The sequence below is a fragment of the Rhizobium sp. RAF36 genome (assembly GCF_052114105.1).
Taxonomy (GTDB): Bacteria; Pseudomonadota; Alphaproteobacteria; order Rhizobiales; family Rhizobiaceae; genus Rhizobium.
This window is the reverse complement of the sequence record NZ_JBFREC010000010.1, coordinates 1-57671: the sequence shown is the minus strand read 5'-3', so window position 1 is coordinate 57671 and position 57671 is coordinate 1. Positions and strand designations below refer to the sequence as shown.

General features: G+C 61.2%; 45 protein-coding genes and 1 pseudogene (1 of these 46 running past the window's edge). 19 read left to right on the top strand and 27 right to left on the bottom strand.

The annotated features are described in order from the left end of the window. The 4 genes from AB4Z25_RS25695 to rpsU form a co-directional block, all read right to left on the bottom strand. On the bottom strand, positions 1 to 1111 hold the 5' portion of the coding sequence (locus AB4Z25_RS25695; RefSeq protein WP_112538053.1) for a sensor histidine kinase. The gene continues 548 nt to the left of window position 1, outside the view; only the first 1111 of its 1659 coding nucleotides appear in the window; its start codon is at positions 1109 to 1111; its stop codon lies beyond the left edge, outside the window. A gap of 210 nt (positions 1112 to 1321) precedes the next feature. Continuing rightward, complete coding sequence (locus AB4Z25_RS25690) at positions 1322 to 2386, bottom strand: FAD-dependent oxidoreductase (RefSeq protein WP_112538052.1); 1065 nt, start codon at positions 2384 to 2386, stop codon at positions 1322 to 1324. 24 nt (positions 2387 to 2410) lie between these two features. Further along, the gene (locus AB4Z25_RS25685) at positions 2411 to 3283 is read right to left on the bottom strand and encodes a tetratricopeptide repeat protein (RefSeq protein ID WP_112538051.1); all 873 of its coding nucleotides are present in this window, start codon (positions 3281 to 3283) and stop codon (positions 2411 to 2413) included. 137 nt (positions 3284 to 3420) lie between these two features. After that, positions 3421 to 3633 (bottom strand): 30S ribosomal protein S21, encoded by a 213-nt coding sequence (rpsU, locus tag AB4Z25_RS25680; RefSeq protein ID WP_003585885.1) that lies wholly within the window; start codon positions 3631 to 3633, stop codon positions 3421 to 3423. Between the two features lie 278 nt (positions 3634 to 3911). On the opposite strand from rpsU, the gene AB4Z25_RS25675 reads away from it, so the two are divergent. Beyond that, positions 3912 to 6089, top strand: coding sequence for an adenylate/guanylate cyclase domain-containing protein (locus tag AB4Z25_RS25675; protein ID WP_112538081.1), 2178 nt, complete (start codon positions 3912 to 3914; stop codon positions 6087 to 6089). On the opposite strand, the gene AB4Z25_RS25670 is transcribed toward AB4Z25_RS25675, so the two are convergent. After that, positions 6086 to 7135: a FecR family protein gene (locus tag AB4Z25_RS25670; RefSeq protein WP_442210024.1), complete on the bottom strand. Its 1050-nt coding sequence runs from the start codon at positions 7133 to 7135 to the stop codon at positions 6086 to 6088. The genes AB4Z25_RS25675 and AB4Z25_RS25670 overlap by 4 nt on opposite strands. Positions 7136 to 7379: 244 nt before the next feature. Between AB4Z25_RS25670 and AB4Z25_RS25665 the strand changes: the two genes are divergently transcribed. The 6 genes from AB4Z25_RS25665 to AB4Z25_RS25640 are packed head-to-tail and all read left to right on the top strand — an operon-like array spanning position 7380 to position 13349. Then, a complete protein-coding gene (locus AB4Z25_RS25665) occupies positions 7380 to 8633 on the top strand; it encodes a sarcosine oxidase subunit beta family protein (protein ID WP_112516807.1) in 1254 nt (417 codons plus the stop codon). Further along, entirely contained in the window at positions 8633 to 9034 is a 402-nt protein-coding gene (locus AB4Z25_RS25660; protein WP_112538049.1) for a hypothetical protein, read from the top strand. The genes AB4Z25_RS25665 and AB4Z25_RS25660 overlap by 1 nt, the downstream gene beginning before the upstream one ends. A 12-nt stretch (positions 9035 to 9046) precedes the next feature. Then, complete coding sequence (locus AB4Z25_RS25655) at positions 9047 to 9406, top strand: sarcosine oxidase subunit delta (protein ID WP_112538048.1); 360 nt, start codon at positions 9047 to 9049, stop codon at positions 9404 to 9406. Continuing rightward, a complete protein-coding gene (locus tag AB4Z25_RS25650; protein WP_112538047.1) occupies positions 9403 to 12396 on the top strand; it encodes a sarcosine oxidase subunit alpha in 2994 nt (997 codons plus the stop codon). Before AB4Z25_RS25655 ends, AB4Z25_RS25650 begins: the two co-directional genes overlap by 4 nt. Then, the gene (locus tag AB4Z25_RS25645) at positions 12389 to 12937 is read left to right on the top strand and encodes a sarcosine oxidase subunit gamma (protein ID WP_112538046.1); all 549 of its coding nucleotides are present in this window, start codon (positions 12389 to 12391) and stop codon (positions 12935 to 12937) included. The genes AB4Z25_RS25650 and AB4Z25_RS25645 overlap by 8 nt, the downstream gene beginning before the upstream one ends. A 13-nt stretch (positions 12938 to 12950) precedes the next feature. Next, positions 12951 to 13349 (top strand): VOC family protein, encoded by a 399-nt coding sequence (locus AB4Z25_RS25640; RefSeq protein ID WP_112516802.1) that lies wholly within the window; start codon positions 12951 to 12953, stop codon positions 13347 to 13349. Positions 13350 to 13363: 14 nt separating this feature from the next. On the opposite strand, the gene AB4Z25_RS25635 is transcribed toward AB4Z25_RS25640, so the two are convergent. The 15 genes from AB4Z25_RS25635 to AB4Z25_RS25565 all read right to left on the bottom strand — a co-directional run bounded on the left by AB4Z25_RS25635 (position 13364) and on the right by AB4Z25_RS25565 (position 38469). Continuing rightward, the gene (locus AB4Z25_RS25635) at positions 13364 to 13849 is read right to left on the bottom strand and encodes a MaoC family dehydratase (protein WP_112385570.1); all 486 of its coding nucleotides are present in this window, start codon (positions 13847 to 13849) and stop codon (positions 13364 to 13366) included. 90 nt (positions 13850 to 13939) lie between these two features. Beyond that, the gene (gene glgX / locus AB4Z25_RS25630; RefSeq protein ID WP_112538045.1) at positions 13940 to 15910 is read right to left on the bottom strand and encodes a glycogen debranching protein GlgX; all 1971 of its coding nucleotides are present in this window, start codon (positions 15908 to 15910) and stop codon (positions 13940 to 13942) included. Positions 15911 to 15920: 10 nt separating this feature from the next. Further along, positions 15921 to 17552, bottom strand: coding sequence for an alpha-D-glucose phosphate-specific phosphoglucomutase (locus AB4Z25_RS25625; RefSeq protein WP_112538044.1), 1632 nt, complete (start codon positions 17550 to 17552; stop codon positions 15921 to 15923). Between the two features lie 6 nt (positions 17553 to 17558). Beyond that, positions 17559 to 19001, bottom strand: coding sequence for a glycogen synthase GlgA (gene glgA / locus AB4Z25_RS25620; RefSeq protein ID WP_112538043.1), 1443 nt, complete (start codon positions 18999 to 19001; stop codon positions 17559 to 17561). Positions 19002 to 19005: 4 nt separating this feature from the next. Further along, a complete protein-coding gene (gene glgC / locus AB4Z25_RS25615; protein ID WP_112385566.1) occupies positions 19006 to 20268 on the bottom strand; it encodes a glucose-1-phosphate adenylyltransferase in 1263 nt (420 codons plus the stop codon). 22 nt (positions 20269 to 20290) lie between these two features. Then, on the bottom strand, positions 20291 to 22498 hold the full coding sequence (gene glgB / locus AB4Z25_RS25610) for a 1,4-alpha-glucan branching protein GlgB (RefSeq protein ID WP_112538042.1): 2208 nt from the start codon (positions 22496 to 22498) through the stop codon (positions 20291 to 20293). Further along, the gene (locus tag AB4Z25_RS25605) at positions 22495 to 24957 is read right to left on the bottom strand and encodes a glycogen/starch/alpha-glucan phosphorylase (RefSeq protein ID WP_112516797.1); all 2463 of its coding nucleotides are present in this window, start codon (positions 24955 to 24957) and stop codon (positions 22495 to 22497) included. The genes glgB and AB4Z25_RS25605 overlap by 4 nt, the downstream gene beginning before the upstream one ends. A 277-nt stretch (positions 24958 to 25234) precedes the next feature. Next, positions 25235 to 26422, bottom strand: coding sequence for a pilus assembly protein TadG-related protein (locus AB4Z25_RS25600; protein WP_442210020.1), 1188 nt, complete (start codon positions 26420 to 26422; stop codon positions 25235 to 25237). 232 nt (positions 26423 to 26654) lie between these two features. Then, entirely contained in the window at positions 26655 to 27620 is a 966-nt protein-coding gene (locus AB4Z25_RS25595) for a TadE/TadG family type IV pilus assembly protein (RefSeq protein ID WP_112538041.1), read from the bottom strand. 111 nt (positions 27621 to 27731) lie between these two features. Continuing rightward, entirely contained in the window at positions 27732 to 28613 is an 882-nt protein-coding gene (locus tag AB4Z25_RS25590; RefSeq protein WP_442210018.1) for a transglutaminase family protein, read from the bottom strand. A gap of 4 nt (positions 28614 to 28617) precedes the next feature. Continuing rightward, the gene (locus AB4Z25_RS25585) at positions 28618 to 31032 is read right to left on the bottom strand and encodes a circularly permuted type 2 ATP-grasp protein (RefSeq protein ID WP_112538039.1); all 2415 of its coding nucleotides are present in this window, start codon (positions 31030 to 31032) and stop codon (positions 28618 to 28620) included. 11 nt (positions 31033 to 31043) lie between these two features. Next, complete coding sequence (locus AB4Z25_RS25580; RefSeq protein WP_112538038.1) at positions 31044 to 34367, bottom strand: transglutaminase family protein; 3324 nt, start codon at positions 34365 to 34367, stop codon at positions 31044 to 31046. A 109-nt stretch (positions 34368 to 34476) separates the two neighbouring features. Next, positions 34477 to 35859, bottom strand: a complete 1383-nt coding sequence (locus AB4Z25_RS25575) for a sensor histidine kinase (protein ID WP_112538037.1) — start codon at positions 35857 to 35859, stop codon at positions 34477 to 34479. Then, the gene (locus AB4Z25_RS25570; protein ID WP_112538036.1) at positions 35856 to 36533 is read right to left on the bottom strand and encodes a response regulator transcription factor; all 678 of its coding nucleotides are present in this window, start codon (positions 36531 to 36533) and stop codon (positions 35856 to 35858) included. The genes AB4Z25_RS25575 and AB4Z25_RS25570 overlap by 4 nt, the downstream gene beginning before the upstream one ends. Positions 36534 to 36603: 70 nt before the next feature. Beyond that, the gene (locus AB4Z25_RS25565; RefSeq protein WP_112385559.1) at positions 36604 to 38469 is read right to left on the bottom strand and encodes an adenylate/guanylate cyclase domain-containing protein; all 1866 of its coding nucleotides are present in this window, start codon (positions 38467 to 38469) and stop codon (positions 36604 to 36606) included. Between the two features lie 134 nt (positions 38470 to 38603). On the opposite strand from AB4Z25_RS25565, the gene AB4Z25_RS25560 reads away from it, so the two are divergent. After that, positions 38604 to 39668 (top strand): ABC transporter substrate-binding protein, encoded by a 1065-nt coding sequence (locus AB4Z25_RS25560; protein WP_112538035.1) that lies wholly within the window; start codon positions 38604 to 38606, stop codon positions 39666 to 39668. Here the strand turns inward: AB4Z25_RS25560 and AB4Z25_RS25555 are convergent. Further along, positions 39583 to 40614, bottom strand: coding sequence for an acetylxylan esterase (locus AB4Z25_RS25555; RefSeq protein WP_112538034.1), 1032 nt, complete (start codon positions 40612 to 40614; stop codon positions 39583 to 39585). The genes AB4Z25_RS25560 and AB4Z25_RS25555 overlap by 86 nt on opposite strands. A 418-nt stretch (positions 40615 to 41032) precedes the next feature. Here AB4Z25_RS25555 and AB4Z25_RS25550 point away from each other — a divergent pair, with 418 nt between their 5' ends. The 5 genes from AB4Z25_RS25550 (at position 41033) to AB4Z25_RS25530 (ending at position 48341) form a co-directional block, all read left to right on the top strand. Further along, complete coding sequence (locus tag AB4Z25_RS25550; protein ID WP_112538033.1) at positions 41033 to 42961, top strand: HAMP domain-containing methyl-accepting chemotaxis protein; 1929 nt, start codon at positions 41033 to 41035, stop codon at positions 42959 to 42961. 314 nt (positions 42962 to 43275) lie between these two features. Beyond that, positions 43276 to 44220, top strand: a complete 945-nt coding sequence (locus tag AB4Z25_RS25545) for a Bug family tripartite tricarboxylate transporter substrate binding protein (protein WP_112385556.1) — start codon at positions 43276 to 43278, stop codon at positions 44218 to 44220. Further along, on the top strand, positions 44217 to 44708 hold the full coding sequence (locus tag AB4Z25_RS25540) for a tripartite tricarboxylate transporter TctB family protein (protein ID WP_112538032.1): 492 nt from the start codon (positions 44217 to 44219) through the stop codon (positions 44706 to 44708). The genes AB4Z25_RS25545 and AB4Z25_RS25540 overlap by 4 nt, the downstream gene beginning before the upstream one ends. A 12-nt stretch (positions 44709 to 44720) precedes the next feature. After that, positions 44721 to 46238, top strand: coding sequence for a tripartite tricarboxylate transporter permease (locus AB4Z25_RS25535; RefSeq protein ID WP_112538031.1), 1518 nt, complete (start codon positions 44721 to 44723; stop codon positions 46236 to 46238). Between the two features lie 273 nt (positions 46239 to 46511). Further along, a complete protein-coding gene (locus AB4Z25_RS25530) occupies positions 46512 to 48341 on the top strand; it encodes a HAMP domain-containing methyl-accepting chemotaxis protein (protein WP_112538030.1) in 1830 nt (609 codons plus the stop codon). Here AB4Z25_RS25530 and AB4Z25_RS25525 read toward each other — a convergent pair. Then, positions 48294 to 48707, bottom strand: coding sequence for a hypothetical protein (locus AB4Z25_RS25525; protein ID WP_162698686.1), 414 nt, complete (start codon positions 48705 to 48707; stop codon positions 48294 to 48296). The two genes, AB4Z25_RS25530 and AB4Z25_RS25525, sit on opposite strands and share 48 nt — an antisense overlap. An 80-nt stretch (positions 48708 to 48787) precedes the next feature. Further along, positions 48788 to 49885, bottom strand: coding sequence for a DUF475 domain-containing protein (locus AB4Z25_RS25520; RefSeq protein ID WP_112538029.1), 1098 nt, complete (start codon positions 49883 to 49885; stop codon positions 48788 to 48790). A 399-nt stretch (positions 49886 to 50284) separates the two neighbouring features. Between AB4Z25_RS25520 and AB4Z25_RS25515 the strand changes: the two genes are divergently transcribed. Both AB4Z25_RS25515 and AB4Z25_RS25510 read left to right on the top strand, forming a co-directional pair. Then, entirely contained in the window at positions 50285 to 50521 is a 237-nt protein-coding gene (locus tag AB4Z25_RS25515) for a hypothetical protein (protein WP_310297013.1), read from the top strand. 57 nt (positions 50522 to 50578) lie between these two features. Further along, positions 50579 to 50743: a hypothetical protein gene (locus tag AB4Z25_RS25510; protein WP_162698688.1), complete on the top strand. Its 165-nt coding sequence runs from the start codon at positions 50579 to 50581 to the stop codon at positions 50741 to 50743. 49 nt (positions 50744 to 50792) lie between these two features. Here the strand turns inward: AB4Z25_RS25510 and AB4Z25_RS25505 are convergent, their stop codons facing one another. Both AB4Z25_RS25505 and AB4Z25_RS25500 read right to left on the bottom strand, forming a co-directional pair. Then, on the bottom strand, positions 50793 to 51299 hold the full coding sequence (locus AB4Z25_RS25505) for an MgtC/SapB family protein (RefSeq protein WP_112538028.1): 507 nt from the start codon (positions 51297 to 51299) through the stop codon (positions 50793 to 50795). A gap of 60 nt (positions 51300 to 51359) precedes the next feature. Further along, positions 51360 to 51917 (bottom strand): fused DSP-PTPase phosphatase/NAD kinase-like protein, encoded by a 558-nt coding sequence (locus tag AB4Z25_RS25500; RefSeq protein ID WP_112538027.1) that lies wholly within the window; start codon positions 51915 to 51917, stop codon positions 51360 to 51362. 167 nt (positions 51918 to 52084) lie between these two features. Between AB4Z25_RS25500 and AB4Z25_RS25495 the strand changes: the two genes are divergently transcribed. Then, the gene (locus tag AB4Z25_RS25495; protein WP_112538026.1) at positions 52085 to 52774 is read left to right on the top strand and encodes a hypothetical protein; all 690 of its coding nucleotides are present in this window, start codon (positions 52085 to 52087) and stop codon (positions 52772 to 52774) included. 5 nt (positions 52775 to 52779) lie between these two features. On the opposite strand, the gene AB4Z25_RS25490 is transcribed toward AB4Z25_RS25495, so the two are convergent. Continuing rightward, positions 52780 to 53307: a hypothetical protein gene (locus AB4Z25_RS25490; RefSeq protein ID WP_112385547.1), complete on the bottom strand. Its 528-nt coding sequence runs from the start codon at positions 53305 to 53307 to the stop codon at positions 52780 to 52782. Positions 53308 to 53485: 178 nt separating this feature from the next. After that, entirely contained in the window at positions 53486 to 53683 is a 198-nt protein-coding gene (locus AB4Z25_RS25485; RefSeq protein WP_112385546.1) for a CrpP-related protein, read from the bottom strand. A 264-nt stretch (positions 53684 to 53947) separates the two neighbouring features. Here AB4Z25_RS25485 and AB4Z25_RS25480 point away from each other — a divergent pair, with 264 nt between their 5' ends. From AB4Z25_RS25480 to AB4Z25_RS25470, 3 genes and pseudogenes are all read left to right on the top strand, one after another. Beyond that, a complete protein-coding gene (locus AB4Z25_RS25480; protein WP_112538025.1) occupies positions 53948 to 55627 on the top strand; it encodes a sulfatase-like hydrolase/transferase in 1680 nt (559 codons plus the stop codon). A 137-nt stretch (positions 55628 to 55764) separates the two neighbouring features. After that, positions 55765 to 55902 carry a hypothetical protein gene (locus AB4Z25_RS25475; protein WP_199628999.1) on the top strand — a complete coding sequence of 46 codons (138 nt, stop codon included), beginning with the start codon at positions 55765 to 55767 and terminating at the stop codon, positions 55900 to 55902. Between the two features lie 735 nt (positions 55903 to 56637). Next, positions 56638 to 57671, top strand: a pseudogene (locus tag AB4Z25_RS25470) (hypothetical protein); the annotation flags it as partial.

Below are 57671 nucleotides of genomic sequence, written 5' to 3'. Positions count from 1 at the left end.
CCAGCGTCAACAGGTTCTTGGTGCGATGAACCAGTTCGTTCATGACGAAATGCAGCCGGTCCTCGGTCTGGCTGCGATCGAAGGAGGCGTTGGACAGCGCGACGGCCACCTGGTTGGCCTCGACGACGCTGGTATCGATCGGCGCGACGATGTGGCCCTCGCCCATGCGGTTTGCCATCTCGGCGATATCGCGGATTGTCGTGCGCACCTGACGGGCCACGGCATAGGCGGCGAAAACGGCGACGGCGAGGAGGGCAATGCCGCCGATGATCAGAAAGCGCCAGGTCGTCAGGATCGATGCCTGCGCTGTGGAGATCGGCCCCCAGATTACCGTCTTCCATGACCAGCCGGGGATCTGCGCGTAGCCGAGCAACTGGTTGGGCAGGATCTTGCGGTCCTCGAAGACGCCGCGGGACGCGATGAGCGAGGGCAGGATACGCGGGTCGAAGGCGGTGCCGGGTTCGATGGCGAAGGGCCCGCCCGAGGCGACGACGTGCCCGGACTGGTCGATGACGGCTGCCGACCATCCGGCCGCAAGGCCTTCCGGCTGCAGCATCTTCGCCAGGTCCTTGGCGTTCTGGGTGATGATCAGCGCCGCTGCGTTGCCGGTCTGGACCGGCATGGTCACGTTGTAGACCCACTCGCCGCTGGTGCTGCCCTGGAAAACGTTGGAGGCCTCGATCCGGCCGCTATCCATGGCGTATTTGAGCGCCGCGAGATTGCTCATCTTGCCCAACTGCGTGCCGAAATCGCGGCGGGTATTCAGCAACTGCTGGCCGTCCTTGTCGGTGGCGATGACATAAAGCGTATCGCCGCGCAGCGCCGTTTCAGTGCGCTGGTGGAAGGATGCGTAGTCGCTGTGCTCAAGCTCCGGCGAGGTGGCGAGCAGGCGGAGCGTGGTGGCCATATCCTGCAATTGCCGGTCGACGGAGCGGGAGAGGGCGAGCGCATCCTGCGCCGTCTCGCGGCGAAGTGTGTCGCGCTGGTTATCCTCCAGCTGCAGCAGCAGAAGCGTCACGAAGGCGAAGATCGGCACGGCGATGGCGACGGCCATCGCAACCAGATAGGTGCCGATCGTGGCCTTCGGAAACATGCGGGAACGCAGGCTCATCGGCAGGCTCTTCCACCTGACCGGCACACACGGAATCCGGAACTTTTTCCAACAGATAGGAAAGCAGAAAACTGCATTACCGCCATCGCCCTGAACGCGTTCTGATTCCCGATAGCCTGCTATCGATGCAGGGTCATGTTAGGGGGTGGGGGATGGGGTTGCAACCTCCTAAATGAAGGTGACGGGCTTTGTCGCATTTCGTACCAACGCTCACGCAAAACGCGCCAGGCGGAACGGCTCAAGGTCGCCTTCGGTCTCGCCGGAGAGAATTTCCTCTGACGCCAGCAGCCCGGCCAGCGGTGCCAAGGTCACGCCCGAATGCATCACGGCCACGTAGAGCCCCGGGCAGCCGCCGTTGCCGATGATCGGAAAACCATCCTTTGGCGTCGGACGGTAGCCGACGGTGAAGAATTCCATGGTCAGGTTTTCGATGCCGGCGAGATTGGCTTTCACCTTGGCGAACAATGCGGCAGCGGTCGCCTTATGGTCTGCGCCGGGCTCGCTGCCGCCGAAGTCGCTGCCGGCGATGATGCGGCCCTCGGCGGTCTGGCGTATGTGGAGCTCGGGCGCGATGACCAGGCCGTTCAGGCGCTTTTCGAATGGCCGGGAATGAACGATCAATCCTGCAGGTGCATCGATCGGCAGAGTGATCCCCGCCGAAGCCGCGATCGGGACAGCGCCTGCTCCGGCGGCTAGAACCACGTGGTCGGCCTCGACGATCCCTGCAGATGTGACGACGCCGGCAATGCCTTCACCACGTCTCAGGAGGCCGCGGACGGCGGCGGTGACGAATTTTGCGCCGCGCGCCCCGGCATCAGCCAGCATCAAACGGGCAGCGGCGACCGGCTCGACGGCGCCTTCTTCTGCAATGCGAAGTGCGGTATCGGGCAGCTGTGTCAGGAAGGGTTCGCGGGCGGCGATCCCGGCTTTGCCGATTCGCTCGATGCCATATCCCCACTGCGCATGCTGGGTCTCATAGGCGAGCAGCTCGTCTTCAGGCAGATCCCAGCATATGCCGCCACACCAGGAGAGCGGCAGGCCGGGTAGTTCGGTGGCCAGACGCTTCCACTCTGTCATCGAGCGGCGGCGGAAGCGGAAATAGAATTCGGGATTGCCCCAGCTGGCATTGATCCAGGCGAAGGAATTGGGTGTCGCAACACCGCCGGTGTCTTCGGCGATCACGGTGACGTCGGCGCCGTCGCGGGTGAGATGCCAGGCGATGGAGGCGCCGATGATGCCGGCACCGGCGACGATCACATGTTGCTTCGCCGCCATGGTGCCGTCTCCGATGCTTCAGGATCAGCCGTTGCTGCTGGGAGCGCCGAGCCGGGCCATGCCGTCTCGCGCCGGCTGGTATTTTGGGTCGAGGCCGACAGCGTGGCGATAGCTGCGCATCGCCTTGTCCTTGTCGCCGCGGCGTTCGTAGACCAGCGCCTGGTTGGCCCAGGATTCGGCAACATTGCCGTTGAGCTCGATCGCGTGGTTGAAATCGGCGAAAGCGTTATCGTCGTCGTTCAGCGCGATATACGAGATACCGCGGCCGTTATACGGCTCGGGCGAATTCGGAGAAAGCGAGATCGCCTTCGAGAAGTCGTCGATTGCCTTGTCCTGCTGATTGCGCTTCTGGAAGATCAGGCCGCGATTGTGATAGGCGCGCCCGTCGGTGGTGCCGAGCTGGATCGCCTTCGAGAAGTCGTTGAAAGCCGGATCGTCCTGGCCTGCCTGGCGGTAAACATTGCCGCGGCCGATATAGGCGACGTCATAATTCGGATTGATCTGCAGGGCGGCATTGTAATCGCCGATCGCCTGCTGCTGCTGGCCCATGTTGCGATAGACAAGCGCGCGGTTGGCATAGGCCTGGAAGAAGCGCGGGTTGATCTGCAGGGCCGTGTTGAAGTCGTTCAGCGCCGCCTTGAACTGGCCGGCGCGGCCATAGGCCGAACCACGGACGTTGTAACCTTCCGGATCGCGCGGATTGGCGTTGATGACCGAAGTCAGCGAAGCGATGTTCCCTTCCGAGCCCTGGGCCTTGTCGATGCGGATAACGGCATCGGAGGTGTTTTCGGTCTGGCAGCCGGCAAGACCGACCGCGGCAAGAACCGCCAACATCGGCATCAGCGGCGCCTTGGGCGCGCGCAAGGACCGGGACGAAGAGAACAAGAAATCAGCCATTCGTGCGCTTTCCCCATGCGTCATGTCCGAGGGCGAACGGACATGCGATCTTCAGCGGCAAATTAAAAAGGCGGCGGCGACACCAATCGCCCCCGCCAACATGCATCTGAAAACGTCGAAATAACGACGGACACGCCTTAGCGTGCAACCAGACCTTCGCGCTGTGCCCGCTTGCGAGCCAGCTTGCGAACGCGGCGAACGGCTTCAGCCTTTTCGCGAGCGCGCTTCTGCGACGGCTTTTCGTAGTAATCGCGCATCTTCATTTCGCGGAAAATACCTTCGCGCTGCATCTTCTTCTTGAGAGCGCGGAGAGCCTGGTCAACATTGTTATCGCGGACGAGTACCTGCACGAGAATCACGTTCCTTTGGTTTTGGTTGCGCCATGAGGCGACGCAGCGCCAGAGGCAAAAACATAACGTTCGCGCGGCGAGAGCCTTGCGATTGGTGATGCGGGATATCAGATCGCTTTCTGGAAGTCCAGCCGGGATGTGGACTGGTGTGGAAAAAATGGCGGATAGAGCCGCCAGCCGCACCGCCTACCCATCCATAAGGGCGAGTGGCCATCTGCGCCAAAGCGTCGTAAATTCGCTGCCGCCGCGTGGCTCCATCTCAAGAGCGCTGCATGTTCATGACGCGTACGCAGCAAATCGGCGTTCTCATCGGTCTGTTGATCGTCGCGGCGCTGACGGCCCTTCGGGCGGGCGACCCTTCGCTGCTGCGGCAGGCGCGGGATGTCACTTTCGATGAGTATCAGCGGATCGCGCCGCGGCCATTCGAGCCCGTGCCTGTGCACGTGATCGATATCGACGAGGCGTCGCTCAAGGAGTTCGGGCAATGGCCCTGGCCGCGCGACCGGCTCGCGCATCTGGTCGAGCGCCTTTCCGAAATGGGTGCCGCCGCGATCGCTTTCGACATGCTGTTTGCCGAGCCGGACCGGCTTTCACCGCGGGCGATCGCCGAGGACGCCGAAGGCATCGACCCGGCCGTGATCGCGAAATTGCCGGACAACGACCAGATCTTCGCCGATTCGATTGCTTCCAGGCCCGTCGTGCTCGGCTTCGGGCTTTCGAACGAAGGCGATTACCGTCCACCAGTGAAGGCCGGTTTTGCCTTTACAGGTGAAGATCCGGCGGCGGCACTTCCGCATCTTGCGGCGGCAACGCCGCTTCGGCCGGGGCTGGAGAAGAATGCCGCCGGGATCGGGCACATCAGCCTCAATCCCGGCAATCCTTCGCCGGTGGTGAGGGCCGTCCCGTTGTTCCTCAGTGATGGCAGCCAGTTCTATCCCAATCTCGCCATGGAAGCGTTGCGGGTGGCGCAGGGCGCATCGACCTATGTGCTGGCCGGCGCTCCCGGGGTTGCCGGGGTGATGACCTCGGCGAAGATCGGTGATTTCGTCGTCCCGGTGACGGCCGCAGGCGAACTCTGGCTTTACGTCACGCCCGACAGAGCAGAACGCTATATCTCCGCGCGGCTGATCCTCGATGGCACCGGGCCACCAGCCGCCGTCGCCGAGGCGATCAACGGCAGCATTCTCTTCATCGGCACATCTGCCGCCGGCCTGCAGGATATCCGCACCACGGCACTCGGAGAAAATGTGCCGGGCGTCTCGCTGCATGCGCAGACGGTGGAGCAGATCCTCTCTGGTCACTTCCTGTCGCGGCCGGATTGGGCTGACGGGTTGGAGATCCTGGCGATCGCCGTACTCGGGACGCTGCTGGTATTCATAACCACGTTTGTCAGCCCGGCCGTCGCGCTCGCCTGCGGGCTCGCGATCACCGCGTTGGCGCTGGTCGCGTCCTGGTTTTGCTTCTCGGCGCTCGGCCTGCTGCTTGATCCGCTGGCGCCAATCCTCGGCGGCTCGATCACGCATTTCGCGGCGACATCGTTCCGTATTCTCGTCATCGACCGGGAGAGGCGGGAGGTGCGCCGCGCCTTCGGTCATTATCTCTCGCCGTCGCTGCTTTATAGAATAGAGCACACGCGTGATGCGCTGCGCCTCGGTGGCGACGACCGGGAGTTGACCGTGATGTTCGTCGATGTCCGCGACTTCACTGAGATCAGCGAGCGGCTTCCGCCGACCGCTGTCGTCCACTTTCTGAATACGCTGCTCGATGCCTTGAGCCACCACGTGATCGCAAACGAAGGCACGCTCGACAAGTTCATCGGCGATTCGATCATGGCCTTCTGGAATGCGCCCGTCGATGTGGCCGATCACGAGGCGAAGGCGGTGCGTGCGGCGCTGGCGATGCGCGAGACGCTCGCTCGGCTGAACGCCGACGATGCCTTCGGTTTCGGCCCGGATCAGAAAGTTGGCATCGGCATCGGCATCCACACCGGTGTCGCCTGCGTCGGCAACATGGGGGCGGAAACGCGCTTCAACTATTCGGCCGTCGGCGACGCGGTCAATGTCGCGGCGCGTATCGAATCCTCCTGCAAGGAGGTCGGTTTCGACATTCTGATTTCGGAAGAAACCGCCAAGCGCCAGCGGGAGATGGCGCTGCTGGAGGCCGGTGCAGTCGGGTTGAAGGGGAAAAGCACGCGGACCGAACTCTTCGCCGTCGTCGGCGGCCCGACACTTGCCGGGTCGGCCGAGTTCACCGAATTGCGTCTGCTGCATGCGGAACTGCTCTCGGCGTTGCGGAGCCGCTCGCCAGCGCTCCGGCGGATCGCTGGCGCCATCAGGCTGAAAGCCAGAGCCGTGTCGCCGCATCTGCCGGATTTCTACCGCAAGCTCGCCCGCCGTGCCGATCATTTCCGTGATGCGCCACCGGCGCCGCATAAACGGCAGATCGTCCAATCCTAACGGCCGCGGCTCCAGTTGCTGCGATCCCTTCCGTCCCGATTGCCGCCCCTGTCACCGCGATCGCCATCATGGTCGCGGCCACCGTGTCCGCGGCCATGCCCGTGATCATCGCCGCCGTGATTGTGACCTTCAGGGTTATCCGGTCGATCCGGCCTATCGGGTCTGTCTGGCCGATCTGGCCGATCCGGTCTGTCGGGTCTGTCCGGCCGGTGCGGTTTGTCAGGCTTGTCCGGTTTGTGGGGCCTATCCGGCTTGTCCGGCTTATGGGGCTTGTGAGGCTTATCCGGTTTTGACGGGTTCTCCGGTGGAACCGGCGGAGGCGGTGGCGGCGGCGCCAGGCGGGGAGCGGGGGGCACCGGGTCGCGCCGGTCCTGCAATGCGGCGCTCATGCCGCAGCTGGTGCCCAGCATGCCCGAGAGACGCTGACTACCGGACAGAAACGGAAGGGCGCGATTGGTGCCGAGCGTCTGCAGCACGCTGCGATCGACATGCTTGACGTCGGTCATGCCGCCGCTGCGATCGGCGATCACGCAGTCGCAGCGCCGCGTCAGCTGCCGGCAGCCGCCAGGTCCGCAGAATTGCGCCGCGCCGTTCAGAAGCACCACGGCCGTCGTGCCATCCGGACCGACGAAGAAATCGAAGGCGGTGCCCCTGACGCCGATTGTTCCGGCAGGGGTTAGGATCTGGTAGGCCGAGGACTTGGAGCTGCCGCTGATCCAGCGGAATGTGCCCTTTGCAGCCTTGATACTAAGACGCTTCACGGAATCGCTGTCGTCGAAGACATAGCGGTCGATGACGACGGATGAGCCCCAGCCGACAGCAAGTTTCGTTCCGTCGCGGAAGACGAACTGCCCCAGGCCCGATTGCGAGGTGCGGATGCGATCGTCGCGATAGACGGCAGAGTTGACTTCGAGTGGCCCCTGTTCGCCGGTCACTGATGTTTTGATCTCCACAGCTTCGCCCACGGCTTCCGCCGCCGCGGCTACTATCGGGATCAATGACGTAAAACCGAGTGCCGCAATTGCAGCACATCGCGAAAACCACATGAAATATCCCTCACATATATGGATATTAGCATGTTCTGCGCCGCACGGTCTGCCTGCCCTCTTGGGCTAACCCCAAGCAGGGACTGCGTTTACGCGGAACTGGAAGGTGTCAGGCACGCGGCACGATCTTGCGCATGTCAAACAAAAGCCGTTTCACGTCGCAAAAGAAACGTTGTGCCGCTTTTGGATTTGCGATTTGTATGGCCACGAAGAAGAATGCCTGTCCCTAAGGAGATGATGGCGGATGCGGAAATACTCGGTCTTTGCCGTTGCGAGAGAAGCCCTCCGAGCCCACAAGGGTTGGGAAAAGCAGTGGACCTCTCCGGAGCCGCGGTCGGAATACGACGTCATCATCATCGGCGGCGGCGGCCATGGTCTCGGTGCCGCCTATTATCTCGCCAAGGAGCACGGCATCACCAATGTCGCGGTGCTCGAAAAGGGATGGCTCGGCGGCGGCAATACCGGCCGCAACACGACCATCATCCGCTCGAACTATCTCTATGAAGAGAGCATGCACATCTACGAGCATTCGATGAAGCTCTGGGAGAACCTCTCCCAGGACCTCAACTACAATGTGATGTATTCGCCGCGCGGCGTGATGATGCTCTCGCACAATGTTCACGACCAGCAATCCTTCAAGCGGCACATTCATGCGAACCGTCTCTACGGCATCGATAATGAATGGCTGACGCCGGAGCAGGCCAAGGCCTATTGCCCGCCGCTCGATATTTCGGCGAGCGCCCGCTACCCTATCAATGGCGCCGCCCTGCAGCGCCGCGGCGGTACGGCGCGTCACGATGCGGTTGCCTGGGGCTATGCGCGCGCCGCCTCGGACCGCGGCGTCCACATCATCCAGAATTGCGAAGTCACCGGCATCCGCCGCGGTCCTGATGGCCGTGTCACCGGTGTCGAGACCAACCGTGGCTACATCGGCGCGAAGAAGATCGGCGTTTCTGCCGCCGGTCACTCCACCGTCGTGATGAACATGGCCGACGTGCGCGTGCCGCTGCAATCGAGCCCGCTTCAGGCCTTGGTGTCCGAGCCGCTGAAGCCGATCTTCCCCTGCGTCGTCATGTCGAACACCGTGCATGCTTATATTTCGCAGTCGGACAAGGGCGAGTTGGTCATCGGCGCCGGTACGGACCAGTACAATTCGTACTCGCAGACCGGTGGCCTCCAGATCATCACCCATACGCTGGACGCCATCTGCGAACTCTTCCCGATGTTCCGCCGCGTCAAGATGATGCGCCAGTGGGGCGGTATCGTCGACAACACGCCGGATCGTTCGGCGATCCAGTCGAAGACGCCGGTACCGGGGCTCTACGTCAACTGCGGCTGGGGTACGGGCGGCTTCAAGGCGACGCCGGGTTCGGCAAACCTGTTTGCGCATCTCATCGCCCGCGACGAGGCGCATAAGTTCAATGCCGGGCTGACGCTTGACCGCTTCCGGACCGGCCGCCTCATCGACGAGGCAGCGGCTGCCGCCGTGGCGCACTGATGATTGCGGAAGTCCTCCTTTCGGCGGGACTTGTCATGGGGGCGGTGCCCGCAGGCAATGTCGTGCCGGAAACCGGGGATTTCCGGCTTCAGAAGATCGTGCGGGCAGGGGGCGAAAAGGACTGGCCCTTTGTGGCGGATAGCGGAATGCTGGCCTGCGCCTTCGTTTTCCACCAGCCGGCAGTCTATTTCCTGCCGTCGGAGGGCGGTTCGAAAGACAGGGCTTACGTGATCGATACGGACTTATACGGAATGGCTTTCGCGAATATCGGCATAACGGATGTGTTGAAGCCCTACGAGAATTTCGAGCAGCTGCTCAAACGGATCGGCCCCTATGTCGCGCTTGGCAGGCGGCTTTGCAATCAACCTCCCGGAACCATTGTTTCCGGATCGGAACTCTAAGACAGGTATCACATGCTACTGATCTACTGCCCTTACTGTCAGGAAGAGCGCTCCGAGCTCGAATTCCGCGGCGCCGGCGATGCGCATATCGCCCGCCCAACCGACATCGCGTCGATCTCCGACGAGGCGTTCGAAGAGTATTTCTTCCTACGCAATAATCCGAAGGGACTGATCTTCGAGCGCTGGCGGCACATGAACGGCTGTGGCCGCTTCTTCAATGCGGCGCGCGACACGATCAGCGACAAATTCATCAAGACGTACAAGGCAGGCGAGCCGAAGCCTGAGATCGGCACTGCCGCCGTTCCGCACACCCCCGTCGAAACCTATGAAGCCGCGGTTGTCGAAGACAACCGAGATGGAGACGCAAAATGAGCGGCGCGAACCGTATTGCAGGCAAGGGGCGTCTGACGCCAGCCAAGACCGCCCGCTTCACCTTCGACGGCAAGAGCTACACGGCGCTTGAGGGCGACACCGTCGCTTCGGCGCTGATTGCCAACGGCGTGCATCTGGTCGGCCGCTCCTTCAAGTACCACCGTCCGCGCGGCATCTTGTCTGCCGGTGCGGAAGAGCCGAATGCGCTGATCGACGTTGCGCGCGACAGCGCCCGCAAGCAGCCGAACGTGCGCGCCACGGTTCAGGAAGTCTTCGACGGCATGATCGTCAAGTCGCAAAACCGTTTCCCGTCGCTCGCCTTCGATATCGGCGGCGTCAACAACCTGATGTCGCCGTTCTTCGCGGCCGGTTTCTACTACAAGACCTTCATGTGGCCGAAGGCTGCCTGGAAGCATGTCTACGAGCCGATGATCCGCCGGGCTGCCGGTCTGGGCGTCGCGCCGACCGAAGCCGATCCCGATCACTATGCCAGCCGCTACGCGCATTGCGACGTGCTGGTCGCCGGTGCCGGCGTTGCCGGTCTTTCGGCAGCTCTTGCTGCGGCCGAAGCCGGCGCAAGCGTCATCCTCTGCGACGAGCAGGCGGATGTCGGCGGCGCGCTGCGTTATGACAGCGGCGTCAGGATCGATGGCGTCGATGGCTATACCTGGGCGCAGCAGACGGCTGCCAAGCTCCGGGCGATGGACAATGTCCAGGTGCTGACCCGCACGACCGCCTTCGGCTACTACAACCACAATTTCGTGGCGCTTGCCGAGCGCGTTACCGACCACGTTTCCAACCCTGGCCGCGAATTGCCGCGCGAGCGCCTCTGGCAGGTGCGTGCCAAGCGGGTGATCCTCGCCAATGGTGCGATCGAGCGCCACATGGTGTTCCCGAACAACGACCGCCCAGGCATCATGCTGGCATCTGCCGCGCGCATGTATCTCAACCAGTACGGCGTGGCCGTCGGTGCAAAGGTTGGTGTCTATACCGCACATGACTCTGCCTATGAGGCTGCCTTCGATCTGAAGCGCGCCGGTGTGGCGATCGCGGCTATCGTCGATTGCCGCCCGCAGCCGGGCGCCGCCGTTCTGGCCGAAGCCCGTTCGCTCGGCATCGAGGTGCTGGCAGGCCATGCGGTGCTCGATACCGCCGGCAAGCTGCGCGTCTCCTCGATGACCGTTGCCCGCAATGGCGGCAGTTCGCCGCGCAAGATCGCCATCGACGCGCTGCTGGTGTCCGCCGGCTGGACGCCCTCGGTGCATCTGTTCTCGCAGTCTCGCGGCAAGGTGAAGTTCGACGTGGAGACCGAGCGGTTCCTGCCGGGCACCTATGCGCAGGAATGCCTCTCAGTCGGCGCCTGCAACGGCACCGACGATCTGCAGCAGACGATCGAAGAATCGCTTGCCGCCGGTGAACTGATGGCGCAGGCATCCGGCAAGCAGGGCAGCGGCAAGATCAGCATCGCTGCCGAGCAGGCCTTCCAGTGGACCGGCGGAATGATCGGCGCTGCCGAAGGTGCCGGACCCGATACCAGCGCCAAGGCCTTCATCGATTTCCAGCACGACGTTTGCGCCAAGGACATCCGCCTTGCCGTTCGCGAAGGCATGCATTCGATCGAGCATATCAAGCGCTTCACGACGAATGGCATGGCATCCGACCAGGGCAAGCTGTCCAACATGCACGGTCTGGCGATTGCAGCCGAAATGCTGGGCAAGGATATCCCGCAGGTCGGCCTCACCACCTTCCGTGCGCCCTATACGCCCGTCACCTACGGTACGCTGATCGCGCATTCGCGTGGCGAGCTGTTCGACCCTACGCGCAAGACGCCGCTTCACCAGTGGGAAGAGGCACAAGGTGCGGTGTTCGAGGATGTCGGCAACTGGAAGCGCGCCTGGTTCTATCCGCGCGCTGGCGAGACCATGCATCAGGCCGTCTCGCGCGAATGCAAGACGGCGCGTGAGGTCGCGGGCGTATTCGACGCTTCGACCCTCGGCAAGATCGAAGTCGTCGGCCCTGACGCCGCCCAGTTCATGAACCTGATGTATACCAACGCCTGGGATACGCTGAAGCCCGGCAAGTGCCGCTATGGCATCATGACCCGCGAAGACGGCTTCGTTTATGACGACGGCGTCGTCGGCCGCCTGAGCGAGGATCGCTTCCATGTGACGACGACGACGGGCGGCGCGCCGCGCGTTCTCAACCATATGGAAGACTACCTGCAGACGGAATTCCCGCATCTGAACGTCTGGCTGACCTCGGTCACCGAACAGTGGGCGGTCATTGCGGTTCAGGGCCCGAAGGCACGCGAGATCATCGCTCCGCTCGTCGAGGGCGTCGATATCTCCAACGAAGCCTTCCCGCATATGAGCGTTGCCGAGTGCAAGGTCATGGGCGTTCCGGCACGTCTGTTCCGCGTTTCGTTCACCGGTGAGGCTGGTTTCGAAATCAACGTTCCTGCCGATTACGGTCAGGCCGTGCTCGAAGCCGTCTGGGCCAATGCAGAGCCGCTCGGCGCCTGCGCCTACGGTACGGAAACCATGCACGTGCTGCGCGCCGAAAAGGGATACATCATCGTCGGCCAGGACACCGATGGCACTGTTACCCCTGACGATGCAGGTCTTTCCTGGGCGGTTTCCAAGAAGAAGACCGATTTCGTCGGCATCCGCGGCCTGAAGCGTATCGACCTCACGAAGGAAGGCCGCAAGCAGCTGGTCGGTCTCGTGACCAAGGATCCGAACGTTGTTCTCGAGGAAGGTGCGCAGGTCGTTGCCAATCCGAACGAACCGAAGCCGATGACCATGCTCGGGCATGTCACCTCGTCCTACTGGTCGGAAAATTGCGGCCGCTCGATCGCCTTCGCGCTCGTTGCCGGCGGCAGGGCGCGGATGGGCGAGACGCTCTACATACCGATGCCCGATAAGACCATTGCCGTCGAGGTGACGGATATGGTGTTCTTTGACAAGGAAGGAGGCCGGATCAATGGCTGAGACCGCAATTCGTAGATCCGTTCTCGCCGACCGTCATGGCGGCTCCTCGGCCGTCCGGCTGACTTCGGCTGCGCCCGCAACGCGGGTGGCGCTACGCGCGCCGCAGGCTTCGCTACAGGCGCTGACGGCAGCGCTTGGCGTCACCATCCCGAACGCGCCGAAGACATCCGGCCGTTCCGGTGGACGCTCGGTGCTGTGGATCGGCCCGGACGAATGGCTGGTCATCGACGAAAGCGGTGCCGACCTGATGGCCGCTCTGTCCGGTGTCTCTGAGATGCATTCGGCAACCGACGTCTCGCACCGCAATGTCGGCATTATCGTCTCGGGTCCGGGTGCCGAGCTGGCTCTCGCCTCCGGCTGCCCCCAGGACCTGTCGCTCGCAACCTTCCCTGTTGGAGCCTGCTCGCGCACCATCTTCGGCAAGGCCGAAATCATCCTCTTCCGCACGGAAGACGATACGTTCCGTGTCGAATGCTGGCGCTCTTTTGCGACCTTTGTCTTCGGTCTTCTCAGCGAAGGTGCCGAGGACGCTGGGCACTAGGGGCGGACTGCCGATGCTGCATCATATCTCCCTCGGCGTTTCGGACATCGAACGTTCGGCGGCATTTTATGATGCTGTTCTTCAGCCGCTCGGCTACGTTCGGGTTTGGGAAGATCTCCGGCCGGGGGAGGCCGGGCAGGCAGTTGGCTACGGTGTGCCGGGTGGTGGCGACAAGCTGGCGCTGAAGCATGTCTCCGAACGGCAGCGTCCTCCGGGGCCAGGCTTCCACCTGGCGGTTGCAGCACCCGATCGCAACGCCGTCGCGCTATTTCACGCGGCGGCCTTGGCTAACGGAGGCAGCGACAATGGACGCCCTGGCCTCAGACCCGACTATGGCGAGCATTACTATGCAGCCTTTATCGTCGACCCTGATGGCCATCATCTGGAAGCTGTATTAAATTCAGCTGAGTAAGAGCCGCGCCGGCCTTACGCTGCCGGCCGGTCCTTCGGGTCGAACTGGGCAATGGTGATCCAGTTGGCCGTCAGCGCCGGTTTCTTCTCGTTTTCGATTTCGACCGATACTTCATAGGTCGTCATCATCATCGCTGCGCCACGCAGGCGGGCGTCGGCGAGGGTGAAATGGCCGCGGATGCGCGCGCCGGTCTTCACCGGTGACATGAAGCGGATCTTGTCGAAGCCGTAGTTGATGCCCATCGTCTGTTCGCGGATCTTCGGCAGAGCGTCGAAGTTCATCGCCGAGAGCAGCGACAGTGTCAGGAAGCCATGGGCGATCGTTCCGCCGTAAGGGCTTTCGGCGGCTGCGCGTTCGGGATCGGTGTGGATGAACTGGTGGTCGTTGGTGGCGCCGGCAAAGGCATCGATCATCGTCTGGTCGACCGTGATCCAATCGGAGATCCCGGTCTTGGTGCCGACGAGACCTTTCACGTCGGCGAGCGCAATTTCCTTACCCATACAATCCTCGTCAAAACAGCCGCGAGCATCAAGCCTTATCGCGCCTTTGTGACGGTTGCGACAAGGATTCGCGCCTGATGACCGGCCAGCTCAATTTTCCAGATAGAACATAGCGCTACGAGCCGGAAGCGATACCGTCTGATCGACTTTTTTGCTGCCGGAACGCGTCAGTTCGCGCCATGCCGCTCCGGCTGGAAGTGTGAACGATACGGGCGCGCTTGCGCGGTTGAACAGCACGGAAAGCCGGGTGGTCTTTCGCGCGGTGCCGTCGCGGGTCGCAACCATCATGCCGAAAGACGAGAGGTTCGGCGACTCCCATTCTCCTGTGGTCATCGGCTGACCTGAAGGAGACAGCCAGATGACGTCACCGTTGCCGGTGAAAAAGCTGCTTTCGGAGAAGACCACGAAACGCTTTCTGAGAGCGGAGACAAAGGCGGTGTGGGCGATCAACTCGTCATCGAGCGTTTTCCAATCCACCCAGGTGATCTCGTTGTCCTGGCAGTAGGCGTTGTTGTTGCCGCGCTGGCTGCGGCCGCCTTCGTCACCGGCGGTCAGCATGATGCTGCCGCGGCTGGCAAACAGCGTTGCGATCAGCGCCATCAGATCGGCGCGGCGCCTTGCGACAATGTCTGGATATTTCGTCTCGCCTTCGACGCCGTTGTTCCAGGAATGGTTTTCGTTATGGCCGTCGCGATTGTCCTCGCCGTTTGCCTCGTTGTGCTTGCCATTATAGGAGACGAGGTCTTTCAGCGTGAAGCCGTCATGGGCGGCGAGGAAGTTGACGCTGCGGGTTGCCTGACGGCCGTCGCGGCCGAAGATGTCGGACGAGCCTGCAAGTGCGGTTGCCAGTGGCCCGGTCTTCCAGTCGTCGCCACGCCAGTAGCAGCGGATATCGTCGCGGACGCGGTCGTTCCATTCGAGGAAGGGTGCCGGAAAATTGCCGAGCTGGTAGCCGCCGGGACCGATATCCCAGGGCTCGGCGATCATGACGCGATCAGCGAGCACGTCGTCGGCTAGGATCGCCGACAGTGTCTCACCGTGACCTTCGAAGCCGGAGGCCGCGCGGCCGAGCACGGGAGCGAGATCGAAGCGGAAGCCATCGATCGCAGCGCCGAGAACGAAATGCCTGAGGCTGTCGATGATCAGCTGGCGGATATAGGGGTGATCGCAGGCGACTGTGTTGCCGGTTCCGGTATCGTTGACGAGCTCGCCCGGGCGGCCCGGCAGGTGGCGGTAGAAGGAGAGGTTGTCGAGCCCGCGCATCGACAGCGTCGTGCCGTATCGGTCGCTTTCGCCGGTGTGATTGAAGACGAGATCGAGAATGACGGCGATGCCTTCGGCATGCAGCCTGGCGACGGTGTCGCGTAGCTCGGCCATGCCGCCGGGGCAGAGGCGGGGATCGAGCGCCATGAAGGCAACGGGATTATAGCCCCAGCCGTTGGTCAGCCCGAGCGGCGGCAGGTGACGTTCGTCGATCCAGGCGGTAATCGGCATCAGCTCGACGGCATCGACGCCGATCCGCTTGAGATGCGCAATAATGGACGGGTGGGCGAGGGCGGCAACGGTGCCGCGCTGCTTCTCAGGCACATCCGGATGCAGCATGGTGAAGGGCTTGACCGCGACTTCATAGATGAAGCCGCCGGGACGGAACAGCGGTTTTCCGGGCTTTGCCTTCTGATCGCGGGTGACGATCGCCTTGGGCATCAAGTCCTGGGTCTCTTCACCAAAGGTGCCCAGGCGCGGATCATGGCGGAACGGGCGGTCGAGCTCCTTGGCGTAGGGATCGACGAGCAGTTTCGACGGGTCGAACCACAGGCCGTTGTCGGGCGCATAGATGCCGTCGGCGCGCAGGCCGTAGCGTGCGCCTTCCTTCAGATTATCGACGAAGAGGCGGTGGATGTAGCCATCCTCGCGCGCCATCGGCAGGCGCGCGACCTGCTTATTGCCGCTCTTGTCGAAGAGGCAGAGCTGGAGCTCTGCGGCATGTTGCGACCAGACTGTGAACTCGACGCCGGTCTCGAAAAGAACGGCGCCGCCTTTTGCCCTGTTGTCCGCCCGCATGTGCCCCCGGTCAGGTGATGACGGAAGGTGCGTCCCGGCCCGTGCGCTTGCGGATGTCTGCGATGGCTTCCGCGGCGGCGATCAGGTCGGCCAGCGCCTCCTGCGTTTCGATGTTGTGCCGGCTCGAATCCGGCTCGTAACGTTCGATATAGACGCGCAGGGTTGCGCCAGACGTACCAGTGCCGGAGAGACGGAAGACGACGCGGGAGCCGCCCTTGAACAGGATACGGATGCCCTGATGCTCGCTGACCGACTTGTCGACCGGATCGTGATAGGCAAAATCGTCGGCCTTCTCGGCCGTCAGACTGCCGAAGACCTTGCCGGGCAAGCTGGGAAGCTGAGCGCGCAGATTGTCGATCAGACCATTTGCGGCATCGGTATCGACGGCTTCATAGTCGTGGCGCGAATAGTAGTTGCGGCCGTATGTCTGCCAATGCTGGGTGACGACGTCCTGAACGCTTTCGCCGCGCACGGCGAGGATGTTCAGCCAGAGCAGCACGGCCCACAGGCCATCCTTTTCGCGAACATGGTTGGAACCGGTACCGGCGCTCTCTTCGCCGCAGATCGTCGCCATGCCTGCGTCAAGCAGATTGCCGAAGAACTTCCAGCCGGTCGGCGTTTCATACATGCCGATGCCGCGCTTTTCGGCAACGCGGTCAGCCGCGCCCGATGTCGGCATCGAGCGGGCGATACCGGCGAGGCCGCCGGAGTAACCGGGCGCCAGATGCGCGTTGGCAGCGAGGATCGCCAGGCTGTCTGATGGGGTCACGAAGATACCGCGGCCGACAATGAGGTTGCGGTCGCCGTCACCGTCGGATGCCGCGCCGAAATCGGGCGCATCGTCGCCCATCATCTCGTCGTAGAGTTCCTTGCAGTGAACCGGGTTCGGATCCGGATGGTGGCCGCCGAAATCAGGCAGCGGCATGAAATTGCGGACCGAGCCTAGCGGCGCGCCGAGACGGTTTTCGAAGATTTCCTTGGCGTAGGGGCCGGTGACGGCGCTCATCGCATCGAAGGCGATCCGAAAACCGAGGCTGATCAGATTGCGGATGGCGCCGAAATCGAACAGCTCTTCCATCATCGCGGCATAGTCTTCGACCGAATCGATGACCGAGAGAATCATGCCACCCGGAAGCTCTTCCTTGCCGATGCGGTCGATATTGACGTCGCCGAAGTCGGCGATCTTGTAGCTGTCGATCACCTTGGTGCGGGCATAGATCGCGTCGGTGATCTTTTCGGGCGCCGGGCCACCATTGTTGACGTTGTATTTGATGCCGAAGTCTTCGGTCGGACCGCCGGGATTGTGGCTGGCGGAGAGAATGATGCCGCCGAAAGCCTTGTATTTGCGGATGATGTGGGACGCTGCAGGTGTCGAGAGAATGCCGCCCTTGCCGACGATCACTTTGCCGAAGCCATTGGCAGCAGCGAGCTTGATCGCCTTCTGGATGACTTCGCGATTGTAGTAACGTCCGTCACCACCGATGACGAGGCTCTTGCCCTGGTATCCCTCCAGCGAATCGAAGATCGACTGGATGAAGTTCTCAGCATAGTTCGGCTGCTGGAAGACCGGGACCTTCTTGCGGAGACCCGAGGTGCCGGGTTTCTGATCCTGGAAGGGCGTGGTGGATACGGACTTGTTCATTTTCTGTCACTTGCCTTTCGGGGCGAGGCTTGAATACAGGGCAGCGTAGCGTTCGGCGCTCTTCTCCCACGAGACATCCGATTTCATGCCCTGCTTTTGCAGTTGGGTCCAGACTTTTTGATCCGCATAGAGTGTCATCGCGCGGCGGATGGCCTGTAGCATACCCTCAGCCGTGACGGGAGAAAACTGTATTCCTGTCGCAGCTTTAGCCGCAAGCGCGGCATGGTTAGCATCAATTACCGTGTCGTTGAGGCCGCCTGTGCGCGCAACGATCGGTACGCAGCCGTAGCGCAGGCCGTAGAGCTGCGTCAGGCCGCAGGGCTCGAATCGCGACGGAATGATGATGGCGTCGCAACCGGCCTGCATGAGATGCGACATTGGCTCATTATAGCCGATCGAGATGCCGATGCGGCCGGGATGGCGGGCGGCGGCGGCCAGAAGCGAGCCTTCAAGCGCCGGATCGCCGGAACCGAGAATCGCGAGCTTGCCGCCGAGTGCGACGATTTCGTCGGCCGTTGCGGCGATGAGATCCATGCCCTTTTGCCAGGTGAGGCGGCTGATGATGCAGAAGATCGGCGCGCCGTCGTCATGCAGCCGGAAGAATTCGGCGATCGACTTGCGGTTCTCTTCGCGGTTCTTCAGCGTCGTCGGGCCATAGTGGGTGTGGACGACGGGATCGGTGGCGGGGTTCCAGATGTCGGCGTCGATGCCGTTGACGATACCGTGCAGCGCATCGCGGCGGCTGGCGATGACGCCCTCGAGCCCCATGCCGAATTCCGGCGTCAGGATTTCGTCGGCATAGGACGGACTCACCGTGGTGATTGCCCAGGCGGTCTGCAGCCCGCCCTTCAGGTAGCCGAGATGACCGTAGTACTCGATGCTCTCGGTCGAGAACGCATGCGGCGGCAGGCGGAGGCCGGGGAAGACTTCTGCGCCGAACTGGCCCTGGAAGGCGATGTTGTGAACGGTCAGCACACTCGGCAGTTCGGGTGTCGGATAGTAGCGCATATAGACGGGCGTCAGCGCCGCCTGCCAGTCATGGGCGTGGACGAGATCGGGACGCCAGTCCGGCATCAGTCCTGCGGCGATCTCGGCGCCGGCCAGAGACAGGGCGGCGAAGCGCCGCCAGTTGTCAGTGTAGTCCTTGCCGGTCTGGTCCAGATAAGGACCGCCCGGGCGATCGTAATAAGCCGGGGCATCGAGCACGAGGATATCGAGACCCTCGTGCTGCACTTCCAGAACCGTCGCGGGCTCTCCCAGGAGATCATCGAACTGCAGGCGGACGACGGGATCGCGAATGGCCTTCATGACGGCGGGGTAGCCGGGCATGAGGGTTTTCGTTTCGACGCCGTACCGCTTGAGGGCGATGGGAAGGGCGCCCGCCACATCGGCGAGCCCCCCTGTCTTGATCAAAGGGAAGACTTCGGACGAAACCGAAAGGACTTTCATATGTTTAAAGATCCAACTTATCGATCATAGGCTGCGTAATCAGGCAAATGCCGCTCTCGGTGCGCCGGAAGCGCTTGGCATCCAGGATCGGATCCTCACCGACGATGAGGCCTTCCGGAATGACGACGCCATGGTCGATCACGACATTCTTCAGCTGCGCGCGGCGGCCGATCTTGACGCTCGGCAGAACGACGGCACCTTCGAGTTTCGAATAGGAGTTAGCGCGCACGCCTGTGAAGAGAAGGCTCTTGTTGAGGCTGGCACCGGAGATGATGCAGTCGCCCGCAACCACCGAGGAGGTTGCCGAGCCGCGGCGGTTTTCGTCGTCATGGACGAACTTCGCCGGCGGGGTGATTTCCGCATAGGTCCAGATCGGCCAGGACTTGTCGTAGATATCGAGATCGGGAACGATCGCCGTCAGGTCGATATTGGCCTGCCAGTAGGCTTCGATCGTTCCGACGTCACGCCAATAGGGCTCGTTCTCGAAGTCCGAACGGACGCAGGAATTGGCGAAGCGATGGGCGACGGCCTTACCGTTCTTGACGATGTAGGGGATGATGTCCTTGCCGAAATCCTTGCTGGAATTCGGATCGGCCGCATCGCGCTTCAATGCGTCGATCAGGAACTTCGTGTGGAAGACATAGATGCCCATAGAGGCAAACGAGCTGTCCGGTTTGCCGGGAATGGCTGGCGGATCAGCAGGCTTCTCGACGAAGTCGATGATCCGGTCGGTCTCGTCGACATGCACGACGCCGAAGCCGGTGGCTTCCATGCGCGGCACTTCGAGGCAACCAATGGTCACGTCGGCGCCGGAATCCACATGCTGCTGCAGCATGTATTCGTAGTCCATCTTGTAGATATGGTCGCCGGCGAGGATGACCATGTACTCCACGCCGTAGTCCTGGATGATGTCGATGTTCTGGTAGACGGCGTCGGCCGTGCCTTCATACCATTGCGTTTCGGAAACGCGCTGGGAGGCCGGCAGGATGTCGAAGCTCTCGTTGCGTTCCGGGCGGAAGAAGTTCCAGCCGCGCTGCATGTGGCGGATCAGCGAATGCGCCTTGTACTGGGTGGCGACGCCGATGCGGCGGATACCTGAATTCAGCGCATTGGACAACGCGAAGTCGATAATACGGGCCTTGCCGCCGAAATACACCGCGGGCTTGGCGCGGCGGTCGGTGAGTTCCTTCAGACGGCTTCCTCTACCGCCCGCCAGAACGTAAGCCATTGCATCGCGGGCAAGTGGCTGAATGCGCTTCTCTACCATAGTCTACTCCTCCCACCAGTCTTCAAGTCTCGGGTTCAAGCATGATCGTCGCCAGCGGCGGCAAGGTAATCGTGGCGGCGATGGTGCCGCCGGCATTGACGGCTTGCACGCGCCCGCCATTGCCCTTGCCGCTGCCGCCGTAGATGTCGGCATCGGTGTTCAGAACTTCCCGCCAGCGCCCCTCAAGCGGCAGGCGGATAGCGTAGTTCTCGCGATAAACGGGTGTGAAGTTGGTGATCACAGCAACAGGCTTCTGTCCCGGCGCCTTTCGCAGCCAGGCGAAGACCGAATTTTCCTGGTCGTCGGCGATCAGCCATTCGAAACCTTCGCCTTCGCAATCGCGGGCATGCAGCGCCGGCTTGGAGCGGTAGGTAAAGTTCAGATCGCGGACGAGGCGGCGCATGCCTTCGTGCATGCGGTATTGCAGGAGGTTCCAGTCGAGCGACGTCGCCTCGCTCCATTCGCTCCACTGCGCGAATTCCTGGCCCATGAACAACAGCTTCTTGCCGGGATATCCCCACATGAAGGCGTAATAGGCGCGCAGGTTCGCGAACTTCTGCCAGTCGTCGCCCGGCATCTTGGCGATCAGTGAGCCTTTGCCGTGCACCACTTCGTCGTGCGACAGGGGCAACACGAAATTTTCGGAATAGGCATAGAGCAGGCCGAAGGTCAGCTCGTTGTGGTGGAACTGGCGATGAACCGGCTCGCGCTTCATGTAGCTCAGCGTGTCGTGCATGAAGCCCATGTTCCACTTGAAGCCGAAGCCGAGGCCTCCCTCATGGACAGGCTGGGAGACTTTCGGCCAGGAGGTGGATTCCTCGGCGATGGTCATAACGCCTGGATGTTCGGCATAGATGCGGGTGTTCATATCCTGGAGGAAGCGAACCGCCTCGAGGTTTTCGTTGCCACCATATTCGTTGGGAATCCATTCGCCATGCTTGCGCGAATAGTCGAGGTATAGCATCGAGGCGACCGCATCGACGCGCAGGCCGTCGAGATGGAACTTCTCGGCCCAATAGAGCGCATTGTTGACGAGATAGGACAGGACTTCGGTGCGGCCGAAATTGTAGATCGCCGTGTTCCAGTCCGGATGGAAGCCCTTGCGCGGATCCTCATGCTCGTAGAGTGCCGTGCCGTCGAACCAGCCAAGGCCGTGTTCGTCCGTCGGGAAATGGGCCGGGACCCAATCCAGAATGACGCCGATGCCGACCTTGTGGCAGCCGTTGACGAAGCGGGCAAAGCCTTCGGGCTCGCCGAAGCGGGCGCTGGGCGCATAGAGGCCTGTCGTCTGGTAGCCCCAGGAGGGGTCATAGGGATGTTCGGTGATCGGCAGAAACTCAATATGGGTAAAGCCCATATCGACGACATAGGGGATCAGGGTGTTAGCAAGCTCGTCCCAAGACAGGAACGTACCGTCCTGGCGAAGCTGCCATGAACCGGCATGAACCTCGTAAATGGAGATCGGCTGGCGGCGCTTGTCGGTTTCGCGCCAGTGCTTGAGATGGGCTTCATCATCCCAATCCTGGAGCAGCTCCGGGGCGGTGACGGAAGCCGTCTTCGGACGCAGCTCGCTGCGGCGTGCGAAGGGGTCAGCTTTCAGCGGCAGCAATACGCCGTCGCGGCCGCGGATTTCGAACTTGTAGGGAACGCCTGTCGGTACGTCGGGCGCAAAGATTTCCCAGATGCCGGCGCCTGAGCGGAAGCGCATGACGTGGCGCCTGCCGTCCCAGTTGTTGAAATCGCCGACGACGGAGACGCGCTGTGCATTCGGCGCCCAGACGGCGAAGTGGATGCCCTGCGCGCCTTCATGCTTGATCCAATGCGCGCCCATCTTGTCGAAAAGTCTCAGATGCGAGCCTTCGCGGACATAATAATCGTCCATCGGCCCAAGCACGGGACCGAAGCTGTAAGGATCGGTCACCGCCCATTCGGCATCGCCGCGGCGGGCGCGGTAGCGGACGGGTTGCTGCTTGGTGAGCTTCACCGGTCCGGCGAAGAAGCCGTCCGGATGAAGCTGCTTGAGATCGCCGACGGCGGTGCCGTCGAGTGTCATCGCCGTCACTTCTTCCGCACCGGGAATGAAGCAACGGGCCGCGAAACCATCGCCGGCCTGATGGACGCCGAGCGCGGCGAATGGATTTGCGTGCGAACCAGCGAGGATCGCCGCGATTTCGTCTGCCGAAATTTCCCAGGGACGCTTTACCTCAGGGGCAGTTTTCGGCGTTTTCATCCAGCTCTCCAGATTTCCTCGGCATATTGCCGAATCGTGCGGTCAGACGAGAACCAACCCATCCGCGCCGTATTGTTGATCGTCTTGGTGTACCAGGAGGACTTGTTGTTCCAGATCTGGTCCACCTCGCGCTGAGCGGCGGCATAGGCATCAAAATCGGCAGCGACCATGAACCAGTCGTGCGAATAGATGCCGTCGATCAACTGGGCATATCGGTTCCGGTCGTCCGGCGAGAACACGCCGCCGGCAATCGAGGCAAGCGCCTGCGACAGCTCGCGCGAGCTTTCGATGATCGCACGCGGATTGTGGCCGTCGCTGCGCACCTTCGCCACTTCATCGGCCTGCAGGCCGAAGATCACGATGTTGTCTTCGCCGACATTGTCGCGCATTTCGACATTGGCGCCGTCAAGAGTGCCGATCGTTAGCGCTCCGTTGAGGCCGAACTTCATGTTGCCGGTGCCGGAGGCTTCCATGCCGGCGGTCGAGATCTGCTCGGACAGGTCGGCTGCGGGGACCATGACTTCGGCCAGCGAGACGTTGTAGTTCGGCACGAACACGACCTTCAGCAGGCCGCGAACGGCCGGGTCGTTGTTGATCGTGCGGGCGACGTCGTTGATCAGCTTGATGATCAGTTTGGCGTTGTGATAGCTCGGCGCCGCCTTGCCGGCGAAGAGCTTGACGCGCGGGGTCCAGTCCATCTCGGGATGCGAGCGGATCTGGTCGTAGAGTGCCACGGCTTCGATGACGTTGAGCAGCTGGCGCTTATATTCGTGGATGCGCTTGATCTGGATGTCGAACATCGCAGACGGATCGAGCTTCACGCCCATCCGGCTGGCGACGAGGTTGGACAGAGCCACCTTGTTGGCGCGCTTGACGGCCGCGAACTTCTGCTGAAAGGCCGGGTCGGTGGCAAACTTCTCGAGCGGTTTCAGCTTTTCCGCATCATCCAGGAACTCGTCGCCGATCGCTTCGCGGATCAGGCCCGTGAGCCCCGGATTGCACTGCTGCAGCCAGCGGCGCGGTGTAATGCCGTTCGTCTTGTTGTTGATACGGTCGGGGTAGAGCTTGTGCAGGTCGGCAAAGACCGTGACCTTCATGAGATCCGTATGCAGGGCCGAAACGCCATTGATCGAGTGCGAGCCGACGAAGGCAAGGTTGCCCATGCGCACGCGGCGGTCGCCGCTTTCGTCGATCAGCGAGATCGAGCGGATTTCCGTGTCGGAGAAGTTCTTCTCGCGGCGGGCCTCGCGAAGAACCTTGGCGTTGATCGCGTAGATCAGCTGCATGTGGCGCGGCAGAAGGCGCTCGAAGAGCGGGATCGGCCAGGTTTCCAGCGCCTCCGGCAGCAGCGTGTGGTTTGTATAGGAGATCGTGCCGCGAACGATCTCGAAGGCCTGCTCGAAATCGAGGCCATGTACATCGCAAAGCAGACGCGTCAGTTCCGCCACCGAGACGGCAGGGTGCGTGTCGTTCAGCTGGATTGCCACCTTGTCCGGCAGCGATGTGAAATCGTCGTACTGCTGAAGATGGCGGCGCAGGATGTCCTGGAGCGAAGCGGAAGAGAAGAAGAACTCCTGGCGCAGGCGCAGCTCCTGCCCTGCCGGCGTGCCGTCGGCCGGGTAGAGAACGCGGGTCAGGCTTTCGGCCTTGTTGCTTTCGCGGAGCGCGCCGATGTGATCGCCGGCGTTGAAGGCATCGAGCAGGATCGGATCGATCGGCTGGGCCGACCAGAGGCGCAGCGTGTTGACGCGCTTGCCGCGCCAGCCGACGACCGGCGTGTCGAAGGCGGCGGCGATGACGCGCTCTGCCGGCTTCCAGACATAGCGCGGCTCACCGTCATGATCACCGACGACGTCAACGGTGCCGCCGAAGCCGATTTCGTAAGCGCTTTCACGGCGCTCGAATTCCCACGGATTGCCGTGGGCGAGCCAGCTTTCCGGAAGCTCGACCTGCCAGCCGTCTGCAAGCTGCTGGCGGAACAGGCCGTGGACATAGCGAATGCCGTAGCCATAGGCAGGGACATCGACCGTTGCCATGCTTTCCATGAAACAGGCCGCGAGACGGCCGAGGCCGCCGTTACCGAGTGCGGCATCCGGTTCCAGCCCGGCAATGACGTTGACATCGACGCCGAGCGAGGTCAGCGCGTCGCTGACTTCCTCCATCAATCCCATGTTGGAAATGGCATCGCGCATCAGGCGGCCGATCAGGAATTCCAGGGATAGATAGTAAACGCGCTTGTCGCCGGTGGAGTAGACCTTGCGCGTGGATTCCATCCACTTGTCGATGATCCGGTCACGGACGACGAGGATCGTGGCGGTCAGCCAGTCGTGCGGCTTGGCAACTTTGGCATCCTTGCCGATGCGGTAGGTGAGGCGCTCAATAATTTCTTCCGCAAGAATTTCAGGCCGGGAGCTGCGAGGAGCAGGGGAGGGGATGGTCGGCTTGGAAGCTGTTGTCATCGTCAGGTCTCGCCAATTTTGATTTGATTTCAGTATGTTATGCCTGAGGTAATCGCTTTGTCGCACACACGAATACTGTCAGTTTATGCACCGTTACCAAGCACTTGCAACAAAGGATTTAACCAAAGCAAAAATTTGCGGAACCTTCACCTTCGCCCTGACCGCGGGACTTGATTTCAATCGATTTTCCCGATTTGATACAGGGGATTAGCACACAACGAAAAGCCGCCCCGGTTTGTTCCGGAGCGGCTTTTGTAATTTCGGGCGACAGCAGTATCTAGTTGATCAACCGGGTGGTCGTCTTCATTGCGGTCTGAGCGATATTTTGGAAGTCTTTCACGAGTTTTTCCATAGTGTTTGGCTCATAGTAACTGCCAGCCGACGATGCGCAGTACTGTAGCAACTTCTTGCCCTTATCGGGCGCCATGAATGCAACAGTGAAAATGGTGATCCCATCAGACTTGGCAGCATCGCACTTGTCGCGAACTTTCTGGTCAAGGGACGAGTTCCAGGTGTTGCTATAGCCTGTCATCTCGCCATCGCTCATTAGAACCAGATATCTGTCTGACGTCATATTCTTTTTGGCGGCATGCGCCTTGGTTTCGGCATCGCTTCCATCAGTCGGTTTTCTGACAGCGTTGTCGGCAATCACCATCGCGCCGTTGGCATCCGTGCCGCCTGCGGGCACGGAGGGCATGCCTGCTACGTATTTACGTGCAGCTGCCGTGCCCCAGGACATGATCGGTGACGTTTGGCTCATGACAATGTGGGTGTATGAGACGGCGCCCGTTCGGACCAGATCTCCGTCCTTGTCGGCCCCGTCGAGTGCGTCAAAAAGCGCCCCTGCGGCAGATTTGAGAGCCGCTATCTTGGATACATAGGTCGTCGTGTACTCCTTGCATTCGCCCTTTTTGTTGGTGCGCGTGCAGGTCTTGCTTTCCACGGTGTCGGTGTCCTGCGCCATGGAGCCAGACTCGTCGAGCGCCAAAACCATGGAGAGCGCATTGCGAGCATTCTGGTCCGGACCGGAGCCGCTTTGTGCGGCGCTGGCGGCCCCGATATTGGTGGATTTGACGCCGAAGAAGTTGGCGAGGCCACTCAGGGGTTGATTGTATGTTGTGGTGATGTTGACGTTATAGGTCGTCGATTTGCCGGAGGTTGCCTGATCGACTGTAACCTTCACGCTGTCCTTGATGCCGGTCGCCGCGACGTTGTTGTTCAACAAGTAGTTCGACATCTGCCCGGCCACGAAATCCTTGGCAAATGCGCTCGCGCCAGTGATCGCAAGCGTTCCATCAGCAAGGGCTGCAGCTGTTGCCAGGGCAGCGGAATCGGCAGCTTCCTGAAGCTGACGCTGAGAATTGACGGTTTTGGATACATCGACCGCGACACCTGCCGCACCAAGAGCTACCGGGACAAGTATGGCGGTCATCATGCCGAAATTGCCGGAGCGGTCGCGCAGCATGCGTTTTGCGCGCGCATGCACTGAGGAAATGGGAGACATCATGTCACCTAGAAGCAAGAGGAAAATTATGCTGACCTCATGCTTATCGCCGAATTATTACCACAGTCCCTAAGATGATCGTTAGAATTCTAACGATCTCAAGATTTCGATACATTCGCTACTTCATGAAACGTCTGTTATTCGCGAAATTTCGGCACATTGAACTTTGCGGCGTTAATATTTATGGCAGCCTTTATTGCGTCAGCCTTACATAGTCTCCGTCGGCGGCCTTGCACTCGGATGAAACGGTATAAAAGAAATCCTGACGTTCCCAGCCGCCGCCGTCCTCCCATGCATGGCTCTGCGGTTTTGAGCAGCCGAAATAGGACTCAAGCGGTTGAGTAATTCCCTGTGGGAGCTGTTTACCATCGACGAAAAGGTAGTTGGTCGTTTGCGGATTGTCGGTGCGCATGGTGGCATCGTACTTGTTGTAGGTCTGGGCGCTGTCGCTTTCGCATTTGACGTCATTGCCATTGACGACCGCGCGCTTCTTTAGTGGGCAGCCGTCTTTCTTGATATCCATCTGAAGTACCAGCTTGGTGTATTTTCCAAGGTCGATTTGAGAGGACGGCTTAACAACCATTGTGCCACTGCCACTATTTGCATGGGTCGTCGTGGTATATTCGACCGTAGCGAGAACGGTTTCTGCGGTACTGCCCTCGCGGACGACGCGCACCGATACCTGCTTATACCAATAGCCTTGGGCCTTTGTCGGTGTGAACGTCACCTTTTCGGGTTTCAATGGACTGATCGCTGCCGAGGTTACGCCAACGGCGGTCGAATTAAAGCCGCCGAATTTCATGAAGGAAGTTGCTGCCGTCCCGGTCATCGCGACCTGCAGCGTTCGTCCGTTGGCTGTGATGTTAAAGGCAACGTCCTTCGGCAGTTTGTCGGCATAGGACGTAATGAAAGATTTCGCCGCAGCCTGGGCATCGGAGAGGTTGGTACCATCGAAAATCTTGCCGCCGGCCAGTGCCGCTCCATCGGCGATCTGTTGCAGATTTGTTCGTTCCATAGCGGCCATGGAATAATCGACAGCCACACCGGCCGCGAGTATAAGCGGGACGGCGAGAAGACCGGTCATCATCGCGAAGTTCCCACCCCGGTCGTGGAGCAATTCGTCGATCTTCGAATGCTTGAAATATGATGACGGCTTCATGGTTGCTACCTTGCCAAAAGGTTGTGGTAGCAAATCTCTGCATCAATTAAGTTGTTAATTGCCTTACGAACTCGGTAAAAATAGAGCAAAGCGTTCTATTTTGTGCGCATCTCATTGCTTCAACGGCACCACATCGACCGCCTGAACCGCCCGCTGCCCGCCATAGCTCTTCAGCACGCCGATCACGGGGGCCACGTCGCTGTAGTCGCGTCCGTAGGCGACGACGATGTGGTCGGTGCTGGCGGGGATGTTGTTGGTGGGGTCGAGTTCGACCCAGCCGAGCGTTTCGCCGCACCAGACGCGCACCCAGGCATGCATGGCGTCTGCGCCTTCTAACCTCTCCTTGCCTGCTGGCGGAATTGTGCGCAGGAAGCCGGAGACGTAGCCTGCGGGGATGCCGAGGCTGCGGAGCGCCAGGATCATCACATGGGAGAAATCCTGGCAGACGCCGCGTTTCAGCTTGAAGGCGTCGAGCGGCGTCGAATCCACCGTGGTGGCTTCGGTGTCGTAGGTGAAATCCTTGTTGATGCGGGTGCAGAGCGCGGTGGCGATCTGCAGCACGGTGCGCTCTGGCGCTGCACTCTCGCGGGCATAGTCGGAGATCGCGCGGGTAGCCGTCAGACGCGGGCTGTCGCCCAGGAAGTGATGAGGGGATTCCGGTTCGAGAGACCAGATGCCCGCCACTTCCTCCGGCAGACCTGACAGCGTCGGCGAGAAATCCGCCGTGATCGAATGGCTTTCCACCTGCACGCGGGCCTGCATGCGGATGTCCAGCGTCTCGTGCGGTGAGCGCAGCAGGAACGAGGTCGACGGATGGCGGAAGAAATCGGTGAAATGCGATTGCTCGTCCGGCGACGGTGAAATGGTGATCGAGCCGGCGATCAGGCGCTGCCGGTCGGGCAGAGACAAGGGCATCAGCCGCATGATGTGGCGGGCGCCGGAGGCCGGGCTGTCGTAGCTGTAACCCATGTGAAGCGTGAGGTCGTAAAGCACGGCGTCACCCCAGATAGGTTTGTGCGAGAAGATCGGAGAGGGCTTCGAGCTCGCGCTCGAGCTTCTTGTAGACGTCGCCGCTCATCGTCTCGGGCGTCATCACCGCAAGGCCGGAATGCAGGCGCATCGCTTCGCGGTAGAAAGGCGACATCTGGCCGTTGATGAAGGCATTCGGCAGCTGCTCCACTTCGCGGTGGATCTCGTTCACCTGGAAGAGGATCGAGCGGGGGTTGAGCGGATCGAGCGCCAGAAGGTCGGTGACGGTCAGCCGCGCGGTGTTGACGTTGTAGCGGCGGCGATGGGTCATGACGCTGTCGCCGATCTCAAGCAGCATGTCGAGGGCGCCGTCGGGCGCCTCGGGGCCGGACATATGGCCGAGCAGCCGGGTCAGATGCAGGCCGCGCTCGATGTAGCGGCCGAGCGACAGGAAACGCCAGCCGGTGAAGCGGTACATGTTTTCGTGCACCAGACCGGCAAAGCCCGCGAGCTTGCGCAGCAGGATGGTCATCGCGTGGCTGGCGTCGTCGCCGGCGGCAACCGTCATGCGGAAGCGGCGGGCGGTCTTGGCGAGGTCGTTCAGCGCCAGCCAGCCGTCCGGCGAGAAACGGTCGCGGATGTTGCTGGCGGAATAGACGGCGCTCTCGATGTTGCGCAGCAGCGTTTCCGGCACCGGCTCTTCGGTGTCGATGTCCAGCGCCGCCAGATATTCCGAGACGTCGGCCAGCAGCGGCTGGTCCGGGTCGGCAGCTTCGGCGTAGCGGGCGTGCCAGGCGCGGAGGATGCGCAGCGCCCCTTCAGCGCGCTCGATGTAACGCCCCAGCCAGAAGAGATTGTCGGCTGCGCGACTCGGCAGGCTGCCCGGCATGTTACGGGTGAAGCTGCCTTCGGCGGGCAGCAGCGTGTGGCGCTCGACCGGCTTGTCGCTGACGATCCACACGTCGGCGGCCGCACCGCCGGATTGCATGGCAATGGCGGCGACATCGTCGCTGGCGCCGATGCGGGCGAAGCCGCCGGGCATGATCTGCCAGCCGTTTGCGGTGCGCGCCGCAAAGACGCGCAGCGACATTGGCCGCGGCGTCAACTTGCCGCCGACCCAGGCCGGCGTGGTGGAGAGCGTGACGACTTCCTGGCCGACGAGCTTCGGGCCATCGGTGCTCAGCCAGTCGGAGATCGAATCCTTCGCCGTTGCCCGCAGGGACGATCCCAGCACGGATTCGCCGTCATCGTCGAAGAAGGGGGCGCGCGAGAAGGCAGGGCCGATGACCATCTTTTCGAGATGCTTGGCCACATGCTCCTGCTCGCTTTTCTGCCCGCACCACCAGGTGGCGATCGACGGCAGCTGCAGGTCTTCGCCAAGGATCCGGCGACAGATGGTGGGCATAAAGGCCAGCAGCGCGCGGGTTTCGAGAATGCCGGTGCCGAGGCCGTTGACGATCGTCACTGTTTCGGCGCGCAGGGCATCGAGCAGACCGGGCGTGCCGATATGCGAATTCTGGTTCAGTTCGAGCGGGTCGGCATAGGCGCTGTCGAGGCGGCGCCAGAGCACGCCGATCGGCTTCAGCCCGGCGACGGTGCGTACCATGATCCGGCCGTTAACGACGGTCAGGTCCTCGCCTTCAAGTAGCATGAAGCCGAGATAGCGGGCGATATAGGCGTGCTCGTAGTAGGTCTCGTTTGCAGGGCCAGGCGTCAGGACGGCAATGCGGTCGTCGCCGGAATGTTTCATCGTCTGCAGCGTGTCGCGGAAGGCGCCGAAGAACGAGGCGAGGCGGTGCACCGGTGTTTCGGCATAGACGTCGGAGAAGGCGCGGGTGGTCGCCACACGGTTCTCCAGCGCGAAACCGGCGCCTGACGGCGCCTGCGTGCGGTCGGCCAGCACCCACCAGTTTCCATCCGGGCCGCGGCCGATCTCGAAGGCGCAGAAATGCAGGTAGTGGCCGGTCGCCGGCTTCACGCCTGCGAGCGGCCGCTGGAATTCCGGGTTCGAGGCAATCAGGCCGGGCGGCAGGAAGCCCTCCTGCACCAGCGTGTTTTTACCGTAGATATCCGCAACGATCGCTTCCAGCAGATCGGCGCGCTGGACGAGGCCTGCGGACAATTGCTGCCACTCGCGCTCATCGATCAGAACCGGAATATGCGACAGCGGCCAGGAGCGTTCGCCGGTGCCCTTGCTGCCATAGGCCCGGTAGAAGACGCCGGCATCGCGCAGATAGCGGTCGGCGCGGGCGAAGCGTTCGGCAAGCTCGGGCTTGGGCACGCGGCCGAAAGCGGAGAGAAAGCGCTGCCAGACCGGGCGGATCGCGCCGGTATTATCGACCATCTCGTCGGCAACGCCAGGCAAGGGCGCGTAGTCGAGAGCCGCATCGCTGGCGCTGCGGGTATCGATTGCCTTGCGTTCCGTTGCCGGTTTCTTGCCCATTAAAACCTAGCCTAAAGCCCTGCCGGACGCCGGAGATCCAGCGTCAGAGGGAATTCTTGCGAACCCGTTTCGGCACGCGGAATGAAGCCGCCTGCGGTATGTCCCCACGGCTCGAACCGGGCAAGCCGCCGTGCTTCCGCTTCGTTGCCGTTGACTGGGAAGGTGTCATAGTTGCGGCCGCCTGGATGGGCAACATGGTAGATACAGCCGCCGATCGAACGCTTCGACCATGTATCATAAATGTCAAAGGTCAGCGGCGTGTCGACGGGCAATACCGGATGCAGGCCCGACGACGGCTGCCAGGCCTTGTAGCGGACACCGGCGACGGAAACACCTGACGTGCCGGTTGGCGTCAGCGGCAGGGTACGGCCGTTGCAGGTCACGGTGTAGCGGGCACTGTTGCTGGTTTCGAGACGAACCTGCAGACGCTCGACCGAGCTATCGACATAACGGACCGTGCCGCCGATCGCGCCTTCTTCTCCCATCACATGCCAGGGCTCCAGTGCCTGGCGAACTTCGAGCTTCGAGCCTTCGTATTCCACCTCGCCGCAGAAGGGGAAGCGGAATTCCAACTGCGCCTTGAACCATTCCGGGCTGAGATCGAAGCCGTTTTCTCTGAGATCCGCCAGCACATCCATGAAGTCGGCCCAGACGAAATGCGGCAGCATGAAACGATCGTGCAGCGAGGTGCCCCAGCGCACGAAGCCGCCATCGGCCGGGTTCTTCCAGAAGCGGGCGATCAGGGCGCGGACCAGTAGCTGCTGGGCGAGCGACATGCGGGCGTTGGGCGGCATCTCGAAACCGCGGAACTCGACGAGGCCGAGCCGCCCCGTGGGACCGTCGGGCGAGAACATCTTGTCGATACAGATTTCGGCACGATGGGTGTTGCCGGTCACGTCGATCAGCAGGTTGCGGAAGAGGCGATCGACCAGCCATGGGAGCGGCGTGACGCCATGGCTCGGCATCGGCACCTGCGCCATGGCGATCTCGAGTTCATAGAGGCTGTCGTGGCGGGCCTCGTCGATGCGCGGCGCCTGGCTGGTCGGGCCGATGAACATGCCGGAGAAGAGGTAGGATAGCGACGGATGCCGCTGCCAGTGCAGGACCAGGCTTTTCAGCAGGTCGGGACGGCGCAGGAACGGGCTGTCGCCGGGGTTCGCGCCGCCGACGACGACATGGTTGCCGCCGCCGGTGCCGGTGTGGCGGCCGTCGATCATGAACTTGTCGGCGCCAAGTCTTGTGGTGCGCGCTTCCTCGTAGACGGCAGTGGTGATGTCGACGCAATCCTGCCAGTTCGCGGCCGGATGAATGTTGACCTCGATGACACCAGGGTCGGGGGCGACGCGGATGACGTTGATGCGTTCGTCCTGCGGCGGCGAGTAACCCTCGATATGAACTGGCAGGTTCAGGTCGCGGGCGGCATTTTCCGCCGCGGCGATCAGTTCGAGATAATCCTCGATGCGCTCGACCGGAGGCATGAAGACGCAAAGCCTGCCGTCGCGCGGTTCGACCGACATGGCGGTGCGCACTGCGCCGCCGATCTCGCCGATCGTCTGCTCGACGCGTGCCTGGCTGCTGTCATCCGTCTGGCGCGAGGCTTCCGGCATTGCCCGGCCGGCGGGCACCACGACATCTGCCAGCGGCTGGCGTGGAATCGAGGGGTCGGCAGTGTGGATATAGGGATAGCGTGACGGCGGAACGTAGGGCAGGGTACCGAGCGGCAGGCGGTAGCCGACCGGGCTGTCACCCGGAACGAGGAAGATCTTGCCGCGGCGCGTGCGCCATTTTTCGCTGACCCAGCGCTGGCCCGATGCCTTGGAGTTCCAGGCCTGAACCGGGAGGATATAGCCGGTCGCGACCGTCAGACCGCGCTCGAAGACGCGGGCGATACGGTTGCGTTCTTCCGGGTCCTTGAGCTTGGAATTGGACGGATCGACATTTTCAGGGAGGCTGCCCTCCTTGACGATCCATTCGGCCGGGTCTTCGTAGGCCGGCAGAACCATCTCGGGCTCGATCGCCAGTTCCCGCGCGATCGCTGTCAGAAGCTTTCCGGCGTCGTCGGCGCTGACGCCGGCATCCGTGCCTTCGGTTGCGATGAGATCGGGATTTTGCCAGATCGGCAGGCCGTCCTTGCGCCAGTAGAGCGAGAAGGTCCAGCGCGGCAGGCTCTCGCCCGGATACCACTTGCCCTGGCCGTAATGCAGGAAGCCGCCGGGGGCGAAGCGCTCGCGGAGCTTGCGGATCAGCACATCGGCCTTTTCGCGCTTGGTCGGACCGACGGCGTCGGTGTTCCATTCGGCGGATTCGAAATCGTCGATGGAGACGAAGGTCGGCTCGCCGCCCATGGTCAAGCGGACGTCCTGCGCCTGAAGGACGCTGTCGATTGTCTCGCCGAGCGCGTTCAGTTCGTCCCAGCTTTCATCGGAGAAGGGCTTGGTGATGCGCGGGTGTTCGGCGACACGCGACACTTTCATGTCGAAGCCGAATTCGGTGTTGGCCTCGCCGAAATATCCGCCGGAAATCGGCGCGGCATTGCGAAAATGCGGCGTTGCAGCCAGGGGGATATGGCTTTCGCCGGTCAGCAATCCCGAGGTCGGGTCCAGGCCCACCCAGCCGGCGCCGGGGAGGTAGACCTCCGCCCAGGCATGAAGATCGGTGAAATCGACTTCGGTTCCCGACGGGCCGTCCAGCGCCTTCAGATCGGGTGCCAGCTGGATCAGATAACCGGAGACGAAGCGGGCGGCGAGGCCGAGATGGCGCAGGATCTGGACGAGCAGCCAGCTGGTGTCGCGGCAGGAGCCAAGCGCGCTTCCAAGCGTTTCCTCGGGCGTCTGCACCCCGGTTTCCATGCGAATGACATAGCCGATCTGCTGCTGCAGGCGGGCATTGAGGCCAACGACCATATCGACGGTCGGCTGGCCGGGCGTATAGTCGAGCGTTTCCAGGAAGGCCTTCAGCCGCGACCCGGGCTCTTCCGGCTTCATGTAGATCGAGAGATCTTCGCGCAGCGTTTCGGGATAATCGAAGGGCCACTTCGTCGCTTCCTCTTCGACGAAGAAGTCGAAGGGATTGTAAACGGTCATGTCGGCGACAAGATCGACTTCGATCTTGAATTCGGTGACCGGGTCCGGAAAAACGTAGCGGGCGAGATAGTTGCCGTAGGGGTCCTGCTGCAGGTTCACGAAATGGTTCGACGGCGTGACCTTCAGCGAATGACTGAGGACGCGGGTCTTCGAATGCGAGGCCGGTTTGAGGCGGATGACCTGCGGCCCCAGGCGGACCGGCTTGTCATATTTATAGTGCGTCAAATGATAGATGCTGGCCTTGATCGACATATCTCGCCTTATCCGGCGCCGCGTCGTTGCACGGCTTTGCTGTTCCCAAGGGGATAGTGTGCAATGCAGCGAAAGAATGCAAGGCGCAAAGGTTAACAGCCGTAAGTGTTTACGACGCTTTCGCGAATGTCACCGAAGCCGTCAGGCCCTTGCCGCCGGAGGCACTGCCAAGCGACAGGCTCGCATTGAAGAGATTGGCGATTTCTTCGACGATCGGCAGACCGAGGCCGGCGCCCGGCGCAGCCGAGTCGTTGCCGCGCGAGAAGCGGCGCCGCACGGCATCCAGTTTCTCCGGCGGAATGCCGGGACCGTTGTCCTCGACTTCAAGCGTGACGGTATCGCCGCCCCGGGAAACGCGGACGGTGACTTCAGCGCCCTTGCCGGAATAGGCGATGGCATTGCCGGCGAGGTTGCGCAAGAGTTCGCCGATCAACAGGGGCTCTGCCCGGATCACCGCAGCGCCGTCACCCTCGAAGCCCAGGTCGATACCGGCTTCGGCGGCGGTCGGGATCAGTTCGCCGGTGATTTCCTGAGCGAGTGCGGTAAGATCGATGGCGGTGGCAGTGAGCGCTTCCTTGGCGGCTGCCGCATCGATCTTGGCCATCAGCAGAAGCTGGGCAAGGATGCGTTCGGCGTGAGCGACGGCCTGATCGCCCTTCAGCGCCGATCGATGCGCCTCGTCAAGCGTTGCGGCGCGCACCGAGAGCGCAAGCTGGGTGCGGATGATCGCCAGCGGCGTGCGCAGCTGGTGACTGGCATTGCCGGTGAAATTGCGCAGGGCTTCGAGCGCCGATTGCAGGCGGACCATGAAGCTGTTGACGGTATCGACCAGCGGCTCGACCTCTGTGGGAACCAGCTGCCGGATCGGATGCAGGTCGTCCGGGCTGCGCTCGCCGATCGCGTCGCGGAGCTTGTAGAGCGGGCGGAGTGCCACGGTAACCGAAATCCAGACGATGACGGCGGCGCCCGCGATCATGAAGAGAAGGCGCAGCGCCGAGCGGAACAGGATGGCGCGGGCAAGCTGGCGGCGGGCGATGGTGGTCTCGGCAACCGTCACCGAGAAGGGAACGGAGCGGATACCGGTGGAGGCCGACCGCCTCAAGGTGGCAACGCGGATCGGCTCGCCGCGGAACGTGTCATCGGCGAAACCCGCGACCTCGCCTTGCGTATCGGCGAGTGCGGGCAATGCTTGATAGCCGGTGATGAATTCGCCGGGCGGTCCGTCGACGCGGTAGAAGACGCGGTCCTGGGCGGCCGAGGTCAGCATTTCCAGGGCCACATACGGGATATCGACCTCAAGCGTGCCGTCTTCGGCGACGACGACGCGTTCGGCGATCGCCAGTGCGGAGCCGGCCAGCACGCGATCCGAGACGATATTCGATGTCTGGATTGCTTCCCGATAGGTATCCGCAAGCGCCAGCGTGCCGATGATGGCAGTCGAGATCAGCAGCCAGAAGAGCAGCCTGCGGCGCAGCGAATAGGCGGCCCTCATGCAGCCTCGGTCAGTTTGTCGAGATAATAGCCGATACCGCGGGCGGTCTTCACCGTCAGACTGTAAGGCGCGAGCCGCTTGCGCAGACGGCTGACATATTGCTCGATGGCATTGGCCGAGATGTCGTCGTCGAAAGCGGTCAGCGACTGGATGATCGCTTCCTTGGCGACCACCTTGCCTGCGCGCATGAAAAGAATTTCAAGCAGGCCGAGTTCGCGGGCTGGAATATCGATCTGCACACCGGCTGCGGAGAATGTGCGGGAGTTCAGGTCAAAGGAAACCGGCCCATACATGACGGTTGCCGAATGCAGCCCGGCCTGACGGCGCAGCAGCACGCGGACGCGCGCCTCGAATTCGGCGATGTCGAAGGGCTTGATCAGGTAGTCGTCAGCGCCGAGATCGAGGCCGCGGACCCGCTCTTCCGGCGTGCCGCGGGCGGTCAGGATCAGCACCGCAGCCTTGCTCTGACGGGCGCGCATGTTGCGCAGTACCTCAAGGCCATCCATTTCAGGCAGGTTTAGATCGAGGATGACGAGATCGAAATTCTCGGCGGCGATCACCGCGTTTGCCGAGGCGCCGTCATGAACGACATCGACCGCATGACCCGTCCCGCGCAAGATCGCAGACAGGCCATCGGCAAGCGCGACATTGTCTTCGGTCAGCAGGATGCGCACGGATGTTTCCTTGTTGGAAAACAAGATTACAGGGCGGGTGCGCCGCTGTCATCATCAGCCGTGCTCATTCTCACGCTGTACGTGCAGCCTCCTGTTCCTTGCGGGCGGCATCCAGCAGCCGGTGAAACCGCGGGTCCGAGCGGATGTTGTCGAGGTCGGAATCGTTCTCGAACCACATGATGTGATAGACCGAACTGCGCGGCAGCAGCTTTTCCAGCAGCGCAAGGGCCTCGTCGGTGTCGCCGAGGACGGAATAGACACAGGCGAGATTGTATTGCGCGACGATGTCGTTCGGATCGATGGCGATCGCGCGCGCCGCCCAGTTGCGGGCACGCGCCCTGTCGCCGAGATGGGCGAGCGCGAGGGCGCCGCGATGCGACGGGCCGGAGTTTTCCGGATTGAGGCTCACGGCGCGTTCGGCCCGGAGAATGCCGAGCTTCGCCCAGTTCTCGGTATCGGCCGGACGCCCCATCGACCGGTAGACGCTCATCAGGTGGATCGGCGAGACGTAATCGTCGGTCCGGATATGAGCGGCGCGGGTGAAATAATGCGCGGCATTGGCATAGTCGCCATGCATGAAGAAGAAGCGGGCATAGTGGAAGTTCGCTTCATAGAGGTTCGGATCCAGGCTCAAGGCTCGCTCGAAAGCTTCGATTGCCTGTTCCCGCTGACCGTTCTGGTGCAGCGCAAGGCCGCGCGAGGCATGGGCTTCGGCAAGGTCGGGGTTGAGCTCGAGTGCCCGGGCGCTCGCCGTCAGGATCTGCTGCACCGAGACCTTCCCCGGATCCCAATCGCGGATCGCCGCATCGCAATCGGCGATGCCGGCATAGGCGCGGCCATAATCGGGGTCGAGCTCGACGGCCTTTTCGAACATGCGGCGGGCAAGCAGCAGATATGATTTCGTCCAGGTGTGGGAGAGCTGCCGGCCGCGCAGGTAATAGGTATAGGCCTCCACATTGGCCGTCGGCTCTTCGGCGATCGCCTTCTTCTCTTCGGGCAGCAGCCGGATCTTCAGCTGGCCGACGATCGAATTGGCGATCTCGTCCTGGATGGCGAAGATATCCGTCAGATTGCGATCGTAACGGTCGGCCCAGAGGTGGTCGCCGTTGCTGGTGTCGATAAGGTGGCTGGAGATGCGCACGCGGTTGCCTGCCATCCGCACGCTTCCCTCTAGCACATAGCGGACGCCGAGCTCCTGAGCGAGCTGCTTGATGCGGACCGACGTCCCCTTGTAGGTGAAGACGGTGTGGCGCGACACGACATGCAGGCTCGACACCTTCGAGAGATCGGTGATGATGTCTTCGGTGATGCCGTCGGAGAAATAATCCTGATCGGCATCGCCGCTCATGTTGGTGAAGGGCAAAACGGCGATGAAGCAGGTGTTGCGGCGCTGTGTTGCCGCACGGCTGCTGCCGGCACCCTTGTTGATGTCGATGGTATAGACCTGCACTGGCTGCTTGATGTTCTTCAATGCATGCTCGCCCTGCAGGTCGAAGCCGACATTAAGGCGCGTGCCGACCTGGTCGCGGACGGAGCTCGACACGCAGATGCCACCTGGCTGCGCAAGCTTTTCCAGCCTGGCCGCGACGTTGACACCATCACCGAAGACATCGCCGTCCTGGAGAACGACGTCGCCAAGGTTGATGCCGATGCGGAACTCGATGCGCTGTTCCTTCGGCACGCCCTCATTGCGGGCCGCCATGTTTCGCTGGATCTCGACGGCGCAGGCAACGGCATTCACAACGCTCTGGAACTCGACAAGCATTCCGTCGCCTGTCAGCTTGAAAGTCCGGCCCTTGTAGTCGGAGATCCTGACATCGATCAGTTCACAGCGGTGACGATTGAGCGCCTGAAGAGTTCCGGATTCATCGACCCCCATCAGACGGCTGTAGCCCACGACGTCGGCAGCGAGAATTGCGCTCAGCCGTCGTTCCAATATCCCCTCCATGAAAACGGTCTAATTTAGCTTAACTTCTTTTATAGTTTTTGTCGCGGTAGGCCCGCAATTTTGCTTGAGTTGCAGCGAGGCTCCCGCTTGCTCCTCCTTTCGACGCATGCAATCCTTTGCGGATGAGGAGACTTTTCATACTTTTACTGATGCTCTGTCCGGGCTTTGCCTATGGCAACCAGACCTTTTACCCGTCGAAATCCGGAAAGGCGGATGCGCGGGTGCTGACCGTCTATTCGTCACTCGACGAGCCTTTGGCCAAGCCGATGATCACAGGCTTCCAGGATGCCAATCCCGATGTAGCGATCCGCTATGAGGACATGCTGACCGGGGAAATCTACGATCGCATTGTGCGGGAGACCGATGCCGGCAGGAAGACTGCCGACTTTGCCTTCTCGTCCGCCATGGACCTGCAGGTAAAGCTGTCGAACGACGGCTATGCGCAAGTGAGCAACCTGCCGATGAGCGGGCAGTGGCCGAAATGGGCGAACTGGCGCAACACCGCCTATGCGCTGACCTTCGAGCCCGCCGTCTTCGTCTATCACAAGCCGAGTTTCGTACATGAGCCGGTGCCATCCTCGCGAGCCGAGTTCGTCGATTACCTGAAGCGCAAGGGAAACAGCGTCTATGGCCGGATCGGTACCTATGACATTGAGCGCTCCGGCGTCGGCTTCCTGTTCATGGCGCGCGACCAGGAACAGTTCGGTGATATATGGTCGGTGATCGGGGCGATGGGGGCGGCGGGCGTCAAGCTCTATTCCACAAGCTCGGCGATCCTGGAGCGCGTCGCTGACGGCCGCTTCGTGCTCGGGTACAATATCCTCGGCTCCTATGCGGCGGACTGGGCGGCGCGCCATCCCGATGTCGGCATCGTTTTGCCAAAGGATTATACGGTCGTCATGTCGCGCATCGGCCTTGTGCCGCAGGCCGCTGCCGATCCGGAACTCGGACGGCAATATCTGTCCTTCTTCATGTCGAAGCAGGGGCAGACGATCATGGCGCGCGAACTGCAAATCCCGGCCGTCAGCCCTGAAGTTGCCGGCGACAATACCGCCAATACGATGCAGGAACTGCTTGGCGCCCAGCTGAAGCCGGTTCCTGTCAGTCCGGGACTGATGGTCTATCTCGATCAGGTGAAGCGGGCGCGGCTGATTGCGCATTGGAACGAGGTTCTGCGCCGGCAGTGAAGAATAGGGCGACCTTGGCGCGCAGCTCTTCGTTCTGTTCGGCGGCACCGTCATAGTCGAAGTGACCGGCATCGAGAACGAAGATCTCCTTGGATCCCGCCAAGGCATTGGCAACCGAGAACTGGCAGGGTGGCGCGACGGCGGGATCGAAACGCGCTGCGGCGACAAGCATCGGCACCGTGATGCGTGTTGCAGCCGTTGCCGCATCGAAGAAGCGCAGCGTTTCAAGCACACTGCCGTGCTTGCGCTGATATTGCTGCACAGAATCAGCGCTGCCAACCGTCGGCAACCGCAGCCATAGCGGGCGGTTCCCGAAGGTCGGAACGGCGAGAAAGCCACGATCGATCCTGGTGTCGAACGGGATCGCCAGGGCACCCAGCCCGCCGCCGAAGCTGACACCCGAGTAGCCGATGCGGCCTTCCAGCCAAGGATAGAGTTCGATCAAGGCCGAGACGGCCAGCCAGATATCCTCGACGCAGCCGCCAATCACATAGCTGTCGCGGCTCTCGATGCCATGAAGCACATGGCCGCTGGCCTCTGAAGGGATCGGCGGGTGAGCGCTTCGCGACATGCCGCGGGCACAGAAGAATAGGACGGCGGTCTCTTCCACAGGCACGTCGAATTCCGGCTGATCGCGTCCGCCGTAGCCATGGCCGATCACCATGCCGCGCTTGATCGGGCTTCGCTTCGGCAGCAGCAGCCAGCCGCCGATCGCGACTCCGCCCGTCGATGCATAGGATATATCGAGGACATTCCAGTCCGCATGCTGCAGCTCGCTTCGAGAGAGCGAGGGTTTGGGATCGGCGTTAATCGCTTTCGCGTATCGCGCATTCCAGAACTCATCGAAGCCATCTGGCGCTGCTGGCGGACGGATCGATTCCAGCGCCGGCAAAGTGGCGCCATAGGTTGGGTCGAAATGAAACGGGTGCGCGTGCGGGATGGTCATAGGCCATTCTTTTCCCGAAAGCGGCGGTTGCGCAAGCATGGTTTCGTTGTGGCAGAGAGGCTTCTTTGCGCCGCCTCGATACTACTTGAGAATATTCGAAATATGAAATGTTGGTGCCGTTTCTGCAGAAGAAAATTTTACTCATGAAGTAAGAAAAACTTAGTTCATCTGAAATCATCCGAAAATGCCGTTCTTTACATCTCTTTTTACAAATTTCGTTGTTTTCATTGTCAAATTTTCTATTCGGCATTTAGCGAAAATTAATCGAAAACCGGTGGTTATTCTCACTATGAAACGACAGGCGCGGCGTCGTCCCGAACGGCCGTGCGGGCGGCATGATGCTGCAAGCCAATTCTCACCACACTGCCAGGAGCTATGCATCGCGGATGCCCGGTTCCCCTTTTCAGAGGTTCTTTTCATGAAGCGTCCCAACGTCAAAGCATCGATGATCGGCATATTCTCGCTGATCGCCATCCTGTTTGCCCTGACGGGCTATATTTCGCTGAGCAGCCTGAGCACGTTCAACGAGAACGCCGACGATTTTGCGACCAGCTATCTGCCCGGCGTGTCCAAGGCAAACGACATCCAGCTCGCACGTTACTCGCTGCGTGGTTCATATGGCGATTACGTCATGGGCCGTACGGAAGGTGGTGCCGATGGCTTCGTGAAGAAGATCAAGACCAAGCAGGCGGCTCTCCTGAAGGCCGTCGCCGACTTCAAGGATCAGGTCAATACCGACGCCGAGCGTGAGGCCTTCACCTCGATCGACGATACGTCCTCGAAATATGTTGCGGCTGGCGACAACCTGATCGCTCTCGTTAAGGCCGGCGAAAAGCAGAAGGCAATCGATGCCTTCGACAAGGATCTCGGCCCGATCGCCGACGAACTGGCGGCAAGCGTCGACAAGGTGGTGAAGTCCAATCAGGCCTTGGCTGCCAGCGCCGCTGCCGAAAACCGTTCGGAGTTCAGCCGCACGCTTCTGCTGCTCAGCGTCATTCTCGGCGTCAGCGCGCTGCTCGTCTGCGGCGCGGCCTATTTCGGTATTGCGGGTATCGCCAACGCCATCGGCCGTATCACGGGCGCGATGCGTTCGCTTGCCAATGGCGACACGCATCTGACGATTGCTGATGCCCATCGCGGCGATGAGATCGGCGAGATGGCAAAGGCCGTCGAGATCTTCCGTCAGGCGGCGATCGAGAACATCAAGCTGCAGAGCGATGCGGAAGCAAGCCGCGTGCAGGCCGAGGCTGACCGCGCCCGCCTGACCCGCGAAGCCGAAGCCGCCGCACAGACACGCCTGGTCGAGGCAACGGCCGGTCTCGCTTCCGGCCTCAAACGCCTGGCGGCCGGCGATCTGAGCTTCCAGCTCAACGACGCCTTCGCGCCTGATTTCGAGCCGCTACGTCAGGATCTGAACGATGCCGTCATGCAGCTCGGTAACACGATGAAGTCGATTGCCTCGTCGGCCGGTGCGATCGACACCGGGACCCGCGAAATCGGCAGCGGCGCCGACGATCTGTCGAAGCGCACCGAGCAGCAGGCCGCCTCGCTCGAAGAAACCGCTGCGGCACTCGACGAGATCACGGTCAATGTCTCTAACTCCTCCAAGCGCGCCGATGAGGCTCGCCAGGTCGCTATCCAGGCGAACGAGAGTGCGGCACGATCCGGCCAGGTGGTTTCCAACGCCGTCAACGCCATGCAGAAGATCGAGCAGTCTTCAAACCAGATCTCCAGCATTATCGGCGTCATCGACGAGATTGCCTTCCAGACCAACCTTCTGGCTCTGAATGCCGGTGTCGAGGCGGCGCGTGCCGGTGAAGCGGGCAAGGGTTTTGCGGTCGTTGCACAGGAAGTGCGCGAGCTCGCCCAGCGCTCGGCGGAAGCTGCCAAGCAGATCAAGGATCTGATCCGCAATTCTTCGGTCGAAGTGCAGGGCGGCGTTCAGCTGGTTCGCGAAACCGGCGATGCGCTGAAGACGATCGAGAACCTGATCGTCTCGATCAACCAGCACATGGATGCGATCGCGACGTCCTCGCGTGAGCAGTCCACCGGACTGAGCGAAGTCAACAGTGCCGTCAACCAGATGGACCAGGTGACCCAGCAGAACGCCGCGATGGTCGAGGAAACCAATGCGGCCAGCGCGACACTCGCCACCGAAGCCGTGCGCCTTCGCGACCTGATCGCCAATTTCAAGCTGTCGGGCGAAAGCCATCATGCTTCGTCTTCGGACGTGGAAGCCTTGCGCCGCACCGCGTCTGCGATGGCTCGTAGTGCTCCGCGGGCACCGGCGCCGGTCTATCGCAGCCACGGCAACGCTGCCGTGCAACAGGAATGGTCTGAATTCTAAGCCGCAAAGGCAGATTTTCAGCACAGGATGACCTTACGGCCGGTCCGCGTAAATGCGGACTGGCCGCTTTCGTTTCCGGCGATGCCGAGCGAAATTGCGGCAAAAAAGTGTCACCATCCTCTGGATGTGTGGCCGGTGTCAGCTAAATGACAGCTTCTTGTGGTGCGTTCGGACACTTCTTCTCCGTGGAGGCGGAGGAAGTTTCGGGAGGACTTGCCGTTCACGCGCGATCGATCGCTCGTTCGCCAGTGGCGTGTTCCCCGATCCCTGACAGCAATGACGCGGCATCTATCCGCGCTCAAGGAGGACACGTCTTGAAACATACATTTATTGCCACTCTCTTCGCAGCCGCCATCGCGCTGCCGGCCGCTGCGGCCGATTACACCATCATCGCTCCGGCAGCACCGGGCGGCGGCTGGGACCAGACGGCCCGTTCGCTGCAGACCGTGCTGCAGCAGGAAGGCATCTCCGGCAACGTTCAGGTGCAGAACGTTCCGGGCGCTGGCGGCGCCATCGGCCTCGCGCAGTTTGCCAACCAGAGCGCCGGTAACCCGAACGCCCTGATCGTCGGCGGCTATGTCATGGTCGGCGCGCTACTGACCAACAAGTCTGCCGTGACCCTCAAGGACGTTACACCGATCGCCCGTCTGACCGGCGAATACGAAGCCGTCGTCGTTCCGGCCTCGTCTGACATCAAGACGCTTGCCGATCTCGTCACCAAGCTGAAGGCTGATCCGGGCGCTGTGTCCTGGGGCGGTGGTTCTGCCGGTGGTACCGACCACATCACGGCTGGCCTGATCGCCAAGGCATCGGGCGTCGATCCGACCAAGGTCAACTACGTTGCCTTCTCGGGTGGCGGCGAAGCGCTTGCTGCTATCCTCGGTGGTCAGGTCACCGCTGGTATCTCCAGCTACAGCGAATTCGAATCGCAGGTTAAGGCTGGCACGCTGCGCCTGCTCGCCGTTTCGAGCGATGCCCGCCTCGACGGCATCGATGCACCGACGCTGAAGGAAGCCGGTACCGATGTGACCATCCAGAACTGGCGCATGGTTGCCGCGGCTCCCGGTCTGACGGACGAAGAAGTCAAGGCGATTTCGGCTGACGTCGAAAAGCTGCACAAGTCTGCTGCCTGGCAGGAAGTGCTGAAGACCAAGGGTTGGGCCGACACCTACCTCTCGGGCGATGACTTCAAGGCTCAGCTCGACAAGGACGTCGCTTCGACCGAAAGCATCCTCAAAGATATCGGACTGGTAAAATGATTGAGGGCAACACCCCCTCGGCAACGAAGCGCCGCCCTGATTGGGCGGCGCTGGCTATTGCCGTCTTTCTTTTCGCCATTGCTGGCATCATGTTCTGGGATGCCTCTCATCTCAGCGCCATCGCACAGTATGATCGTATCGGCCCATCGACCGTGCCGGAATTCGTCGCTTTCGGCCTGGCGGCTCTCGGTCTCTGGACCGTTGCCGAAGCCTGGCGCGGTGAATTTCCCGAGCGCGAAAAGCAGGAAGTACCACCCGTTCTCTGGGTGATTGCCGGTCTTGCCTGTCAGATGATCTTCCTGCGTATCGCAGGGTTCTCGATCGCGACGGGCCTGCTCTTCGCCCTGACCGCGCGCGGTTTCGGCAAGCGCCAGCTGTGGATCTCGATCCCGGTCGGCATCGCCCTGAGTTTCATCGTATGGGTGATCTTCGCCAAGCTGCTGCAGCTGACGCTGCCTGCCGGCTGGCTTGAACATCTGTTCTTCTAAGGTGCAGCCCCCATGAGCACTTTCGAATTCCTTCTGCAGGGTCTGGCTGTCGCATTTCAGCCGATGAACCTGCTCTTCGCCTTCATTGGCGTCATGCTCGGCACCGCCGTCGGCGTTCTCCCGGGCATCGGCCCGGCGCTGACCGTCGCGCTGCTGCTTCCGGCCACCTACAAGCTCGATCCGGGCGGCTCGCTGATCATGTTCGCCGGCATCTATTACGGCGGCATGTATGGCGGCTCGACGACCTCGATCCTTCTCAACACGCCGGGCGAAAGCTCGTCGATCGTCACCGCGCTCGAGGGCAACAAGATGGCTCGCGCCGGACGCGGCGGCCCGGCACTTGCCACAGCTGCCATCGGCTCGTTCGTTGCCGGTCTGATCGCCACGCTCGGCCTCGCCTTCATCGCGCCTTATATCGTCAAGCTGGCGCTGGTCTTCGGTCCGCGCGAATATTTCGCGCTGATGATCCTCGCCTTCGTCACCGTTTCCTCGGCTTTCGGTGATTCCGCGCTGCGTGGTCTGACATCGCTGTTCATCGGCTTCGCGCTCGCGATGGTCGGTATCGACCAGCAGACCGGCCAGGCACGTCTCTCCTTCGGCATCCCGGATCTTCTCGACGGTATCGAAGTGACGACGCTTGCTGTCGCCATGTTCGCCATCGGCGAAACGCTCTACATCGCCGCCCAGGGTGACAAGGTCGCCGACAAGGTCGAGGCCGTGAAGGGCTCGCTCTGGATGACGTCGCAGGACTGGAGCCGTTCCTGGAAGGCGTGGCTGCGCGGGACGATCATCGGCTTCCCGATCGGCGCGATGCCGGCCGGTGGCGCCGAAATCGGCACCTTCCTGTCCTACGCCACCGAAAAGCGTCTCTCCAAGAACCCGGAAGAGTTCGGCAAGGGCGCCATCGAGGGTGTCGCCGGTCCGGAGGCCGCCAACAACGCTTCGGCTGCCGGTACGCTGGTGCCGCTGCTGACGCTCGGCCTGCCGACGTCTGCGACCGCCGCGATCATGCTCGCCGGTTTCCAGCAGTACGGTCTGCAGCCGGGTCCGCTGCTGTTTGCCACCAATCCGCAGCTCGTCTGGGGTCTGATCGCCAGCCTGTTGCTCGCCAATGCCATGCTGCTGGTTCTCAACCTGCCGCTAATCGGTCTCTGGGTGCGTCTGCTGACGATCCCGAAGCCGTGGCTCTATGCGGGCATCCTGCTGTTTGCGACGCTCGGTACGATCGGCGCCAACCCGTCGGTGTTCGAGCTCGGCATGCTCCTGGCCTTCGGCATTCTCGGCTACGTCATGCGCCTGTTCGGCTATCCGATCGCGCCTGTCGTAGTCGGCCTGATCCTCGGGCCGCTTGCCGAGCAGCAGCTGCGCCGTGCCTTGGCAATCAGCCAGGGCGACCTGACGACCCTCGTCATGTCGCCGATCGCAGCCGGCCTGCTGCTTGTCGCTGCTGCGGCATTCATCATTCCGCTAATCCTTCGCTTGCGCGGACGGGGGCAGGTCCTTTCCCAGCTCGCCGCAAACGAAGACTAACAAAAAGACGGCATCCAACCCCTACCTGTGAGCCGGCCCGTGAAAGCGGGCCGGTTTTTCCGTTTGATGAGACAGAAATGCGGATCATTGAAGAAATTCCCGCGATCGTTGTTTCTACAATTAATAGATGAAAAGTGTTTTGTTGGGTTAATGCAGCTTTAATCCGTCGGTGCGTATCTAGAGACAATTGTATTGGATTTGACGCGGCACGGCTTCGTCTTCCCATATTGCTCAAATCGAATACTTGCGACTTTAAATTTTCAGGATACCGAGATGAAACGCCCCCGCATCAAAATGCTATTGTCAGCGATCTTCGCTGTTATCGCCCTCATGTTCGGATTGCTTGCCTGGATGTCGATCAGCGGCATGAGCACGCTGAATGGCCAGACCGAGGTGATCGCTTCCAACTGGATCCCGAAAATCGCGACCGGCAAGAGCATCGAGAGCGCTTTCTACCGTCTCGACAATGCCTATTCGACACATATTCTTGCAGGCACGCCTGAGGAGATGAAGGCAGCCGAGGCGCTGATCGCCGAGCGTAACGACGCGCTGGCCAAGCAAATCGACAAATACCGGCCGCTGATCACCACCGCCAAGGGCGCGGAACTGATCAAGGCGATCGAAGGCGGCATTGCCGACTACAAGCAGGCCGCGCAGCAGATGGTGGCGCTTTCGGCAGCCGGCAAGGATGGCGAAGCGAAAGCACTGCTTTCGGGCGATATGCAGGCCAAGATGGCCAAGGCGGCCGGATACCTGAACGACCTTCTCGACTTCAACACCGCGAGCTCGGAAAAAATCCACCTGGAAGGCGCCAGCCTCTTCCAGTCGACTCTGTTCATGACCTTCGCGCTGATCGCTGGATGCGCTGCCATTCTGATTGCGGCCGTCATCTTCGCGATTACCGGCATTGCCCGGCCGATCGAAGCCATTACGACGTCGATGAAGGTTCTCGCGGGTGGCAACGATGAGGCGGCCATCCCGTTCTCGGGGCGCTCGGACGAAATCGGCGACATGGCGTCGGCCGTCGAAGTGTTCCGCACGAACGCGCTTGCCAACAAGCGCCTCGAACGCGAAGGCGAGCAACAGCGCCATATGACGGAAGAGCAGCGCCTTCGCGCCGCCGAAAATGATCGCGTGAAGGCCGAGCAGATGCGCCAGGCGACCTCCGGCCTCGGAAACGGTCTCAAGCATCTGGCGGCGGGCGATCTGTCGTTCCAGCTGGACCAGCCCTTCGCTCCGGATTTCGAAGCTCTGCGTCAGGACTTCAACACCTCGATCACGCAGCTTGCCGATGTGCTGCGTTCCGTATCCTCCAGCGCCTCGTCGATCGACAGCGGCAGCCGCGAGATCAGCCAAAGCGCCAATGACCTGTCGCAGCGCACGGAGCGTCAGGCTTCGTCGCTCGAAGAGACGGCGGCGGCTCTCGACGAGATCACCACCAACGTTGCCAATTCGTCCAAGCGTGTGGATGAGGCGAGGGCGGTTGCGGTTCAGGCAAATCAGAGCGCGTCCAAATCCGGCGCCGTCGTGTCGGATGCGGTCCATGCGATGGAGCGGATCGAACAGTCTTCGAGCCAGATCTCCAACATCATCGGCGTCATCGACGATATCGCCTTCCAGACCAACCTTCTGGCCCTGAATGCCGGTGTCGAAGCGGCGCGTGCGGGCGAGGCCGGCAAGGGCTTTGCCGTTGTGGCGCAGGAAGTGCGTGAACTGGCGCAGCGTTCGGCGCAGGCCGCGCGCGAGATCAAGGCGCTGATCAGCGCGTCGACCGGCGAAGTCGAAGCAGGTGTGCGTCTGGTTCGCGAAACGGGCAATGCGCTGACGGCGATCGGTGACTATGTCGTCACCATCAACCAGCACATGGAAGCGATCGCGACATCGACCCGCGAGCAGTCGCTCGGCCTCACTGAAGTGAATACCGCGGTCAACCAGATGGATCAGGTCACGCAGCAGAATGCAGCGATGGTCGAGGAAACGAGTGCGGCCGGTGCCACGCTGGCGCATGAAAGCGGCCGCCTTCGCGATCTGATCGCGCGCTTCAAGCTTGGGCAATCAGGCGTCCAGCAAGGCTATATGCCTGGGCGCGCCCGCGCCGCCTGATGCGCTCATAGGACAGCTTAAAGATGAAGCGAGCCCGGCCTGATAAGGCCGGGCTTTTGCGTTTTGCCCGCTGTTCAGGCGTTTTTGCATGGCAGCGCTGAATTTCCGCGACTTGTGGTAGATGCTGCGCTGCATCATATGTGAGAAGTCAATAATGAAGCTAAAGCGAGAAAGACAATGTCTTACGTGAAGTCCATTCGTGAAGGTTTCCTCGGTCGCGCCTTCGCCGTTATCGGTGCCGCAAATGCAGTCAGCGCCGCAGTCGATGCAGGCCGCCGTCCGCAGGGCCGCCACCTGAAGGTGCTCGGTATCGATGCCGATGTGTTCGATCACATCCGCCGCTAACAGCCGCTGAAACCAACGCATGAAAATAGCCCGCAACCGGTTGGTCGCGGGCTTTATTTTTGTATTGATGACTGCGGCTTGCCCCGCCGCGGTGCTGTTTACTAGGCCTCGACGCGTTCCGCGCCATGGCTGCGGGCCGGTGCCTCCAAGGCCTCGCGCCGGTTATGGCGGATCGAGGACCAGAGCGAGATGCCGATCAGCGTGGCGCCGCCAAGGCCGGTAATGACCTCAGGGATGTGATACAGCGTCTGCACGTACATGATCACCGCCAGGATCAGGATCGCGTAGAACGCGCCGTGTTCCAGATAGCGGTATTCTGTCAGCGTTCCCTTTTCGACGAGCATGATCGTCATCGAGCGCACATACATGGCGCCGATGCCGAGGCCGATCGCGATGATGAAGAGGTTCTGCGTCAACGCGAAGGCGCCGATGACGCCGTCGAACGAGAAGCTTGCATCCAGCACTTCCAGATAGATGAAGGCGCCGAGGCCGCCGCGTGCGGCTTCGCTCATCGCCCGCTGCGAGGCATCCAGCAGGCCGCCGATGACTTCGACAGCCAGGAACGTCACGAGGCCGTAGATGGCGCTATAGACGAAGGTGGTGGCTTCCTCGCCTTCCAGAAGCGACGAGAAGAGCAGGATGAGCAGGAGAACGACGGCGATCTCGATACCCTTGATCGCCGCGCCGCGCGACATCATCCGCTCCAGGGAGCCGAGCCAGTGCACGTCCTTCTCATTGTTGAAGAAGTAGGAGAGGCCGACCATCATCAGGAAGGTGCCGCCGAAGGCTGCGATCGGCAGATGGGCGTCGTTCATGATGCGGGCATATTCGGCCGGTTCGCGAGCCGCGAGGATGATCGCGTCGATCGGGCCGATACCGGCTGCGATGACGACGATTGCCAGCGGGAAGACGATGCGCATGCCGAAGACGGCGATGATGATGCCCCAGGTCAGGAAGCGGTGCTGCCAGACCGGCGTCATCTCTTTCAGCTTGTTGGCATTGACGATGGCGTTGTCGAAAGAAAGCGAAATCTCCAGCACGGCAAGCACCGCGCAGATGACGAAGACGGTCGCCATGCCGCCGATCGTGCCCGTCGATTGCCAGCCGAGAATGGCGCCGAGTGCCAGGCCGATGGCAGTGACGATGAAGGACCAGCGGAAATATCCGAGGGTCGAAGTTTGACTGGGAGGCTGGTTCATGGCCGCACCTCTTTGGCGCGGACATCGTTTTTGAACGTAGGTGTGGTGGAAGAACGCGGCATGCCAGAACGGGCATGCGCGAAAGGCATGGGGAGCTTTTTCATCGATTGAAAATCCGCCGGCTCTTTGCAGGCGGTACCGACATCACGAGAGCGCCGTAAAAACTCTCGCCAGAGGGGCCCGGCACCAGTGTTTATCCGTCGCCGATGTTTCCGCATGGGGGGCAACCACGCACATCTCTGCGACGACGGACAAACGCTTAGGTAATCAACTTGTGCAGGCAGTCAAGAGGGGCCGGATGATTGCAGCCTGACTTTCTTTGGAACCATCCCCAGGCTCGCCCGTTTGGATGAGGTTGAGCGATCAGGATGATCGCGGGCGCGATCAAAAAGGAGGCCGATGATGCAGACTTCGACCCACTCCCCCGACAAGCGAACCGAGGCTGCCGACCGCATGAAGCGGGCGAAGCCGAACCGGATGCAAAAGGCGCAGGTTCTGCCGCCGCATCAGGTCGATCTGACGCTGCCGCAATCCCCGAGGCACGACGTTCATGTGCCCGCCCATATGAGCGGCAGCGATCTGTCGCGCGGCGGTCCCGAGATCGCAGCCGATGCCGCAAAGGCCAAAGACAAATAGGCCGGGCGGAATTTGCGACTTCGCGAACAGTTTTCAAGAACGACAGGTGAGACACGAATGAAGACAAATCTTGTGCCGCAGGACATTTCGCTCAAGCACGAAGAAGAATGGCAGGCAGTCCGCACAGCCTCGGAGAAGGACGGCAAGCGTGACTCCAAGAGCTGGAACGCAGCATTTGCAGAGTCGAAACCCTCGCGTTCCGAATCCGTAAACGCGCGATAATTCATGGAATACGATAAGACGCCCGGTATTGCCGGGCGTTTTTGCGTTCTTATTGCTCGCCGTTGCTTTTTGAACCCTGATCACTTCCAAGTTTCTTTTCGATCTTCCCGAAGGCGTAGAGCACACAGACGGCGGCAACCGTCGCAAAGACCGCGATCGGCCAATAGCCGAAACCCGTCGCAAGGCCGATTCCACCCGAAAGCCACATGCCGGCACCCGTCGTCAGGCCTTTGACCCGGCCCCGGGAGAAGACGATCATCCCGGCAGCCAGGAAGGCGACACCTGCCGTGACCGCCTCGATGACGCGCAACGGGTCGATGCGAACCTGCGGATCATCGGTAAAGCCAGGCATGTGCACAGCCTCGATCGAGATGATCGCGAAGAGCGCGGCCGCAAGGCTGACGAGAATATGCGTGCGAAAGCCTGCCGGATGATCGCGGGCTTCGCGTTCGAAGCCGATCAGGCCGCCGAGGATGATAGCACCGAAAAGGCGGGCGAAGATGACGGGGTAGTGGATGCGGGATTCCGGAAACATATCGGCGAGGACGAGGTCCATGGAAGCGGTTCTCCAGCGGTGAATTCGCTGACTAACGCAACCGCCGCCGCTTTGTTCGCGTCAGAAGCCGATCGTTTCTTCGTATTTGTCCCAGGAGCTGTACATCGCGTAGCGGCTGAGGCCTTTGATGGCGAAGTTTCCGTAGTAGGGGCTGAGCTGGAACTCAGCGGCGGATTCGCTCATCTTCTTAACCGCGCCGACATAGATCGCCGAGGCAAGGCCTGTGCGGTTGGCGCCGTGTTCGCAGTGGATGAGCAGCGGCTTGGGCGCGTCCGCCATGATCTTGGCGAGCTTCTGCGCCTCCTCGATCGGCAGTTCTTTGGATGATGACATCGGAAAATCGATCAGCGTGATGCCGCGGTCTGCGGCGGCTGCCGATTCATCGCGGTACCAGCCAGTGCGCTTTTCGTTGCGAAGATTGAGGATCGTACGGATGTGATAGCGCGACGCGTATGCCTGGATGTCTTCGCCGCTTGGCTGTGCCGACCGGTAAAGCTCACCTGCAATGACCTCGTGAAAATTGCCGGTTGCCTGTCCCAGCGCCGCATGGGCACCGATCAGGGCTGCCAATCCGAGTGCGACAGAAGCTGGCCAAGCGATAAAACGAAAATAACGCATACTTACACCGATCGATCTGGCGTCCGTCCAACCACCCAAATGGGGGCTCGATGTGATGGGCGCCACCCTATCCGGAAAAAATGTGCAGTGGAAGCCACGGGCTCCCGGCGCCAACCTTTCGGAAAGGATTGCCGTCCAATAATCCGGGCCTCACGGGATTCGGATCTATGGCGAAGACAGCGACGCGCGGCCGCAGCCGCAAACCATCGGGACGGGGCAGGGGCGCGAACCGCGGCGGTGGCATCATGCCATGGGCGCTGATCGGTGCCCTCGCCGTCGGCGGTATTGCCACCTACGACAATTGGAAGAGCGTCAAGCCGATGCTGGCAAAGGCTCCTGACGCTTCGATGATCACCGCGGCGATCCGCCCGGACGCACCGAAGGCGCCTGCCACAAAGCCTGAGCCGAAACAGATGGCGGTGACGACGGTGCAGCCGCAGCGTCCCTTGCCACCGGCCGCCATTCCCGTGCCGGCGGCCCAGCCGGTCAAGGCATCGCCTGCCGACGTGCTGAGCGGCAGTGCCACCTTCGGCTACTGCGGGCAGGGCGAACACGTCAATTGCGTCGGCGACGGCGGCGTCTTCTGGTACAAGGGCGAGAAGATCGTCGTTGCCGATGCCGTTCTTCCGGATGTTTCGGCGGCGCGCTGCGAAAACGAGCGGCGCCTCGGCTTTGCTGCCAAATCGCGGCTTTTCAAGCTTTTGAACGCCGGGCCGTTCGCCATGAACGCGGCCGGCAAGGGCGCCAATGGCGGCGCTCCAAGGGTCATCTCACGCGATGGACGTTCCTTCGGCGTGCAGCTGACCACCGAGGGGCTGGCGCGCAAGCCAGGCGCAAACGGCGCCTGGTGCGCCTGATCTGATCACTTCTGCTTGGCGGGCTTTGGCTGCGGCGTTGCGGGTGCCGCGGCAGGTGCCGGCTGCACGGGCGTCTTGCCATTGGTCTGGAAGGTCGCAGCGAAGGTGCTGTCCTTGCTCTCGGCGGTGCATTCGATGGCAACCGGCTTGCCGCCATAGGGATTGCCGAAGGTGCAGCTGCCTGCAACCTTGACCTCACCCGTCATCTTCTGGCCGACGCCCGTCGTCACCATGGTCAAAGGGATCCGCGCATTTCCGTTGGAGGCCGGCTTGATCGCCTTGCCGTCGCCCTGGAAGCCCAGCATCTTGCCCTGCGCCGTGAATATGAAGGTGACATCGCCATTCGGCAGCGCCACGGCGGCCAGCTCGTTCTTGCAGGGCTTGGACACATCGAGCTTGCCGACGACGAGCTTGGAGCATCGTCCGGCAAGGGTCGTCACACCGGCGCTCGGGAAATTCTGGGTTTGGGCATAGGCTGAAGAAGAAAGGGTCGCTGCAGACAGTGCTGCTGCGGCAATAATCAGTCGTCTCATGAGTTCAGGGGTCCTGTCATGCTGCTGGTCAGACTTTGTGACTGGCATGGTTGTGTGTCGGAATTTTGCCGTGCGCAACCCTGAAGCGCCGCAAAAAAGTGAAACGGGCCGCTACAGGGGATCGCGGCCCGTTCCAGGAAGCGGGGGCGCCTTGGCGGCAGCCGCCCTCTTTATCTTCTCAGTGCCGCCGGTTGGCGTCTTCCATCGACCAGCCGAAACGCCACGCCTCATAACGCGCATACCAGACTTCAAGGGCCGCAGCGTCCCAAATGGGCATGAATTCCGGGTGTGACATAGGGTTGTCGCTCAGCCTGTAGCCCAGGATGCGGTCACGAATGCCACGCTCCTGCATGTTCAGCAGCTCTTCGATTTCCATATGCGCGCCCTCAACCGCCGGCCCCTCAGCCGACAGGGTTAAGGAAACATTTCCATTTGCTAATGTCCAGAAATGCCAGCGTCATCCCCATTATTCACAGGATTAATCAGGACGGTCTCTTGACGCGAAATGCGCAAGCGCGAGCGGATCAGTGCTACTTCTGGCAGCTATTTCATTCCCGAATTTAACCCTAACGCGACAATCGAATGGATACACGCGCGTACCGCAATTATAAATCCGGCAGTGCTTATATGAGGGGTTTCGATGCGCGGTATATTTGCGAAAGCCGTCCGGCTTATCTTGCACCCGGTTTGCCTGCTGATGGCGGCCGCGCTCTTCTTCGCATTGGTCCGCTATCTCGACACGCGCTGGCGCTTCATGCCTTACACATTCTCGATCACGCTCGTCATTGCTGCGGTCCTGTTTCTGGTCTCGCGGCGATATGCATTCTCGCTCTACGCGGCGGGTTCGGTCGTTGTGCTGATCGCGCTGGCTTCGCTGGTCAAATACGACCTCAAAGGTTTTGCGCTTCACTACTATGATCTGATCTTCACCGGCGCCGACAAATCCGCGGTGAGTTTCCTCGCGTCAAACTACACCGGCATTCTGATCTCGGCGATCTGCATCCTTCTTGCGGTCATCGCAGGCCTTGCCCTGATCTTTGCTTTCGACAGTCCTCTACAGCTGAAGGTCAGGTGGCGGGCGGCTGGTCTGGCGGCGGTTCTGCCCTTGACCTATCTGACCTTCCCGCCTGCCGTCGCCGATCAGCCGGCCTACCTGCCCTACATTTCCGGCTACAACGCATCGTCCTTCTTCATCTCGCTCGCTGACATCCGCTATCCATTCGGCAGGATTGAGCTTTCCAATCACGTTGAAGCAGCCGAGATGCGGGCGATGGATGCCTCTGTGGATTGTGGCACGAAGCGCCCCGACGTCGTTCTGGTGCTCAGCGAAAGCCAGACGGACCTCGCGAACTTTCCGCAAATCAACGCCCCGGCAGAAACGCTGGCGTCGTTCCGCTCGCAGGACGGCATTGTTCGTCCGCTTTATGTCGAGACTTATGGCGGCGGCACCTGGGTTACCAACTTTGCTGTGATGACCGGGCTTTCGGCGACAGATTTCGGCTGGCAGTCATCCTATGTGACGCAGCTGATGGCCGGCAAGATCAAGGGCAGCTTTCCGGAGACGCTCGCCAAATGCGGCTACCGCACCGTGACCGTCATGCCGATGGAATACAACTTCGTCAACGAAGGACCCTTCCTGACGTCGATCGGCTTCCAGGATATTTATGACATGAAGGCGATCGGCACCAAAGCCGAAGCGGAGGATGACCGGCCGTATTTCGATTTTGCCCGGAAGATCATCGCCGAGGAGCGCGCGAAGGACGACCGGCCGCTGCTGATCGCGATTCAGACGATGATGACGCATGGTCCCTACGACAAGCCGATCGTGCCGTCTTCCCTGGTCGCCGAGGCGAAGTATTCCGACGATGCCAAGGCGAACGAATATGTTCGGCGCGTCATTGCCGCCCGCAAGGAAGTCGCATCGTTCATCGATAGCCTGCGCGTCTCCCCGGGCAGCCGCGGCACTGTGGTGATGGAATATGGCGATCACCAATCCGAAGCGACCCGCCCGTTCGTCGAAGAATCACTTGCGGGTGAGCCCATGCTCTCCGACTTCCGCTCGATCGCCTACCGCACCTTCGTCAGCATTCATGGCTTCGGCACGCCTGTCGACATGACGCCGTTCGCGCGGCCGCTCGATATCGGCTTTTTGTCATCAGCGCTTGCAGAAGCAGCGCAATTGCCGTCGTCACCATTGATCCGGGACCTGCAATCGCTGCGTAAGACGTGTGGCGGGCGGTATCACACCTGCCCGGAAAGAAGCCTTGTCGATGCCCATCTCAGCATGCGGGCGAATGCCGGAATGCTGGTTTTGCGGTGAGTTTTCTTCATCTCTAATGTTGTAAAAATATCGTTAAAATTGCCCATAACAAGTTTTTGTTCATCTGCCGTTCAGAAAACTGTTTGGGAAAAGCACAGAGTGGCGCACACTCCTCCTTGTGAATAAGGAGATAGTGCATGATTCGATTGACCGCGGCTCTGACGCTGTTCTCAGTCTATGCGTTTACGATGTTCTTCATCGCATCCATTCCTGAGACCCCGTACCTGCAAACCGCAGCAACGACGATAACCGAAGACGCATCGCTTACGAAGTGAGTTGGGCGTAAAGGGCAGGCTTGGGGGCAAGCCTTTATGCAGGGTGGTGGCGTAAATGATACGCTGCCCTGCGGGGTGGGTTTTTATTGTGCTGGCATCGGGCACAATTTTTCAGTGTCGCTGGCGGCACTGCAAACGCGTCTTGGGCGCGCCTTCACAAACAGCGCGATAGACTTCCGCGGATAGTTGAAATGGCTGTTATTCAAGTCATTTGCTGCTTCGCGGGTAAGCGCGGTGCGTTTTTCTCCGAGATCATCAGCAATCCACGCAGAATAAGGTCTTGCCTGGGTTTGATTCGTAGCTGCTGCCGGCAGCGATCTGTCTGTTCTGGGACCGCGCCGTGAATAAAGGGTGATTTTCCGCTTTCTTGTATCTCGAAACGACACATAACTTAACGGCAATAATGGTACATTAACTTATAATTAGTGCTTCCAGCATAATTCTTCCCTCGGTCAATGACGAATCCCTTCGTCTAGGCTCAACGATGTTCGGGTTTGGTCCTGTCGAATGTCGAGGTTTAGGAAACGGTTGCTTTAAGCGCCGTGCGCATGATGCCTTGTCCTAAACATTAGCTCCCTCGAGCGATGTCTTCCGAAATATTTTGTCTATGCGTCTCGGCCATGCAGTGTGCACGGCGCGAACCCTCCGGCTATGGCTTGGAGCGCGCCAGCTTTTGCTACCGGGATGCGAGACGAAAGACACCGTCACCGCTAACGCCAGTGCAAGGGCAATTTCATGACCTCGATCGTTTCCTCTCTTTCTAATACCCAGATCAAAGCTCTGTCTGCAAAGACCATCAAGGCGTTCTCGGCTGAGGATGTCGCAACGCTTTCCGCAGATCAGCTCAAGATTTTCAACAAAGACCAGATATCTGCCCTTGAGGCCGAAGATATCGAAGCGCTCGATTCCACACAGCTCGGCGCGATTTCGACGACCGCTATCGCAGGCCTGAAGCCGGAACTGCTTGCTGCACTCGATGCCACGAAGATCGGTGCTCTCGGAAACGCCCAGATCGCGGCGTTCAGCGCCACGCAGATTGCTGCTCTTACCCCGGATCAGATCGAAGGCCTTACAGCCGACCAGATCAAGGGCCTGAACGCGACGCAGATCGGCTCGATCAGCGCTGACGACATCAAAAAGTTTTCGGCTGACGAAGTCGGCGCCATCGGCGCAAAGGCAATCGGCGGCCTGAAGAACGAAGCCATCGCCGTGCTCAGCGATGACCAGATCGGCAAGCTCAGCGCCGACCAGCTCAAGCAGGTCACGACCAAGCAGATCACCGCCTTCACGTCTGGCCAGCTTGCCAAATTCACCGATGATCAGATCGGCGCATTGTCGGCAGCCCAGGTCGGCGCACTCACCAACGACCAGATCGGTGGCCTGACCGCCGGTCAGATTGGCAAGCTCAGCAACGCTGCTGTCGCCGGTCTCAAGGCTACGCAGATCACGGCGATGACTGCCGATCAGGTTGCCGGCATCACCGCAGGCCAGAGCGCTCTGCTGAGCGCCGCGCAGGTTGCGGGCTTCAGCGCCACGAACATTACCAAGCTGACCGACGATGCAGTTGCTGGTCTGGCCGCCAAGGCAATCCCTGGTCTGAAGAACGAATCAATCGCCGTTCTCAGCGAAAGCCAGGTCGGCAAGCTCAGCACCGACCAGCTCAAGCAGGTCACGACCAAGCAGATCACTGCCTTCACGTCTGGCCAGCTTGCCAAGTTCACCGATGATCAGATCGGCGCATTGTCGGCTGCCCAGGTCGGCTCGCTCAC

Bases quoted from the DNA above. Each gene is read 5' to 3' on its own strand.
- AB4Z25_RS25690 (WP_112538052.1), bottom strand. From the start codon at position 2,386: ATGGCGGCGAAGCAACATGTGATCGTCGCCGGTGCCGGCATCATCGGC.
- AB4Z25_RS25685 (WP_112538051.1), bottom strand. From the start codon at position 3,283: ATGGCTGATTTCTTGTTCTCTTCGTCCCGGTCCTTGCGCGCGCCCAAG.
- AB4Z25_RS25675 (WP_112538081.1), top strand. From the start codon at position 3,912: ATGACGCGTACGCAGCAAATCGGCGTTCTCATCGGTCTGTTGATCGTC.
- AB4Z25_RS25670 (WP_442210024.1), bottom strand. From the start codon at position 7,135: ATGTGGTTTTCGCGATGTGCTGCAATTGCGGCACTCGGTTTTACGTCA.
- AB4Z25_RS25665 (WP_112516807.1), top strand. From the start codon at position 7,380: ATGCGGAAATACTCGGTCTTTGCCGTTGCGAGAGAAGCCCTCCGAGCC.
- AB4Z25_RS25660 (WP_112538049.1), top strand. From the start codon at position 8,633: ATGATTGCGGAAGTCCTCCTTTCGGCGGGACTTGTCATGGGGGCGGTG.
- AB4Z25_RS25655 (WP_112538048.1), top strand. From the start codon at position 9,047: ATGCTACTGATCTACTGCCCTTACTGTCAGGAAGAGCGCTCCGAGCTC.
- AB4Z25_RS25650 (WP_112538047.1), top strand. From the start codon at position 9,403: ATGAGCGGCGCGAACCGTATTGCAGGCAAGGGGCGTCTGACGCCAGCC.
- AB4Z25_RS25645 (WP_112538046.1), top strand. From the start codon at position 12,389: ATGGCTGAGACCGCAATTCGTAGATCCGTTCTCGCCGACCGTCATGGC.
- AB4Z25_RS25640 (WP_112516802.1), top strand. From the start codon at position 12,951: ATGCTGCATCATATCTCCCTCGGCGTTTCGGACATCGAACGTTCGGCG.
- AB4Z25_RS25635 (WP_112385570.1), bottom strand. From the start codon at position 13,849: ATGGGTAAGGAAATTGCGCTCGCCGACGTGAAAGGTCTCGTCGGCACC.
- glgX (WP_112538045.1), bottom strand. From the start codon at position 15,910: ATGCGGGCGGACAACAGGGCAAAAGGCGGCGCCGTTCTTTTCGAGACC.
- AB4Z25_RS25625 (WP_112538044.1), bottom strand. From the start codon at position 17,552: ATGAACAAGTCCGTATCCACCACGCCCTTCCAGGATCAGAAACCCGGC.
- glgA (WP_112538043.1), bottom strand. From the start codon at position 19,001: ATGAAAGTCCTTTCGGTTTCGTCCGAAGTCTTCCCTTTGATCAAGACA.
- glgC (WP_112385566.1), bottom strand. From the start codon at position 20,268: ATGGTAGAGAAGCGCATTCAGCCACTTGCCCGCGATGCAATGGCTTAC.
- glgB (WP_112538042.1), bottom strand. From the start codon at position 22,498: ATGAAAACGCCGAAAACTGCCCCTGAGGTAAAGCGTCCCTGGGAAATT.
- AB4Z25_RS25605 (WP_112516797.1), bottom strand. From the start codon at position 24,957: ATGACAACAGCTTCCAAGCCGACCATCCCCTCCCCTGCTCCTCGCAGC.
- AB4Z25_RS25600 (WP_442210020.1), bottom strand. From the start codon at position 26,422: ATGCTGCGCGACCGCTCCGGCAATTTCGGCATGATGACCGCCATACTT.
- AB4Z25_RS25595 (WP_112538041.1), bottom strand. From the start codon at position 27,620: ATGAAGCCGTCATCATATTTCAAGCATTCGAAGATCGACGAATTGCTC.
- AB4Z25_RS25585 (WP_112538039.1), bottom strand. From the start codon at position 31,032: ATGGGCAAGAAACCGGCAACGGAACGCAAGGCAATCGATACCCGCAGC.
- AB4Z25_RS25580 (WP_112538038.1), bottom strand. From the start codon at position 34,367: ATGTCGATCAAGGCCAGCATCTATCATTTGACGCACTATAAATATGAC.
- AB4Z25_RS25575 (WP_112538037.1), bottom strand. From the start codon at position 35,859: ATGAGGGCCGCCTATTCGCTGCGCCGCAGGCTGCTCTTCTGGCTGCTG.
- AB4Z25_RS25560 (WP_112538035.1), top strand. From the start codon at position 38,604: ATGAGGAGACTTTTCATACTTTTACTGATGCTCTGTCCGGGCTTTGCC.
- AB4Z25_RS25555 (WP_112538034.1), bottom strand. From the start codon at position 40,614: ATGACCATCCCGCACGCGCACCCGTTTCATTTCGACCCAACCTATGGC.
- AB4Z25_RS25550 (WP_112538033.1), top strand. From the start codon at position 41,033: ATGAAGCGTCCCAACGTCAAAGCATCGATGATCGGCATATTCTCGCTG.
- AB4Z25_RS25540 (WP_112538032.1), top strand. From the start codon at position 44,217: ATGATTGAGGGCAACACCCCCTCGGCAACGAAGCGCCGCCCTGATTGG.
- AB4Z25_RS25535 (WP_112538031.1), top strand. From the start codon at position 44,721: ATGAGCACTTTCGAATTCCTTCTGCAGGGTCTGGCTGTCGCATTTCAG.
- AB4Z25_RS25530 (WP_112538030.1), top strand. From the start codon at position 46,512: ATGAAACGCCCCCGCATCAAAATGCTATTGTCAGCGATCTTCGCTGTT.
- AB4Z25_RS25525 (WP_162698686.1), bottom strand. From the start codon at position 48,707: ATGCGTTGGTTTCAGCGGCTGTTAGCGGCGGATGTGATCGAACACATC.
- AB4Z25_RS25520 (WP_112538029.1), bottom strand. From the start codon at position 49,885: ATGAACCAGCCTCCCAGTCAAACTTCGACCCTCGGATATTTCCGCTGG.
- AB4Z25_RS25515 (WP_310297013.1), top strand. From the start codon at position 50,285: ATGATGCAGACTTCGACCCACTCCCCCGACAAGCGAACCGAGGCTGCC.
- AB4Z25_RS25510 (WP_162698688.1), top strand. From the start codon at position 50,579: ATGAAGACAAATCTTGTGCCGCAGGACATTTCGCTCAAGCACGAAGAA.
- AB4Z25_RS25505 (WP_112538028.1), bottom strand. From the start codon at position 51,299: ATGGACCTCGTCCTCGCCGATATGTTTCCGGAATCCCGCATCCACTAC.
- AB4Z25_RS25500 (WP_112538027.1), bottom strand. From the start codon at position 51,917: ATGCGTTATTTTCGTTTTATCGCTTGGCCAGCTTCTGTCGCACTCGGA.
- AB4Z25_RS25495 (WP_112538026.1), top strand. From the start codon at position 52,085: ATGGCGAAGACAGCGACGCGCGGCCGCAGCCGCAAACCATCGGGACGG.
- AB4Z25_RS25490 (WP_112385547.1), bottom strand. From the start codon at position 53,307: ATGAGACGACTGATTATTGCCGCAGCAGCACTGTCTGCAGCGACCCTT.
- AB4Z25_RS25485 (WP_112385546.1), bottom strand. From the start codon at position 53,683: ATGGAAATCGAAGAGCTGCTGAACATGCAGGAGCGTGGCATTCGTGAC.
- AB4Z25_RS25480 (WP_112538025.1), top strand. From the start codon at position 53,948: ATGCGCGGTATATTTGCGAAAGCCGTCCGGCTTATCTTGCACCCGGTT.
- AB4Z25_RS25475 (WP_199628999.1), top strand. From the start codon at position 55,765: ATGATTCGATTGACCGCGGCTCTGACGCTGTTCTCAGTCTATGCGTTT.